Annotated in this window: 60 protein-coding genes and 1 CRISPR repeat array (1 of these 61 running past the window's edge); of the genes, 32 read left to right on the top strand and 28 right to left on the bottom strand. The window is 38.4% G+C overall.

Annotated elements, in window-relative coordinates; translation table 11 throughout:
- On the top strand, positions 1 to 503 hold the 3' portion of the coding sequence (gmhA, locus tag CVS91_RS03890; protein ID WP_002942109.1) for a D-sedoheptulose 7-phosphate isomerase. The gene continues 67 nt to the left of window position 1, outside the view; 503 of the gene's 570 nt are visible here — the last part of the coding sequence; its start codon lies beyond the left edge, outside the window; the stop codon is at positions 501 to 503.
- 1 nt (position 504) lies between these two features.
- On the top strand, positions 505 to 900 hold the full coding sequence (locus CVS91_RS03885) for an SseB family protein (protein WP_107830438.1): 396 nt from the start codon (positions 505 to 507) through the stop codon (positions 898 to 900).
- Positions 901 to 1,951: 1,051 nt separating this feature from the next.
- On the opposite strand, the gene tilS is transcribed toward CVS91_RS03885, so the two are convergent.
- Genes tilS through panC form a run of 3 tightly spaced genes read right to left on the bottom strand, consistent with a single transcriptional unit; the run spans position 1,952 to position 5,075 of the window.
- Positions 1,952 to 2,944, bottom strand: coding sequence for a tRNA lysidine(34) synthetase TilS (gene tilS, locus CVS91_RS03880; protein ID WP_107830436.1), 993 nt, complete (start codon positions 2,942 to 2,944; stop codon positions 1,952 to 1,954).
- Positions 2,941 to 4,251 (bottom strand): 30S ribosomal protein S12 methylthiotransferase RimO, encoded by a 1,311-nt coding sequence (gene rimO / locus CVS91_RS03875; RefSeq protein ID WP_107830434.1) that lies wholly within the window; start codon positions 4,249 to 4,251, stop codon positions 2,941 to 2,943. The genes tilS and rimO overlap by 4 nt, the downstream gene beginning before the upstream one ends.
- 2 nt (positions 4,252 to 4,253) lie before the next feature.
- Positions 4,254 to 5,075: a pantoate--beta-alanine ligase gene (gene panC, locus CVS91_RS03870; RefSeq protein ID WP_107830432.1), complete on the bottom strand. Its 822-nt coding sequence runs from the start codon at positions 5,073 to 5,075 to the stop codon at positions 4,254 to 4,256.
- A 119-nt stretch (positions 5,076 to 5,194) separates the two neighbouring features.
- Between panC and prfB the strand changes: the two genes are divergently transcribed.
- Positions 5,195 to 6,295: a peptide chain release factor 2 gene (gene prfB, locus CVS91_RS03865; protein WP_107830430.1), complete on the top strand. Its 1,101-nt coding sequence runs from the start codon at positions 5,195 to 5,197 to the stop codon at positions 6,293 to 6,295.
- Positions 6,296 to 6,316: 21 nt separating this feature from the next.
- On the opposite strand, the gene CVS91_RS03860 is transcribed toward prfB, so the two are convergent.
- Positions 6,317 to 6,868 (bottom strand): tetratricopeptide repeat protein, encoded by a 552-nt coding sequence (locus CVS91_RS03860; RefSeq protein ID WP_107830428.1) that lies wholly within the window; start codon positions 6,866 to 6,868, stop codon positions 6,317 to 6,319.
- A 77-nt stretch (positions 6,869 to 6,945) separates the two neighbouring features.
- Here CVS91_RS03860 and CVS91_RS03850 point away from each other — a divergent pair, with 77 nt between their 5' ends.
- From CVS91_RS03850 to CVS91_RS03825, 6 genes are read left to right on the top strand one after another with little or no spacing between them, the layout of a single operon-like run.
- The gene (locus tag CVS91_RS03850) at positions 6,946 to 7,263 is read left to right on the top strand and encodes a hypothetical protein (protein WP_002941809.1); all 318 of its coding nucleotides are present in this window, start codon (positions 6,946 to 6,948) and stop codon (positions 7,261 to 7,263) included.
- Complete coding sequence (locus CVS91_RS03845; protein WP_107830426.1) at positions 7,260 to 8,600, top strand: dihydrolipoyl dehydrogenase family protein; 1,341 nt, start codon at positions 7,260 to 7,262, stop codon at positions 8,598 to 8,600. Before CVS91_RS03850 ends, CVS91_RS03845 begins: the two co-directional genes overlap by 4 nt.
- A 10-nt stretch (positions 8,601 to 8,610) precedes the next feature.
- On the top strand, positions 8,611 to 9,270 hold the full coding sequence (locus CVS91_RS03840) for a tetratricopeptide repeat protein (protein WP_107830424.1): 660 nt from the start codon (positions 8,611 to 8,613) through the stop codon (positions 9,268 to 9,270).
- 12 nt (positions 9,271 to 9,282) lie between these two features.
- Complete coding sequence (locus CVS91_RS03835; RefSeq protein ID WP_103595107.1) at positions 9,283 to 9,906, top strand: tetratricopeptide repeat protein; 624 nt, start codon at positions 9,283 to 9,285, stop codon at positions 9,904 to 9,906.
- 12 nt (positions 9,907 to 9,918) lie between these two features.
- The gene (locus tag CVS91_RS03830; protein WP_107830422.1) at positions 9,919 to 11,295 is read left to right on the top strand and encodes an MBOAT family O-acyltransferase; all 1,377 of its coding nucleotides are present in this window, start codon (positions 9,919 to 9,921) and stop codon (positions 11,293 to 11,295) included.
- On the top strand, positions 11,264 to 12,328 hold the full coding sequence (locus tag CVS91_RS03825) for a hypothetical protein (RefSeq protein WP_107830420.1): 1,065 nt from the start codon (positions 11,264 to 11,266) through the stop codon (positions 12,326 to 12,328). Before CVS91_RS03830 ends, CVS91_RS03825 begins: the two co-directional genes overlap by 32 nt.
- Before the next feature lie 4 nt (positions 12,329 to 12,332).
- On the opposite strand, the gene CVS91_RS03820 is transcribed toward CVS91_RS03825, so the two are convergent.
- From CVS91_RS03820 to CVS91_RS03790, 7 genes are read right to left on the bottom strand one after another with little or no spacing between them, the layout of a single operon-like run.
- Positions 12,333 to 12,869 carry a hypothetical protein gene (locus CVS91_RS03820; RefSeq protein WP_103620650.1) on the bottom strand — a complete coding sequence of 179 codons (537 nt, stop codon included), beginning with the start codon at positions 12,867 to 12,869 and terminating at the stop codon, positions 12,333 to 12,335.
- A complete protein-coding gene (locus CVS91_RS03815; protein ID WP_002941847.1) occupies positions 12,862 to 13,383 on the bottom strand; it encodes a membrane protein in 522 nt (173 codons plus the stop codon). The genes CVS91_RS03820 and CVS91_RS03815 overlap by 8 nt, the downstream gene beginning before the upstream one ends.
- On the bottom strand, positions 13,380 to 14,384 hold the full coding sequence (locus CVS91_RS03810; protein WP_021092206.1) for a hypothetical protein: 1,005 nt from the start codon (positions 14,382 to 14,384) through the stop codon (positions 13,380 to 13,382). The genes CVS91_RS03815 and CVS91_RS03810 overlap by 4 nt, the downstream gene beginning before the upstream one ends.
- A gap of 60 nt (positions 14,385 to 14,444) precedes the next feature.
- On the bottom strand, positions 14,445 to 14,891 hold the full coding sequence (locus tag CVS91_RS03805; RefSeq protein ID WP_107830418.1) for a hypothetical protein: 447 nt from the start codon (positions 14,889 to 14,891) through the stop codon (positions 14,445 to 14,447).
- On the bottom strand, positions 14,881 to 15,660 hold the full coding sequence (locus tag CVS91_RS03800; RefSeq protein ID WP_107830416.1) for a lysophospholipid acyltransferase family protein: 780 nt from the start codon (positions 15,658 to 15,660) through the stop codon (positions 14,881 to 14,883). Before CVS91_RS03800 ends, CVS91_RS03805 begins: the two co-directional genes overlap by 11 nt.
- The gene (miaB, locus tag CVS91_RS03795; protein ID WP_103606499.1) at positions 15,641 to 16,942 is read right to left on the bottom strand and encodes a tRNA (N6-isopentenyl adenosine(37)-C2)-methylthiotransferase MiaB; all 1,302 of its coding nucleotides are present in this window, start codon (positions 16,940 to 16,942) and stop codon (positions 15,641 to 15,643) included. Before miaB ends, CVS91_RS03800 begins: the two co-directional genes overlap by 20 nt.
- Positions 16,942 to 17,184, bottom strand: coding sequence for an HP0268 family nuclease (locus CVS91_RS03790; RefSeq protein ID WP_002941786.1), 243 nt, complete (start codon positions 17,182 to 17,184; stop codon positions 16,942 to 16,944). Before CVS91_RS03790 ends, miaB begins: the two co-directional genes overlap by 1 nt.
- 172 nt (positions 17,185 to 17,356) lie before the next feature.
- Between CVS91_RS03790 and nusA the strand changes: the two genes are divergently transcribed.
- The 3 genes from nusA to CVS91_RS03775 all read left to right on the top strand — a co-directional run bounded on the left by nusA (position 17,357) and on the right by CVS91_RS03775 (position 20,167).
- Positions 17,357 to 18,460: a transcription termination factor NusA gene (gene nusA, locus CVS91_RS03785; RefSeq protein ID WP_012139939.1), complete on the top strand. Its 1,104-nt coding sequence runs from the start codon at positions 17,357 to 17,359 to the stop codon at positions 18,458 to 18,460.
- Entirely contained in the window at positions 18,460 to 18,939 is a 480-nt protein-coding gene (locus CVS91_RS03780) for a GNAT family N-acetyltransferase (RefSeq protein WP_107830415.1), read from the top strand. The genes nusA and CVS91_RS03780 overlap by 1 nt, the downstream gene beginning before the upstream one ends.
- Positions 18,940 to 19,663: 724 nt before the next feature.
- Positions 19,664 to 20,167, top strand: coding sequence for a membrane lipoprotein lipid attachment site-containing protein (locus CVS91_RS03775; protein WP_107830413.1), 504 nt, complete (start codon positions 19,664 to 19,666; stop codon positions 20,165 to 20,167).
- Between the two features lie 168 nt (positions 20,168 to 20,335).
- On the opposite strand, the gene rho is transcribed toward CVS91_RS03775, so the two are convergent.
- From rho to CVS91_RS03760, 3 genes are all read right to left on the bottom strand, one after another.
- Positions 20,336 to 21,679 carry a transcription termination factor Rho gene (rho, locus tag CVS91_RS03770; protein ID WP_002941811.1) on the bottom strand — a complete coding sequence of 448 codons (1,344 nt, stop codon included), beginning with the start codon at positions 21,677 to 21,679 and terminating at the stop codon, positions 20,336 to 20,338.
- A 163-nt stretch (positions 21,680 to 21,842) separates the two neighbouring features.
- A complete protein-coding gene (locus CVS91_RS03765; RefSeq protein ID WP_107830411.1) occupies positions 21,843 to 22,928 on the bottom strand; it encodes a pyridoxal-phosphate dependent enzyme in 1,086 nt (361 codons plus the stop codon).
- 20 nt (positions 22,929 to 22,948) lie between these two features.
- Positions 22,949 to 23,332: a RidA family protein gene (locus tag CVS91_RS03760; RefSeq protein ID WP_107830409.1), complete on the bottom strand. Its 384-nt coding sequence runs from the start codon at positions 23,330 to 23,332 to the stop codon at positions 22,949 to 22,951.
- A gap of 150 nt (positions 23,333 to 23,482) precedes the next feature.
- Between CVS91_RS03760 and CVS91_RS03755 the strand changes: the two genes are divergently transcribed.
- The 3 genes from CVS91_RS03755 to ccoS are packed head-to-tail and all read left to right on the top strand — an operon-like array spanning position 23,483 to position 26,747.
- On the top strand, positions 23,483 to 24,103 hold the full coding sequence (locus tag CVS91_RS03755) for a transcriptional regulator (protein ID WP_107830407.1): 621 nt from the start codon (positions 23,483 to 23,485) through the stop codon (positions 24,101 to 24,103).
- Complete coding sequence (locus tag CVS91_RS03750) at positions 24,100 to 26,478, top strand: heavy metal translocating P-type ATPase (protein WP_107830405.1); 2,379 nt, start codon at positions 24,100 to 24,102, stop codon at positions 26,476 to 26,478. The genes CVS91_RS03755 and CVS91_RS03750 overlap by 4 nt, the downstream gene beginning before the upstream one ends.
- Positions 26,478 to 26,747 carry a cbb3-type cytochrome oxidase assembly protein CcoS gene (gene ccoS, locus CVS91_RS03745; RefSeq protein ID WP_103576002.1) on the top strand — a complete coding sequence of 90 codons (270 nt, stop codon included), beginning with the start codon at positions 26,478 to 26,480 and terminating at the stop codon, positions 26,745 to 26,747. The genes CVS91_RS03750 and ccoS overlap by 1 nt, the downstream gene beginning before the upstream one ends.
- Here the strand turns inward: ccoS and CVS91_RS03740 are convergent.
- Positions 26,682 to 27,161: a LysE/ArgO family amino acid transporter gene (locus CVS91_RS03740; RefSeq protein WP_320205056.1), complete on the bottom strand. Its 480-nt coding sequence runs from the start codon at positions 27,159 to 27,161 to the stop codon at positions 26,682 to 26,684. The genes ccoS and CVS91_RS03740 overlap by 66 nt on opposite strands.
- Before the next feature lie 244 nt (positions 27,162 to 27,405).
- Here CVS91_RS03740 and CVS91_RS03735 point away from each other — a divergent pair, with 244 nt between their 5' ends.
- Complete coding sequence (locus CVS91_RS03735) at positions 27,406 to 29,067, top strand: DNA polymerase III subunit gamma/tau (protein ID WP_107830403.1); 1,662 nt, start codon at positions 27,406 to 27,408, stop codon at positions 29,065 to 29,067.
- Positions 29,068 to 29,595: 528 nt separating this feature from the next.
- Here CVS91_RS03735 and glnA read toward each other — a convergent pair.
- Positions 29,596 to 31,026, bottom strand: coding sequence for a type I glutamate--ammonia ligase (gene glnA / locus CVS91_RS03730; RefSeq protein WP_009294014.1), 1,431 nt, complete (start codon positions 31,024 to 31,026; stop codon positions 29,596 to 29,598).
- Positions 31,027 to 31,113: 87 nt separating this feature from the next.
- The gene (locus tag CVS91_RS03725; protein ID WP_107830401.1) at positions 31,114 to 31,893 is read right to left on the bottom strand and encodes a histidinol-phosphatase; all 780 of its coding nucleotides are present in this window, start codon (positions 31,891 to 31,893) and stop codon (positions 31,114 to 31,116) included.
- 136 nt (positions 31,894 to 32,029) lie between these two features.
- Between CVS91_RS03725 and CVS91_RS03720 the strand changes: the two genes are divergently transcribed.
- From CVS91_RS03720 to CVS91_RS10660, 16 genes are all read left to right on the top strand, one after another.
- Positions 32,030 to 32,788, top strand: coding sequence for a chemotaxis protein (locus CVS91_RS03720; RefSeq protein ID WP_103597162.1), 759 nt, complete (start codon positions 32,030 to 32,032; stop codon positions 32,786 to 32,788).
- Positions 32,788 to 34,047: a peptidase U32 family protein gene (locus CVS91_RS03715; RefSeq protein WP_107830399.1), complete on the top strand. Its 1,260-nt coding sequence runs from the start codon at positions 32,788 to 32,790 to the stop codon at positions 34,045 to 34,047. The genes CVS91_RS03720 and CVS91_RS03715 overlap by 1 nt, the downstream gene beginning before the upstream one ends.
- Positions 34,044 to 34,538 (top strand): 5-(carboxyamino)imidazole ribonucleotide mutase, encoded by a 495-nt coding sequence (gene purE, locus CVS91_RS03710; RefSeq protein WP_021088047.1) that lies wholly within the window; start codon positions 34,044 to 34,046, stop codon positions 34,536 to 34,538. Before CVS91_RS03715 ends, purE begins: the two co-directional genes overlap by 4 nt.
- Before the next feature lie 11 nt (positions 34,539 to 34,549).
- Complete coding sequence (locus CVS91_RS03705; RefSeq protein WP_103567334.1) at positions 34,550 to 35,023, top strand: DUF3972 domain-containing protein; 474 nt, start codon at positions 34,550 to 34,552, stop codon at positions 35,021 to 35,023.
- A gap of 189 nt (positions 35,024 to 35,212) precedes the next feature.
- Positions 35,213 to 36,073, top strand: a complete 861-nt coding sequence (gene glyQ / locus CVS91_RS03695; protein WP_107830397.1) for a glycine--tRNA ligase subunit alpha — start codon at positions 35,213 to 35,215, stop codon at positions 36,071 to 36,073.
- Between the two features lie 6 nt (positions 36,074 to 36,079).
- Positions 36,080 to 36,802: a Nif3-like dinuclear metal center hexameric protein gene (locus CVS91_RS03690; RefSeq protein WP_107830395.1), complete on the top strand. Its 723-nt coding sequence runs from the start codon at positions 36,080 to 36,082 to the stop codon at positions 36,800 to 36,802.
- A gap of 17 nt (positions 36,803 to 36,819) precedes the next feature.
- On the top strand, positions 36,820 to 37,527 hold the full coding sequence (locus CVS91_RS03685; RefSeq protein WP_002941798.1) for a zinc ribbon domain-containing protein: 708 nt from the start codon (positions 36,820 to 36,822) through the stop codon (positions 37,525 to 37,527).
- Positions 37,528 to 37,535: 8 nt separating this feature from the next.
- Positions 37,536 to 38,672 carry a lipid IV(A) 3-deoxy-D-manno-octulosonic acid transferase gene (gene waaA, locus CVS91_RS03680; RefSeq protein ID WP_107830393.1) on the top strand — a complete coding sequence of 379 codons (1,137 nt, stop codon included), beginning with the start codon at positions 37,536 to 37,538 and terminating at the stop codon, positions 38,670 to 38,672.
- The gene (locus CVS91_RS03675) at positions 38,669 to 39,427 is read left to right on the top strand and encodes an RluA family pseudouridine synthase (protein ID WP_107830391.1); all 759 of its coding nucleotides are present in this window, start codon (positions 38,669 to 38,671) and stop codon (positions 39,425 to 39,427) included. Before waaA ends, CVS91_RS03675 begins: the two co-directional genes overlap by 4 nt.
- A gap of 62 nt (positions 39,428 to 39,489) precedes the next feature.
- Entirely contained in the window at positions 39,490 to 40,830 is a 1,341-nt protein-coding gene (gene ffh, locus CVS91_RS03670; RefSeq protein ID WP_107830389.1) for a signal recognition particle protein, read from the top strand.
- A gap of 71 nt (positions 40,831 to 40,901) precedes the next feature.
- Entirely contained in the window at positions 40,902 to 41,129 is a 228-nt protein-coding gene (rpsP, locus tag CVS91_RS03665) for a 30S ribosomal protein S16 (RefSeq protein WP_009293992.1), read from the top strand.
- Positions 41,129 to 41,371, top strand: coding sequence for a KH domain-containing protein (locus CVS91_RS03660; RefSeq protein ID WP_009293991.1), 243 nt, complete (start codon positions 41,129 to 41,131; stop codon positions 41,369 to 41,371). The genes rpsP and CVS91_RS03660 overlap by 1 nt, the downstream gene beginning before the upstream one ends.
- Positions 41,364 to 41,894 (top strand): ribosome maturation factor RimM, encoded by a 531-nt coding sequence (gene rimM / locus CVS91_RS03655; protein ID WP_107830387.1) that lies wholly within the window; start codon positions 41,364 to 41,366, stop codon positions 41,892 to 41,894. Before CVS91_RS03660 ends, rimM begins: the two co-directional genes overlap by 8 nt.
- Positions 41,891 to 42,583, top strand: coding sequence for a tRNA (guanosine(37)-N1)-methyltransferase TrmD (trmD, locus tag CVS91_RS03650; protein ID WP_107830385.1), 693 nt, complete (start codon positions 41,891 to 41,893; stop codon positions 42,581 to 42,583). The genes rimM and trmD overlap by 4 nt, the downstream gene beginning before the upstream one ends.
- A gap of 8 nt (positions 42,584 to 42,591) precedes the next feature.
- Positions 42,592 to 42,948, top strand: a complete 357-nt coding sequence (gene rplS / locus CVS91_RS03645; RefSeq protein WP_107830383.1) for a 50S ribosomal protein L19 — start codon at positions 42,592 to 42,594, stop codon at positions 42,946 to 42,948.
- Between the two features lie 136 nt (positions 42,949 to 43,084).
- On the top strand, positions 43,085 to 43,606 hold the full coding sequence (locus CVS91_RS10660) for a helix-hairpin-helix domain-containing protein (protein ID WP_107830381.1): 522 nt from the start codon (positions 43,085 to 43,087) through the stop codon (positions 43,604 to 43,606).
- Between the two features lie 161 nt (positions 43,607 to 43,767).
- Here CVS91_RS10660 and CVS91_RS10430 read toward each other — a convergent pair whose 3' ends face one another.
- The 11 genes from CVS91_RS10430 to CVS91_RS03585 form a co-directional block, all read right to left on the bottom strand.
- Complete coding sequence (locus CVS91_RS10430; RefSeq protein WP_219811385.1) at positions 43,768 to 43,866, bottom strand: S26 family signal peptidase; 99 nt, start codon at positions 43,864 to 43,866, stop codon at positions 43,768 to 43,770.
- A 675-nt stretch (positions 43,867 to 44,541) separates the two neighbouring features.
- Complete coding sequence (locus CVS91_RS03630; RefSeq protein WP_107830379.1) at positions 44,542 to 45,660, bottom strand: hypothetical protein; 1,119 nt, start codon at positions 45,658 to 45,660, stop codon at positions 44,542 to 44,544.
- 63 nt (positions 45,661 to 45,723) lie between these two features.
- Positions 45,724 to 46,320 (bottom strand): hypothetical protein, encoded by a 597-nt coding sequence (locus tag CVS91_RS03625; protein ID WP_107830376.1) that lies wholly within the window; start codon positions 46,318 to 46,320, stop codon positions 45,724 to 45,726.
- A gap of 141 nt (positions 46,321 to 46,461) precedes the next feature.
- A CRISPR array of direct repeats spans positions 46,462 to 47,952; the repeat unit is 30 nt; unit sequence GTTTCAAACTCCAACGGAGTAAATTCTAAT.
- A gap of 152 nt (positions 47,953 to 48,104) precedes the next feature.
- Positions 48,105 to 49,103, bottom strand: coding sequence for a CRISPR-associated endonuclease Cas1 (gene cas1, locus CVS91_RS03620; RefSeq protein WP_107830374.1), 999 nt, complete (start codon positions 49,101 to 49,103; stop codon positions 48,105 to 48,107).
- A 9-nt stretch (positions 49,104 to 49,112) separates the two neighbouring features.
- Positions 49,113 to 49,391 carry a CRISPR-associated endonuclease Cas2 gene (cas2, locus tag CVS91_RS03615; protein WP_103568228.1) on the bottom strand — a complete coding sequence of 93 codons (279 nt, stop codon included), beginning with the start codon at positions 49,389 to 49,391 and terminating at the stop codon, positions 49,113 to 49,115.
- Positions 49,392 to 49,399: 8 nt separating this feature from the next.
- Positions 49,400 to 49,900 (bottom strand): CRISPR-associated protein Cas4, encoded by a 501-nt coding sequence (locus CVS91_RS03610; RefSeq protein WP_107830372.1) that lies wholly within the window; start codon positions 49,898 to 49,900, stop codon positions 49,400 to 49,402.
- Entirely contained in the window at positions 49,900 to 52,098 is a 2,199-nt protein-coding gene (locus tag CVS91_RS03605; RefSeq protein WP_107830370.1) for a CRISPR-associated helicase/endonuclease Cas3, read from the bottom strand. The genes CVS91_RS03610 and CVS91_RS03605 overlap by 1 nt, the downstream gene beginning before the upstream one ends.
- A complete protein-coding gene (gene cas5, locus CVS91_RS03600; RefSeq protein WP_107830368.1) occupies positions 52,076 to 52,786 on the bottom strand; it encodes a CRISPR-associated protein Cas5 in 711 nt (236 codons plus the stop codon). The genes CVS91_RS03605 and cas5 overlap by 23 nt, the downstream gene beginning before the upstream one ends.
- A gap of 1 nt (position 52,787) precedes the next feature.
- On the bottom strand, positions 52,788 to 53,729 hold the full coding sequence (gene cas7b / locus CVS91_RS03595) for a type I-B CRISPR-associated protein Cas7/Csh2 (protein WP_107830366.1): 942 nt from the start codon (positions 53,727 to 53,729) through the stop codon (positions 52,788 to 52,790).
- A gap of 10 nt (positions 53,730 to 53,739) precedes the next feature.
- Positions 53,740 to 55,506, bottom strand: a complete 1,767-nt coding sequence (locus CVS91_RS03590; protein ID WP_107830364.1) for a TM1802 family CRISPR-associated protein — start codon at positions 55,504 to 55,506, stop codon at positions 53,740 to 53,742.
- Between the two features lie 170 nt (positions 55,507 to 55,676).
- A complete protein-coding gene (locus tag CVS91_RS03585; protein ID WP_107830362.1) occupies positions 55,677 to 56,369 on the bottom strand; it encodes a CRISPR-associated endoribonuclease Cas6 in 693 nt (230 codons plus the stop codon).
- Positions 56,370 to 56,648 lie beyond the last annotated feature (279 nt).

Genomic DNA, 56,648 nt, shown 5'->3' with positions numbered 1-56,648 from the left:
TGCTGGGCAGCCTAGAGCGTGCTTGCCAGATGGTGGCTGATACGCTAAAAAATGGCAAAAAGGTGCTCATATGTGGTAACGGCGGCTCTGCGGCGGACGCTCAACACTTTGCAGCCGAGCTAACTGGTAGATATAAAAGCGAGCGCCAGCCACTTCCAGGCATCGCGCTAACCACCGATACTTCAGCACTTACAGCCATTGGCAACGACTACGGCTTTGACTACGTTTTCTCACGCCAGTTTGAGGCCTTAGCTCAGCCAGGCGACTTGCTCGTGGCGATCTCAACAAGTGGCAACAGCAAAAACGTCCTTGAAGCTATAAAAAGTGCCAAGAAAATGGGCGTATCGGTGCTTGGACTTAGTGGTAAAGGCGGTGGCGCGATGAATGAAGGATGTGATCTAAATTTAGTCGTTAGCTCAAGCGATACGGCAAGAATTCAAGAGTCGCACATCTTTTTTATCCACACGATCTGCCAAGCCGTAGATGAGGCTTTTAGGGGCTAAAATGCAAGAAGCGATGGATAAATTTTTAAGTGATCCTAGCCAGCAAAATGAGATAAATTTGATATCGGCTTTAAAAAGGGCTACTTTTTTTGCTCCAGTGCTTTTAAACCAAGCGCTCGCAAAGCCTGATGGTGGGGTAGTTTATGAGGAGGAGGGCTCAAATATCAAATTTATCCTACTTGAAGATGAGGGCGAGAAGCTTAGCTATTTTCCGGCATTTACAAGCAAAGAGGCGATGAAGCTTTGGCGAAACGACAGCGAGCAAGAGAGCATTGAGATAGGGTTAAAAGAGTATCTTGCGATGCTAAAAGAGAGCAGTTATGCTGGCGTCGTGGTGGATGCTTTTAGCTATGACTTTGTGCTAAAAAGAGAGCTGATAGAGAAAATCCTCGCTTAGGGCGTAATAAAATTTATAAAATTTTACGCATTATTTTATGCAAATGGCTTTGATGAGGTAGATTTAAACCGCTGGCTTGTTTAAATTTATTTTATGGGCTGGTTTTGCTGGGGCTGACGCTGATTTATAAATTTAACTTTTTGGACGCGTTTATTAAATTTGATATTGTTGATGAGCTAAATTTGATAAGCTACAAATTTCACTATCTTGTTTATAAAATTTGGTTTTATATATTAAATTTACGCTTTTATTGTTGGTAGCAAAATTAAATTTAATATACGATTTCAAAGCTATAAGAGCGCTATGAATTTTAAATTTGAGACTGAAGGTTGGCTGCTATTCTGCAGCAAAGATATGTGGATCAATTTAGAGCTTTATTGCTTAAGAAATTTATATCGTAGATGAGTTTTTTGGCTATTTTAAAACAGCTGTGAAATTAAATTTACTAGACCATGCTTTAAATTTGGCTCTTGATAGATTAAATTTGACTTTTGGTATAGAAAATTTGCAGTTTTAGTGCCACATTTGCCAAGGTTGAAGCGGGCACTTACTTGAGAGCTTGAGTAAATTTGCTGCTTAAGGCTTTAAAATTGACTTTTCAGATCAAATTTGTAGTTCTAGTTGCCCTAACTTAAGCCTAAAAATAGTTGCAATAAATTAATAACAAATAAATTTACCGATAGAAATTTTAAATTTTGCAGCTTAATACTTTAGTGTGAGGATCGTAAGGGTAAAATTTAGCGTTAAAAACTTTAGATTTGCTCTTTTGTGGGTCAAATTTGTAGCCTTTATACTCTAAATTTAAACGCAAAAGCTGTTTATGTTAGAGAAAAATAGCCAAAATCAAATTCGCAGTTTTTTAAATACTAATATTACGGGTGCTCTAGTTTAAGGGTTGAAGCAAAGTTTAGTTTTAAATTTGACCTTTGTAGATTAAATTTGCAGATAGAAATTTAAATTTTTGCAGACTTGTTAAAATTGTTGTAGAAAAATTTTGTGATAAAAAGTTTAAATTAGCCTTCGGTAGATCAAATTTAGAGCCTAAAACGCTCTATTTGCTAAAAAATTTAGAAATATTTTCTATTTGAGTGCCCTTTGCAAATAAATAGCCTCTATTTATCGCTGGGAGCTTTAAAATTCTAGCTTTTTCTTTAAATATTTTTGGCATTACGGCTTTACAAAATGGCGTCACCAAAACAAATTCATCAGCGTAGCCAACTGCGATCTTGCCACTTAGCACCACGCTTGTTTGCTTTGCTAAATTTGCGCTTAGCTCATCTTTTTGAGCTTTGCTTAAAAGCACATTTAGCTCTTTTGCCGCCATATCGACGCCTCGCACCACGTTGCTATCATTTTTTATAATGAAAATTTCATCATCCATCTTTGTGATATTTGGCAGCAGGTTTTGCCTATCAGCCTCCAAAAACTCAAAGCTTTTCTTCACGCCGCTAAAGTACTCGTCCAAAAATGGCTCACTAAAATTTAGCCTCACAAAGCTTCTTTTAAGCTTGCCTTCTAAATTTGTCTCATCGACAAAGTAGTGCAAACCTCGTTCGTCAAGGTAGTTTTGAAGCTCTTTTTTGCGTAAATTTAAAAGCGGTCTAACCAGCCAAAAGTGCTTTCTCCTCTCAAGCTCGCTCATACCAAAGAGCTCTTTTAGCCCGGCGCCCTTGCCAAGCTGCATCAAAAACCACTCAAATTTATCGTCAAACTGATGCGCTAGGATCAAATTTTCATAGCCAATTTTTTGGCAAATTTCACCAAAAAACTCATACCTCGCCTCGCGCGCGTTTTTTTCAAAATTTGACTTACCTAAATTTACGCTTTTTATGTAGATTTTTTTGCCAAATTTGCTGGCAAGCTCTTTGGCGCTTTCAACTTCAAATTTACTCTGCTCTCTGGCGTTGTGATCGACTATGGCTAGATCAAATTTGACCCCAGCCTCTTGCAAAATGTAAAAAAGTGCGGTGCTATCGATGCCGTGCGAGAAGGCAAGCAGGTTTGCGCCCAAGCTTAGCCTATCAAGCACATTTTGGCTTATCATTTTGCTTTTTTGATGATTGTGGCGACTAGTTTTTGATCAACCACGTCGCTGACCTCACAAAGGTAGAGCGAGCCGATCTCAAGCTCTTTTACGTCGCTTTCGTTTATTAAAATTTCGCCGTCTATATCTTTGTCCCAAATATCTTTTTTGGCAGCGTAAAACATCTCGCCCTCGCTGCTAATGCCCTCAAGCGATGCGTAAATTTGCTTGCCAAGCTCTTTTTGCAAGCTCTCATTTATCGCTTTTTTGGTGATCTTTTCTATCTTGCTTAGCCTTTTTGAGATGATCTTGGCTGGGATTTGCTCCATTTCAAACGAGGCTGTGTCCTCTTCTTTTGAGTAGGCAAAGGCTGAAATTCTATCAAATTTAAACTCTTCTAAAAACTCGCAAAGCTCCTCAAAATCCTCCTCGCTCTCGCCTGGGTGTCCCACGATGACACCAGTTCGCAAGAATGAATTTTCGGCATTTCTCATCAAATTTAGAAGCTCTTTTATCTTTTTAGCACCACTTCCACGCTTCATTATCTTTAGCATATTTTCGCTGATGTGCTGGATCGGCATGTCAAAGTAGTTGTGAAAGATAGGCGAAGCGATGATGCGCGAAATGAGCTCTTTGCTAGTCGTGCTTGGATAGAGATAAAGTATCCTAGCACTCCTTACGCCTTCTATCTTTTCTATCTCGTTGATTAAATTTATTAACCCGTCACTAACGCCATTATCTCGCATGTATGAGCTTGAGTCTTGGGATAAAAAGCTAAAGTCGTAGTAGCCTTTTTTGACTAGATTTTTGACCTCATTTACGATGTTCTCAAGCGAGCGTGATTTTAGCTTGCCCTTAAATGTCGGTATCGCACAAAAGCTGCATTTTTGGTTACAGCCCTCTGAAATTTTGATGTAGGCGTGGTAGTTTGAGCCAGTTATCACGCGCTCTTCGTTTGCCTGCAGATAAGTCTGCGGGCTAAATAAATTTTGCTTTTTCAAGATGATCTCATCGATCTTGTCATAATCAGCCACGCCAGTAAAGAGATCGACTTCAGACAGTTCTTTTATGAGCTCATCTTTGTAGCGCTGCATAAGACAGCCAGTCACTACCAGCAAAGAGCCATTTTTGCGAGCTTCGTGCATCTCAAGTATGGTTTGGATGCTCTCTTCTTTGGCGGATTTGATAAAGCCGCAGGTATTTACGATGATGACGTCAGCGTCGCTGATATCGTCCGTGATATCGTAGTTTTGCAAGCGTCCTAGCATGATCTCTGAATCAACTAAATTTTTATTACAACCAAGCGAGATTAGATGAAGTTTTGGCATTTTTAGATCCAGATGTTGTCTATTAGTCTAGTTTTGCCTACATAGGCGGCTACTAAGATTATTGTATTGCCTTTTTCTACCTTTGAAATTTCATTTAAATTTCTATCCGTAACCGCGACGTAATCAACTTTTAGTGGCTCTAAAACCTCAAGCATATTTGCCTTGATCTCGCTTGCGTCCTCTTCGCCGTTTTGGATCAAATTTCGCGCTTTATTTAGCGATCTTGAAAGTCTTAGCGCGTTGCACTTATCTTCGTCGCAGATGTAGATGTTTCTGCTTGAAAGTGCTAGGCCGTCAGGCTCTCTAACGATATCGCAAGCTACTAGCTCGATGTTTAGGAAAAATGTATTTATCATATTTTGCACGATGATGAGCTGCTGGGTGTCTTTTTTGCCCATATAGACGCTATTTGCACGAGTTAGGCGAAATAGCTTATTTAGCACTCTTAAGACGCCATCAAAGTGACCAGGCCTAGTTTTGCCCTCTAAGATGGTTGAAAGCTTCTTTGGAGCGACGATGAGCGGTTCATCTTCAAAGTAAAGCTCATTAGCGTCTGGGATAAAGATAGCGCTAACGCCGTTTTGCTCGCAAATTTGGATGTCGCTTTGCTCTTTTCTTGGGTATTTATCCAGATCTTCGCCTGGTAGAAACTGAGTTGGATTTACAAACGTTGAGACGATGCTTGTCTCGTTTTGGCTCACACATTTTTTTATAAGGCTAACGTGTCCGTCGTGAAGTGCACCCATTGTCGGCGCAAAACCGATCTTGCCGCTTGCATTTTGGACAAAATTTTCAAGCTCGTTTATAGTTCTTATGATCTGCATATTGACTCTTTTTATCTAAATTTTAACTTGGCATTGTAACAAAAAAGGATTAAAAGGGCGTAAATTTAAAAATGTAAGCAACTTTTGGCTAAAATCGGCAAAAATTTATGGAGAAAAACTTGGATAGTTACGAATACAACGAGCTTTTAAAGAAGCTACAAACAAAAGTTGAAAACATAGGCTCTATCGTAAAGCCTGACGAGATAAAGGCTAGGCTAAAAGAGATCGAGGCGACCGAGCAAGACCCTGACTTTTGGCAAGATATCGCAAGAGCTGGAGCGCTAAATAAAGAAAAGACAAAAATTTCAAATATGCTTGCTAAATTTAGCGACGCTCATCAAGCAGTTAGCGACGCAAAAGAGCTTTTTGAGCTAGCAAATTCTGAAAATGACGAGGAGACTATAAATTCTCTCTTTGAAGATGCTAAAAATTTAGATGAAAAGATAGTAAATTTAGAAATTTCTATGCTTTTAAGTGGTGAGGATGATAGCAAAAACGCGATCGTATCGATACACCCAGGAGCTGGCGGCACTGAGAGTAACGACTGGGCAAGCATGCTTTATAGGATGTATCTTAGATTTTGTGAGCGTGAGGGCTTTAAGGTCGAGACTTTGGACTTTCAAGAGGGCGAAGAAGCGGGTCTAAAGGATGTGAGCTTTATCGTAAAAGGCGAAAATGCTTATGGATATTTCAAAGCAGAAAATGGCATCCACAGGCTCGTTCGCACAAGCCCATTTGATAGCGCGGGACGCCGTCACACAAGCTTTTCTAGCGTCATGGTAAGCCCCGAAGTAGATGACGATATAGAGATCGAGATAGAAGAGAAAGATCTAAAGATAGACACTTATAGAGCCAGTGGCGCAGGCGGTCAGCACGTAAATAAGACTGAATCAGCCATCCGCATCACGCACATACCAACTGGCATCGTCGTGCAGTGTCAAAATGACCGCAGCCAGCACAAAAACAGAGCCACAGCGATGAAAATGCTAAAGTCGCGCCTTTACGAGCTTGAGCTGATGAAGCAGCAAGAGGCAAGCAACAGCGTCGAAAAGAGCGAGATCGGCTGGGGACATCAGATAAGATCATACGTGCTTTTCCCGTATCAGCAGGTAAAAGACAACCGCAGTGGCGAGGCATTTTCGCAAACTGATGCGATACTTGATGGCGATATCAAAAAGATGATAGAGGGTGTCTTGATCGCTCAAAAGGCTGAGGCGTAGTAAATTTAAAAGAGATGAGAGCTAAAATTTCATCTCTTTTAGCTTCATGCAGGCCTCTTCTTTGCCATGGTAGCAAGCCTCGTCAAGATAAATTCTAGCTTTCTTATAGTCGTTTTTGCCAAGATATATAAGTCCTAGATCGTAGCTAGCCTCGCTTGAGCCAAGGCTAGTGGCTTTTTCATAAAAATATATCGCTTTTTCTAAATTTTTATTGACCCCAAGGCCGTACTCATAGATATATCCAGCGCTTCTTAGTCCGTCTATGTTGCCGTATCTGCCAGCTGTCTCAAACCAAAAAAGCGCCCTTAAGATATCCTTACTAAAGCCTTTGCCGTCACGAAAACAAACGCCAGTTTGCTGCATGGCTAGGACATTGCCATCTTTTGCGTAGTCGTAAAATCTTTTGCAAGCTTTTGGGTAGTTGCCCTCGTTATATAGATAGATGGCGTCTGCTATTTGCTCTACTTCAGGATCAAGTGGTGGCTCGCTAAGACCTAAATTTTGCGAAATTTGCTGCGCCGAACAGCCCCAAAATAGCAAAATGCTAAATAGAAAAATGATAAATTTTTTCATATTTGTCCTTGAAAATTTAGGCGATTTTATCGAATTTTATCTTATAATGATCGCAAATTTAAGCAAAAAGGAACGATATGGATCATAACGCACTTTTGACACAGCTTGGCTACAACATAGATGAAACGACCACTGAGCATATGCGTAGAATTTTAAATAACACTGACGGCCTTTTGCCAAAGAGTGTGATCGAGCTAAACGATCATCTAAAACCGCACCTTTGCTTTGTGGCGATGAGCGGGAGTGAGGATAGGCTAAAGATAAAAAACGTTGCAACCGTCAAAGAGATAAAAGAGCGGGTTGATGAGATCATCAAAAGCTGGGCAAATAAATACAAAATGGATATCAAAAAGATAAACGAAACTACATACTACATAATGGGAAAAATTAAATGAAATATGACATTGTTATTATTGGATTTGGTAAGGCTGGCAAGACGCTAGCTGTAAAGGCGGCTGCGCTTGGCAAAAAGGTCGCGCTAATCGAGAGATCGCCAAAGATGTACGGAGGCACTTGCATAAACGTAGGCTGCATACCGACAAAACGTCTAATCACAGCTGCAAAAGAGGCGATATATGCAGATAATAGCGTTGAAAACGAGTATTACACGCTTAGCATCGAAAACAAAAATAAGCTAATCTCAGCTTTAAATTCTAAAAACTATGCGATGCTAAATGATAAAGAAAATATCGACGTGATCGATGGCGTTGGCTCGTTTAAAGATAAAAATAGCGTCCTAGTTACAACCTCAAATGGCGAGCAAAAAGTCGTTGAAGGCGAATTTATCATCATAAACACTGGCTCAAAAGAGGCGTATGCGCCATTTGAGATAACAAACTCAAACGTCTTTTCAAGCAAAACCTTGCTAGATCTAAAAACTATGCCAAAGCATCTTGTCATCGTTGGAAGTGGCTTCATCGGCATCGAGTTTGCATCAATGTTTGCAAATTTTGGCTCAAAAGTGACCATCGTCGGACGCTCAAAACTGCTAAAAAACGAAGATGAAGATATAGCTAAAAGCGTAAAAGATGCGCTAAACGTGCAGGGCATCGAAATTTTAGAGGGTTGCGAGATAGAGAGCTTAAAAGATAATGCGTTAAATTTCAAACAAGATAATGAAGATAGGATCATCAAGGCTGATGCGTTTTTAGTAGCGCTTGGCAGAGTGGCAAATTTAGATGATCTAAATTTAAAAGCAGCTGGCGTCGAGCTAAATGAAAAAGGCTTTATAAAGACAAATGAGCGCCTTCAAACAAATGTGCCAAACATCTACGCAGTGGGCGACGTGCGCGGCGGAGAGCTTTTTACCTACACTAGTTTGGATGACTTTAGGATAGTTTTCTCGCAAATTTTTGGCGACAAAAAACGCACCACACAAAACAGAAGCATCCATGCAAATGTGCTATTTACCGACACTCCGCTAGCAAGAGTTGGCGTAAATGCAAAAGAAGCTAGCGAGCTTGGGCTAAATTTCAAAGAACTAAAGCTTAGCATGGCAGCAGTGCCAGGAGCAAAGGTGCTAAATCACGATGTGGGCATGCTAAAAGCGATCGTTGAAGCTAGTAGTGGCGAAATTTTAGGGGCAAGCTTTCACTGCATCTACGCAAATGAGATCATAAATGAGATCGCGATCGCGATGAATTTAAAAGCAGATGCAAATTTCTTTAAAAACCAAATTTTCACTCACCCAAGCATCAGCGAAGCCCTAAATGACTTGTTTGGACAATATTAAAAGGACAAAAATGAAAAAATATTTACTACTTTTAACTGCTCTATTTTTCACAGGCTGCTTAAACGTGATCGGGATCGGGGAGACGCCAAGACAAGACGACACATGGCAGCAACCAAAAGATGAAAAAGTAGTGCAAAGCAAAGAGGAAATTTCAAAAAATGCGATAGAAATTTTAACTCCAAAGTGCCAAAACGGCGATGCTGAAGCTTGCAACGACTTGGGTGTAAATTTTGAGCTTATGAAAGAGTATGACAATGCCTACGCAAACTACAAAAAGGCTTGCGATGCGAAAGTGCAGCTTGCTTGCTCAAATCTTGGCACGCTCTATGAAAACGGCCTTGGCGTGAAAAAAGATCCAAAAAAAGCGGTCGAAATTTACAAAGATAGCTGCAACAGTGGCGGTGTGCAAGCTTGCTATCATCTAGGCAACGCCTACCGCAAGGGCGAGATCGTAAAACAAGACTACTATCTAGCGATGGAGGCCTACACAAACGCTTGCAACGCTGGAGATCTGCCAAGCTGCGCAAATATCGGCGCGATGTATGAACTAGGTCTTGGCATGAACAAGGACGAAAAGAGAGCTTATGGAATTTACAAAGTCGCTTGCTTTCGCGGTCTAAACAAGGCGTGCCCACAGATGAAAAGACTAGGCGCAAAGCTTGGCATGTAAGCAGGAAAATAAGTGAAAAAAGTTTTAAATTTTGGGCTTATCGTAGCTGCTAGCTTTATGTTAAGTGGCTGCTGGTCGTGGCAAAAGATGGTGAGCTTTGGCTTTTGGCAAAGTGATGAGGAGGCTAGGGCGGAGCGTCTTGAGCTTGAAAAAGAGAAGATGGTGCAAAACTGCGAGAGCGGAAATAGCATCGACTGTAACAACCTAGCTGTAAATTTTAGCAACGAAAAGGACTTCGTAAAGGCAAAAGGCTACTATGAAAAGGCTTGCAACTCTGGGCTTGCGACTGCTTGCTCAAATTTAGGTCAAATTTATGAGCAAGGGCTAGTTGATGAGCAAAAAGATATCGAGAAGGCTCTAAAGCTTTATAAACTAGCTTGCGATAGTGGCGACGGCGTTGGATGCTACAACGAGGCAATGGGACTAAAATCCTACATCGAAAGCGAAAATTTAAAAACTCATAAGATAGATAGAACCAAGGCTGAGGCTAGGGTGCTAAAGCTTTTGGCAAAGAGCTGCGAGCTTGAGTATGCGCAGTCATGCTTCTTGCTTGCAAAGCTAAGCGGCGATGAAACAAAGGCAGATGCGCTTTATAAAAGAGCCTGCCAACTTGGCAAATGCGTGGATAAAAAGTAAGGGGGTATAATTTTGCTTTTTAACTCGTATGCCTTTATATTTGTTTTTTTACCGCTTGTATTTTTTGTATATTTTTTTCTGAACAAAAAGAGACTAAGCACTCTTGCAAAAGCTTTTTTGGTGAGTGCTAGTTTATTTTTTTATGCTTATTGGAGTATTTATTATCTGCCGATTTTGTTGGGAAGTATTGTTTTTAACTTCCTTATTTCAAAATTTCTTGCAAAACATCAAAGTAAAGCTATTTTAATTTTTGGTATAGTTTGCAACCTCACTTTACTTGGATATTTTAAATATGCTGATTTTTTAATTTCAAATTTAAACGCTATAGCAAATACAAATTTGGGTCTACTTCATATCGCTTTGCCGCTTGCGCTTAGTTTTGTCACATTTCAGCAAATAGCATATCTAGTCGATAGCTACAATAAACAAACAAAAGAGAATAGCTTTTTAAACTACTGCCTTTTTATAACATTTTTCCCACAGCTTATTGCTGGTCCGATAGTGCATCACAAAGAGATGATGCCACAGTTTGCAAATAAATTTAATCTTATAAAAAACTATAAATTTATAGCTCTTGGACTTTTTGTTTTTAGTATAGGACTATTTAAGAAGAGTGTGGTTGCCGATACTTTTTCAATCTTTGCAAATGCTGGATTTGATGTGGAGAGAAATTTGACTTTCTTACAAGCGTGGACGACATCGCTTTCGTATACTTTTCAGCTTTATTTTGATTTTAGTGGTTATTGTGATATGGCGATAGGTCTTGCATTGCTTTTTAATATAAGACTTCCTATAAATTTTAACTCCCCGTATAAGGCTTTAAATATTCAGGATTTTTGGCACAGGTGGCACATTACATTGTCGCGTTTTCTAAGAGACTATATCTATATTCCGCTTGGAGGAAATAGAAAAGGTCAATATCGTACCTATATAAATTTGTTTTTAGTGTTTTTGATAGGCGGTCTTTGGCATGGAGCTGCTTGGACATTTGTTGTTTGGGGTGCTTTGCATGGCTTTGCTATTGTTATTCACAGATGTTGGCAAAAGTTAAATTTTAAACTAAATAAAATCATTGCTTGGATTATTACCTTTAACTTTGTAAATTTTACATGGATATTTTTTAGAGCAAAAAGCTTTGAAGATGCTATGAAAGTGATCCGAGGGATGTTTTTTGGTGAGTTTAAAATAGACGTTAATTATCTCGAGATGTTTTTTATCGTTTTGGCTTTTTTGGTTGTTTTGCTTTTTAAAAACTCTATGCAAATAGCATTTGATAAGAAATTTAAATTTACTATCTGGCAAATTTTTGCAACATCTTTCTTTTTGTTTATATCGATCTTAGCAATTAGGCTTAATAATGCGAGTGAATTTTTATACTTTAGATTTTAAGAAAAAAATATTTCTGTGCCTGTTTTTAGTGGCTTTTGCTATGGTTGGGCTTGATGTTGTGCTTTATGTTTTTGCGGGAAATAGCACAAGTAAGACAAATTTTGTTGATAATAAAATTTCAAAAGCGGAGCACTTTAAACTAAATAGTGAAAAGCAAAAGGATATTGTTTTTGTTGGAAGTAGTAGAACACTTCATCATATATCAACAAATGTTTTTAGCGAAAATAATATCAGTATTTATAACTTCGGTGTATCTGGAAATTTCATTAGAGACTATCCATATATTTCAAATGCTATCAAAAAAGTTGGTGCAAAAGAGGTTGTTATTAGTCTAAGAGTTAGTTTTCTTTTTGATAACTATGCAGAGTATGGATTTAAAATTTATACTACTGATGAACTTGTTGCAAATTTTGGTACAGATAAAATGACCTTTCTGAAAACACTACCTGATTTTTTTGCAAGACCACATCTATTTTTGAGATATTCTGAAGGTATATATAATAGAATAGTTGGGTTTTATGGGAAATTTACTCCAGATAACAAAACTAAAGCAAGTAGTTTTGAAGCTAAAAATACTTTTGATGTAAAAGCATATAGTGATTGTGATTTAATCAATATAAATGAGATAAATTCAAATGCTACAAAAAATAAAAAAATCATTGTTGCAAAGTGTAGCAATGGAGATATTATTCTTTTTTCAGATGCACTGCCAAGAGAAAATTATGGTAAGACGATCGAATTAAAGGGGTTAAATCAAAACACTATAAAATATTTTCAAAATTATGTAATCGATCCACTTGTAAAAAGTGGCATAAAGGTTGTTGTTATATTAGAGCCTATGTTTGATGGCGCTACCATAAAATATGATATAAGTGAGATAATGCCAGCTATTAAAAATGCTAAAGTCATTGATCTAACAAATTTTAAATTTAATGATGATGAGTTATCAGATATGGGGCATCATTTAAACTATCTTGGCAGAAAAAGATATAGTGAGTTTTTGGTTAAACTCTATCTTGATGGTAAACTTTGAGTTCTTACTTCAACCCAAAAACTTTTATGTTAAAGGTTGTGTGGATCTTGTCGTTTTCGCCTTTCATGACGATAGGAAATTCGGCTTTTATGATGCTATCATAGCTACTAAGTGCGTCTAAAAAGTCATAAAATTTTTGTGGGGTTTTAAGCGAGCTAGTGACATTTAGGCGGTATCTAAAAAACTTCTCAGTTGCGTTATTCTCGCTTTCTTCTATCTTGCTAAGGCTCACTTCGCTAAAAAATTGCGATGCGAAATTTATAAATTTATCCTTATCAAAAGCTGTATCATAAGCCAAGATGATAGCGCCATCTTTTTGTCTTGTCGCTTCAAGTGCTTTAAATTTAGCTTCAAATTCATTTTTTACCTTCGTGTATGATGAGGTTTGCGAGTAGTTTTGTCTTGAGAGGCTTTTAAATTCTTTTATGTTTGGCACGATAAAGCCAAATATCATAATGAAGCAAACTATGATAAAAGCAAATATAAAAAGTAAAAGCTTTACTGGGTCGATTTTTTCTAAGCTCGTATCTTTTTTACTCATTATATCCCTCAGAATTATCAATCTTATTTGTGCTTATAAAGCCGTACCAGCCGTTTTTGCTCTGATAAAAGCTAGTGTTTGACGTGGTGAAAATCGACCTTAGCGGCGAGGCTAAGAGCTGGTTAAAGACATCCTTTGTTGGCGTTATGCCGCGTATGATGAGCGAGTTTTTATCCATAAAGACCTCTTCAAGCGTGATGCTATCAGGCACAAGGTCAAAAAGGTTGTGCAAGCTTTGCTTTAGGATAGAATTTGATGTAAAGATGTCGTTTGCAGAGTCTATCTGCACGGCAAGTTTGGCTGAAATTTCATCCGTGGTGACTATCTTTTGGCTAAGCTCTTTTTGCTCGTTTGCTAGAAATTCTATATTTTTTTTGGTTGAGTAGTTTTTATAAACGATGAAGAAATTTGCCACCAAAAGCACCACAAAGACAAAGCCGATTAGGCTTAGCCAGAGCTTACTAAAGATAGATAGAAGTGGTCTTGGTTCTGGAGTGATGAAGCTAAATTTCATAGTGTTATCTCTTCTTGCATGATCTCATTCATGATGTGATTTGTGTTGATCGGATAGCTTGATGTCTCCACAAATAGCTCTGATTGCAGGTATTGTAAAAAGGTTGCACTTGTTTTTGTGTTTTCAAAAACGATGATCTGCTCGATAAAATCGCCGCCATAGATTGGATTTTCATAAAATTCTTTCATAGCTTTTGCGATGTAGTCAAACATCTTCATATCGCGCCCAAAGATCGCTACTGACTTCTCGACATTTGTCGAAGCTGGCATGTTTAGCTCGTAGTTTAGATCTTCAAATTCTTTTGGTTTATCATCGCTTAAAAAATCATCCAAGCTTTTAAAATCATCAAGCGCCGTTGCGCCATCTTCTTCTTTGACGATGAGATTGTCAATGTCTGTTATGTCCTCTTCTTTTAGGCTTTCTATCTCTTCGTTGCCCTCTTCAGCGTCGCTCATATTTAAAAACGTAGAGAGCTTCATCTGCTTATCTTTAAATATCGCAAGCGCAAAAGAGTGCGAGTGGATGTAGAGATATAGCGTGGTTTTTGGCGAAATTCCACGCTTTAAAAGCTCGTGAAAGAGCAGGGCGATAGGTGAGTAGATAAGATCGACACTACCTTGCCCAAAGAGGTTTTTATATCTTCTTATAGCATTTAAATTTGCATATATGCTCCAGCTATCTTGCATCACAAGGCTGGTTAAATTTTGCGTGTTGATGTTAAATTTTTTATACTCGTCAAAGTTAGCAGTAGGCAGCGCCCCTTGTGAGTCGTCATTAAAAAAGAGCGAAACATAGACGCCAAAATAGGCCTTTTCTTGCTCTTCTATGTATTTTAAAACTTTTTCATCGACACTATCGATGCTTATGTCTGTAAATTTAGCATTTATGGTTTTTATAAGCTTGCCATTTCTAAAGACCTGACCGTAAAAAACGCACTCATTGCCCTCGATCACGGCGCTTAAGAAAAGGTTTGAAAAAAGCTTTTTGATGCTAAAAGACATAACTCTCCTAAATTTAGTGCATTATTTTTGGTATGTTAGCCAAAAAGGTATTAAATAAGTTTAAAACAGCTCGTTTTTTAGTTTTGCAAACGCCTCTTTCATCTTCAGAGCTTCGCTTTTTAGCTCCTCATCAAGCAGTGCAGAATTTTTTAAGCTTTCAAAATCCTCTATCATCACATCACACATCATTTTGATGCGCTCATTATCAGCCTTACTGACGCCGTTTTGGCTCATTTTTTTGATGCGATCAAGATACTCTTTGCCGTTTTTTATGTATGAGCTAAATTTCATAGCTGCCTTGCTTTGATTTAGCGTGGTGGCGGCCATCTTGTTGTAGGCGTCAAGGTCAAGGGCTTTTTGGCTTAAATTTAGAGCCTTTTCATACTCTTTACTCTCGTAGTAAAATTTCGCTTCAAGAGCGAGTTTATAGGAGTTGTCACTGTAAAAAAATAGCCCAAAGAAAGCTATTATAAAAATGGCTATAAAGATAGAAAATTTATTTTTCATAAATTTCGTCCAAAATTTCTCTTATCTCGTCGCTTATTTGCGGATTTTTATGCGCATATTTTTTCCACCAAATTTTTAAATTTGACCTAAAGTCCTCTTTGTTTTGTTCTACGCTCTTGCCACCGTCATTTTGTGAGGCTTGCCAAAGCTCATTTTGTATCTTCTCTTTTGCCTCTTTTTGCTCTAAATTTGCCACACTAAAAGGGGCTGAGAGGCTAAAATTTATAGTTGAAAATGGCTTTGGAAGTATCATCTTGTCCCAGCTTTTAAATTCCCAAAACGAGTTTGCTTCGAAATTTAGAGCATAAATTTCGCAAGATGACTTTTGCGCTATCACCGCAGCTCCGTCTGCCACGCTGTGTCTTGGTCCGCGTGGGCCATCTGGCGTGATGATGACGTCGTGGCCTTGCTTTATCTCTCTTAGGGCTTCTATGAGCGCCCTTGCACCGCCTTTTGAGCTGCTGCCTCTAATGGTGCCGATGCCAAAAAATTTGATTATTCTGGTGATGAGCTCACCATCTTTGTGGTCGCTTATTATCACCTTGCCTTGTTTTCTGTTTTGACTGCTCCACCAGCGTCTGTAAGCAAAGCTCATAAAGCTAAGCCTGCCGTGCCAAAAGACGACGACGCAGCCATTTTGTGGTAAGAAATTTGGAGTGTAGCTCTTTTTGCAGGTTAGAAAAATGAGCCACATCAAAATGTAGATGAAAAAGACGCCAACATTTAAGGCGAGCTTTTCAAGGGTGCTTTTAAATTTGCAGCTCGCCATACAAAACCATTCGTTTTGGATTTGTGATCTTTACTTTTTGCGTAGTGCCAAGAAGCTCTTCGCTGCCATCAACTTGAACTAAAAAGTTGTTAAAACTTCGCCCAGCAACGCCGCCATTTGCCCTTAGCTCTTCAAAATATACATCAAAAATTTTATCTTTTTGCGCCGCCACGATCTCGTCTAAAATTTCGCTGTGGCGATTTTGCAGGCGTGTTAGCCTTTCTGAGGCGGTCTTGTCGTCTATTTGATTTGTAAAAGTAGCTGCCTTTGTAAGCGGACGGGGCGAATACTTAAAACTAAAAATTTGCTCAAATCTAACTTGCTCAAGCACGTCCATAGTATCTTCAAATTCGCTATCGCTCTCGCCTGGAAATGCGACGATGATATCAGTCGAGATGCTCACGTCTGGGCACATTTTTCTAAGTCTTAGCGCGCGATCTAAAAACCACTCTTTTGTGTATCCGCGCTTCATTTCGCGTAAAACTTTGGTGTTTCCGCTTTGAAGTGGCATATGCATAGATTTGCAAATTTTTGGGTTATTAGTGAAAATTTCAAGAAATTTATCATCCATGTGAAGTGGATGTGGGCTTGTAAATCTTATCCTCTCAACGCCCTCTATCTCGCTTATCTTTACTAAAAGGTCGCTAAAATCGATATTTTCTTGCACGCCTGAAAATCTTTTGCCGTAGTTATTGACATTTTGCCCTAGTAAAAATATCTCTTTTGCGCCACTTTTTGCCGCCTTTTCTACCTCTTTTAGGATGAGGCTTGAAGGGATAGAAATTTCATCGCCTCTGGTGTGTGGGACGATGCAGTAGGTGCATTTTTTATCGCAGCCGATCGAGATATTGATGTGGCTTTTATATGGCGAGCCTCTAAATTCGCCAAATGCATATTCGCTCTCGTCGTGGTTGATGTCGGTTGAGATAAATTTAGGCGTATTTACAGCCTTTGTGATCTTGCTAACATTTCTTGCGCCAAGGACAAAATCAACATAAGGTGCGCGCTTAAAAATTTCACTACCCAAATGGCTTGCAGTGCAGCCACAAACGCCTATTTTAGCACCTCTTTTTTTGGCTTTTTCAAAGGCTCCGACCTCGCTAAAAAGCTTATGAACTGGCTTTTCACGAACCGAGCAGGTATTTATAAGGATTAAATCAGCTTCTTCGATGTTTTGTGTTAAGGAGTAGTCTTCTTTTTGTGAGAGCTCGGCTATGATATGCTCGCTGTCACGAACATTCATAGCACAACCTAGAGTTTGGATAAAGAGTTTTTTACTCATTAAAGTATATGCACTTCATACATATAATCGCTATCATCAAGACCGTATTTTACGGTTCTGTGATAAACGCTTAGCCCTTTTTCTTCAAAATGCTCGACTAATGCGATTAGTTGTTTGTGCGTGTTTTCTTTATCAAAATAGAAAATTTTCTGACCCTCTTTTTCGACAGCTGCCTCTATCTTTTCTAGTGAAATCGTTTTTGGTTTTGCGTCTAATTCGGCTCTTGCAAGTTTTAGCTCCATTTTTAATCCTTTCAAAATCTTAAATTTTAATCGGTCAATATACCCAAATCATCATAAAAAAAGGATTAAATAAAAGTTAATAACAAGCTTAAAGTTATTAAAAGTATGGCTTATGTATAATTTCAAAACTTCACGAAAAATCCCCGAAATTTATCGTCACAATGGAGAAAAAATGGAAAGAATTTCAGATATCATCGAGTCAATTGCAAATGAGAAAAATTTAGAGATAGAAGATGTAAAAGAGCGCGTCATAAGAGCCTTGATAAACACTGCAAAAAGGGTTTATGGAGAAAATTATGAGTATGACGTGAGCATCGATGCTAATAAAAACTTAAAACTTTATCAAAAAATTTCAATTGTAGCAAACGACGATGAGAGGCTTGCTGAAGACAATGAACACTTTTTAAGCTTAAAAGAGGCTAAAAAGATAGACAGTGGCGTAGAGATCGGAGATGAGCTCACTTACGAACTAAGCCTTGATAACCTTGGCAGAACCGCAGCTCAAACGCTTCACAAGGAGCTTGAGTATCACATCCAGCGCCTAGTTGAAGAGAAAATTTTACAAAAATATAACGAGATGAGCGGTCACATGGTCTTTGGACCAGTTGTCAGAGTCGATAACGACGAAAACACATTTATCGAGATAGACGAGCTTCGTGCCATCTTACCACGTAAAAACCGCATAAAAGGCGAGAAATTTAAAGTAGGCGATGTGGTAAAAGCTGTCATTAGAAAAGTTTTTACAGATAAAAATTTAGGCATAAAGGTCGAACTTTCAAGGACATCACCTAAATTTCTTGAAGCACTGCTAACTTCAGAGGTGCCTGAGATAAAAGATGGCGGCATCATCATCCAAGGAAGTGCGAGGATCCCTGGAGAAAGAGCAAAAGTAGCACTCATCTCAACCACTCCAAACATCGATCCAGTCGGCGCAACTGTCGGCACAAAGGGCGTTAGGATAAATGCCGTAAGCAAAGAGCTTCATGGTGAGAGCATCGATGCGATCGAATACACCACCGAGCCAGCGATCTTGGTAGCTCGCGCTATGGCACCTGCGATCATCACTTCTGTAAAGATCGAAGAAAACAAGGCGATTGTGACACTTGCGAGCGAGCAAAAAAGCAAGGCAATCGGTAAAAATGGCATAAATATCCGCCTTGCAAGCATGCTAACTGGCTATGAGATCGAGCTAAATGAGCTTGGCTCAAAAACTAGCAGCAGCGGCGAAAATGGCGAAATGGTTAAAGATCTAAAAGCTCTTTTTGGTGATAACTAATGAAATTTCAAATAAGAAAAGCGACTGAGGGCGATATAGACGTGATCTGTGAGCTTGTAAGAGAGCTTGCGAGCTATGAAAAGATGAGCGATCAAGTCACTTTTACAAATGAAATTTTTGCAGACTCTATCTTTAATAAAAATCACGCAAAAGCCCTTATCTGTGAGAGTGAGGGCAGGGCGATAGGATATGCTATCTATTTTTACACGTTTTCCACATTTTTAGGGCTTGGCGGGATCTATCTTGAGGACATTTACGTCAAAAAAGAGTTTAGAAATCAAGGCATCGGCAAAGCATTTTTTAAATTTCTAGCTCAAATTTGCAAGGATGAAAATTTAAAAAGGCTTGAGTGGTGCTGCCTAAACTGGAATGAGCCAAGCATCAAATTTTATGAAAGCATGGGCGCTAATAACCAATCTCTTGAGTGGAGAACCTACCGCTTAGACAGCGAAAATTTAGAAAAACTGGTAAATTTATAGTTTCTAGTAAAAGCTCAAATTTGCTTTGAAATTTGAGCTCGCGAATTATTAAAATTTATATGTATATCCCATATAAAGACCGAGATTTGTCTCTTTTATTTTTGTGTTACTTTTATTTTTATAAATCTATAATTAGTTTTGATTAATGTTAAATATTGATGAGGAATTTGGTTTTAATGTCCAAACTAAGCATTAAATTCTTTGTATTGTTTTTCATAGCCCTAAATGGATTTATTACCTTAACGTTTTTGTTTTTCCAAGTTGTTTTATTATTTTGGTTTGCACTTTATAGCTTAAATGATAGATACTACTTATTTAGTCTTTAAGAATAAATATTTGTTATGGAAAAATAATAATATGCCAACTATTTAATTTGTTAAGGTATAAAGAGTTTTTAAGCTAAGGTCAAAAATAGCTTGAGTAGGTATCTTATAAATGCCAAAATATATCAAAATGCCAGTAGCTTGTAATATAACTTTAACAATTTATAGGAGCGCTATAGATATGTGAGCTATTAGAGAGTCTAAAATTTCTAAAGGGAAATCTGCAAAATAGAACTTATAATATAAGAAATATTAAAAGTTATAATTAGTTTAATTATTGAGCAAAGGTTAATGGCACAGAGATTGCATGATATTAGGCATTGCTGAAATACATACTATATTTTCAAAGAAAATTGCGCTAAACTTATCGTAAAAAATAAAAAATTTAAAAGGATAAAAACATGAAAAAAACTATTATTTTATCATTAGCGGTAGCTACCTTGCTACTAAGTGGTTGTGCCCCAACCTATACTGACCATACAATTAGACCTGGTGACGCTAGTTATTGCGGTAGTGACCAATCATTCTTAGATATGGTAGCGAGTTGGAAAGCTAGTGATTTCCCTGACTCACCAAACTCAGTATATGATGGTAAGAATGAGATAGAAGAGAATTATCTAATTAAAAGAGCTGCTTTAGAGCTTTATAGATGGATAGTTTCAGCTACTAACTTTGGTTCTCGTGGTGGTAATTTTGATAAGAAAATACTTAACAATATGGTTGAAGCAGCTAGAAAACTTCACGAGATTACACCAACAAGATATGCTGATGTCATTGCTAAAGTTAAAGCAAGGGCTCTATGCTCAGAAGATAGAACAATAACATATTATAGCTTCTGGCAAAGAACCAATAGATATCTATATGATGATGATAATAGATTTTACTTCCAATTCTTAGAGAATTAAGACTTTTATAAGTATTTTTGCTCAACTAGAATAATATTAGCAGATGTTAATGCTTGTTTTATTTTAAGTAAGAAAGTTTATCATGTTTTTGAGAGATGTTAATTTTTTTGTTAAATGATTTAGAAGTTAATTTTGAGCTCAAAGCAAGCGCTTCAAGCTCAGTTAAATTTACTCGTTTAGGATAGAGAGAAGCTCTTTGTTATCTTTTGTTTTTAGCATTTTTGCGTATAAGAATTTAAGCGCTTCGACGTCGTCCATTGTCGCGATCGCAGAGCGAATAGCCCAAATTTTTTGAAGCTCATCAGGCTTTTGAAGTAGCTCTTCTTTTCTGGTGCCTGATTTTAGCACGTTGATAGCTGGGTAAATTCTGCGGTCTGAGATGTTGCGGTCAAGCACGATCTCGCTGTTTCCAGTGCCTTTAAACTCTTCAAATATCACTTCGTCCATACGTGAGCCAGTGTCGATTAGCGCGGTTGCGATGATGGTTAGTGAGCCGCCGTGCTCGATGTTTCTAGCTGCGCCAAAGAAGCGTTTTGGCTTGTGAAGTGCGTTTGCATCCACACCGCCTGTTAGCACCTTGCCGCTTGGCGGGGTCACTGTGTTGTAGGCGCGTGCTAGACGGGTTATGCTATCAAGCAAGATGATGACGTCTTTGCCCATCTCAACTAGACGTTTTGCCTTTTCGATGACTAGCTCTGCCACGCGGACGTGGTTAAGCGCTGGCAGGTCAAATGTCGAGCTAAATACCTCGCCTTTTACGCAGCGTTGCATATCGGTAACCTCTTCTGGTCTCTCGTCAACCAAAAGCACCATTAGCTGCGCTTCTGGGTGATTTTTAGCGATGCCGTGAGCTAGCTCTTTCATAAGCTCAGTTTTACCACTTCTTGGAGGTGCGACGATGAGGCCACGCTGACCCTTGCCAATAGGCGTGAAAAGGTCGAGCACACGGCCCGTTAGCTTCATCGGATCATACTCTAAATTTAGCTTTTCAGTTGGGAAAAGCGGGGTTAGGTTGTCAAAGAGCGGCCTCTCTTTCGCGTCTGCTAGAGGCATATAATTTACCGCTTCGATCTTTAAAAGGGCGTAGTATTTTTCTTGATCTTTTGGCTCTCTTACTTGACCGGTGATGATGTCGCCCACACGAAGTGCAAATTTGCGTATTTGTGAGTTTGAAACATAAGCGTCGTTTGAGCTGTCGCTTAAATTTGCATCAACAGCCCTTAAAAAGCCGTAGCCCTCGTTTGTGATCTCTAAAATTCCAGTAAATAGTATAAAGCCGCCTTGTTTTGTCTGGGTTTTTAGTATCTCAAATATCAAATCCTGCCTGCGAAATTCGCGTGGATTTTCGACGCCAACGCCATTTGCGATCTGCACTAGCTCGTCTAAACTAAGCGTTCTTAGCTCTTCGATCTTGTGTCCGTCGACTGGTACGTGAGTTCTTGATGCTTGATGTTTTTTTGTAGTTTTTGTGTTTTGAGCAGCACTTTGCTCGGTTTGGTTGTTGTTTTCCATTTTTCCTCTTTAAATGCGGGGATAAGATTGCAGAATTCTGGGCTTCAAAAGTTTTTTGAAAGTTTTGGCATTTTATAAAAATAAAACTTTGTTGTCAAGAAATGCCACAACCAAAGTCGCTAAAGTAGGCAAATTTGCAGGCAAAATGACCTGCAAATTTAAATCAGTGTTCGCTTTTTAGTCCAGCACCGCACATAGAGATGATGCTTCTGCCCTCTATCTTGTTGGGTTTTACGTAGCTTGCGTAGGCGGCGTAGATCGCTGCTGTGGTGTGCTCGACGTAAAAACCGCGGCTTGCTAGGAAATTTCTAGCAGGTTCAATATCCTCTTCTTTTATCGTGATCACTTCGCGCTCTCCTGCGTAACTGCTAGCTAATATCTCAGCGCCGCGAGCAGGTTTTGCGATCGCTATGCCCTCAGCCAAAGTTGGCTCTGGCTCGATCTTAACAGGCTCACTTGTTGCCCCTAAAAATGGTGCGCAATTTTCACTTTGAACGATGAAAATTTTAGGTAGTTTTTTGATCACTCCAGCCTCATATAGCTCATTTAGCGCGATCTGGCTGCCAAGTAGCAAGGTGCCGTTGCCAACTGGCAAAAAGAGATTTTCAGGGACAAAGCCAAGCTGCTCGTAAATTTCATATATATATGTTTTAGTGCCTTGGTAAAAAAGCGGGTTAAATACGTGGTTTGCGTAAAATATGCCCTCATCTTTTGCCCTTTTTCTGCAAGCATCTGCCGTCTCGTCGCGCGTGCCGTCAAAGACAACCGCCTTTGCGCCGTAGTACTCAAGCATCTTTATCTTTTTCTCGCTCGTGCCTTTTGGGACGTAAATTTCACACTCTATGCCAGCTCTAGCAGCGTATGCAGCGACCGAGTTTCCAGCGTTTCCGCTGCTATCTTGCAAGATCTTTTTGATGTCATGAGTTTTGCAAAACCAAATAAGCATAACAGCACCCCTATCTTTAAACGAAAGTGTTGGCATCGCATAGTCCATTTTAAGATAGAGCGAGTCATCAAATTTCACGCTCTTTGTTAGCCCTTCGCCAAGGCTAATGTCGCGCCAAAGCTCGTTTTTGATAGGGAAAAACTCACGGTATCTAAAGAGGCTAAACTCGCGCGCGTCGATCAAATTTAGATCAAATTTGGCCGGTTTAAACTCCAGATCATAAAGCCCACCGCACTCGCACGCAAATATAGGCGTCTCAAAATCTGCGCTCTTGCCGCACTTTGAGCAGATAAATTTAGGCATTTTTGCTCCTTTAAAGCTTATTAAAGTTTTCTATCGAGTATCGCTGTGGCTTCGATCTCTAGTAGACAGCCAAAGTGAAGTTTGTTTGTCGGCACAACGACGCGAGCTGGCTTGTGATCACCAAAAAATAGCGCATACTCGTCATCTATCTCGTCCCAAAAGTCGATATCTGGCGTATAGATGCGGCACATTAAGATGTCGTTTCTCGTCGCATTTGCCAGCTTTAGCACGTTATCAAGGTTTTTTAAAGCCTGCCTTGTTTGCGCCTTTAGCCCATCTGGGATCTGCCTAGTCTCTGGATCCATGCTAAGCTGTCCTGAGATGTAGAGGATGCCGTTGTGCTCGGTTGCTAAAGAGTAGTGAGCCTTTTTCTTTTTTGAAATTTCTGTTTCGTAGATTTTCATATTTTCTCCTTAAAAATTTAAAAAATTATAGATAAAAATTTATTATTTTCACTTAAATTTTATAAATTTTCATAAAAAATTATATTTTACTTATCTAAATTTTAAAAATATTTTAGATAAACTACTCGGTAAAAAAACAAAAGGCGCCTTATGCACCCTATATTAAAGGCATTTATCCCAACGGCAAATTTGATCCAAAAAAGCTCGCCATTTGCCTGCGAAGTCGTGCTGCACGATCTTTCACACCCGCAGCGCTCAGTCGTCTATGTAGCTGGCGACGTCACTGGCAGAAAGGTCGGACAAAGCTTTGACCACCTTGTAAGCGAGGTCTTAAATAGCAAAAATTTCAAAGACGACTACGTGGCGAACTACTTTTTTACCAAGGATGAAAAGCTGGTGAAGTCTTCAACTGCATTTATCAGAGACGAGCACGGCGAGATCATCGGAGCGATATGCGTAAATGTCGATGCTAGCGTAGCAAAGAGCCTTTTTGAAATGGCTGGGAATTTCTTAAAAACTAGTGAAAATGAGCCAAAGAGCGAGCAAAACGACGATGTGACAAAGATCGTCTTAAATTTGATTGACAAGATCATCGCCAAAAACGAGGGCAAAAAGCTCAAAAAGGAGCAAAAGCTAGAACTAGTGGGCTTTATGAACGAAAAGGGCATTTTTAACATAAAGGGCGCTATCGAAGTCGTGGCAGCCAAGCTAAACGTCTCAAAGATCACGATATATGGCTATTTAGACCAGCTTAAAAAGAAGCGCCCGTGAAGTGTAGGTGCGCTCACTGCAAGCAAAGCTTTGATGAAAGTGCGATGATAGAGGCTAAAGGCGGGCTTAAGTTTTGCTGCGCTGGCTGCAAAGGCGTCTATGAAATTTTAAATGAAAGTGGCCTTGGCGAGTTTTATGAGCGACTTGGCAAAAATACGCTAAATCCTGCAAGTAGCGGCGTAAATGTCAAAAATTTAGCGGCAAATTTTAGCGAGCTAGTGATAAAAGAGGGCGAGTTTTCTAAAATTTCGCTTCTAATCGACGGCATAACCTGCTCGGCGTGCATCTGGCTGCTTGAAAAGGCACTTTTTAGCTTGCCTGGCATCTTGGAGGTAAATATCAACTCGCTTAGCCAAAAGGCGGTCATCGTTTACGATGAGCAAGAGCTTTTGGTGGAGCAGATAATCGAGAAAATTTACGCCGTTGGCTACACTCCAAAGGTTTATTCGGTTAGCCAAAAAGAGGATGAGCTAGTCAAAAAAAGGCGAAATTTCTACGCAAAAGCGCTTGTTGGCGTCTTTGCCACGATGAATATCATGTGGCTGGCGATCGCGCAGTATGGCGGCTACTTTAGCGGTATCAGAAGCGACGTAAAGGATTTGCTAAGCTTCGCGCAGTTTGTGTTGGCAACGCCTGTGCTTTTCTACACTGGTAGCGAGTTTTTTAAGGGGGCAAAGATCGCCATTAAAAATGCCTCGCCAAATATGGACTTGCTCGTTATCACTGGGGCTAGCGTAACATACATCTACTCGATCTTTGCAATGCTTACAAGAAGCGGCGAGAGCTATTTTGACTCGGTCGCGATGATTATAACCTTTGTTTTTATCGGTAAATTTTTAGAAATTTTAGGCAAGAAAAAGGCTCTTGAGACTTCAAATTTCTTAAGTGATATGCTGCTTGCAAAGGTGTGCGTTTTAGAGGACGGCAAGGACATTTTAAAAGAGCCAAAGGATGTAAATTTAGGCGAAAAGATCGTGCTAAGATCAGGCGAGAGAGCGCTGCTTGATGGGGTGGTGCTTAGCGGTGAAGCAAGCGTGGATAGCTCAAGCTTAACAGGCGAAAGCTTGCCACTTTTGCTAAGCTCTAGCAGCGAGGTCAAAAGTGGCGTTGTCTGCTTAAACGGGCAGATCGTCTATGAGGCAAGGCAGATTTTTAAAAACTCATATCTTAATAAGCTTATAAATTTGCTCCAAAACGCAGAGCTAAAAAAGCCAAATATCGAGCTAGCAGTCAATAAAATCGCCTCGAAATTCTCTCTTAGCGTGCTAACTCTGGCATTTTTTACATTTTGGTTTTGGTACTTTAAATTTAGCTTTTCAGAAGCGGTAGTGACAGCTGTGAGCGTCATCGTCATCGCTTGTCCTTGCGCGCTAGCCCTTGCCACGCCAGTTAGCAGCGTTTGCGCCCTTGGGGTTGCTTTTAAAAACAAGGTGCTTTTTAAGGAGGCTAAATTTTTTGAAAGCCTAGCAAAGTGCGACGTGGCGGTCTTTGACAAGACTGGGACGCTCACAAAGGCTAAATTTGAAGTTGGCGAGTTTTTTATAAAAGAGGGCGTGAGTATAGATAAAATTTACTCGCTTTGCCTCATCTCAAACCACCAAATAAGCGTGGCAGTGGCTGAGTTTTTAAAGCAAAAAGGCGCAAAGAAAATTGAGCTTGAAAATGCAAATTTAAGTGTGGCAAAGGGAGTTAGCGCTGATATTATGGGTGAGCGTTTTGTGGCTGGAAGTAGGCGCTTTTTGGCTGAAAATGGGGTGAAATTTGATGAGAGCGAAGAAAATGTGAGCTTTTTTGTGGGCAAGCAGGGCGAGCTGGTGGCTAAATTTTACCTAAAAGATAGCGTAAAGCCCGAAGCAAAGGCTTTGATAGACGAGCTAAAGAGCGCTGGCATGAAGGTATGTATCCTAAGTGGCGACGTGCAAAATGTGGTAAAAAATGTGGCAGATGAGCTTGGTGTGAGCGAGTTTAGAGCAGGGATGTTGCCTGATGAAAAGGCTAAATTTATAGCTAGTCTTAAGCAGCAGGGCAAAAAGGTGCTGATGGTGGGAGATGGCATAAACGATGCAGCTGCGCTTAGCCTTGCTCACGTGGCTATTTGCATGGGAAGTGGCGCGGCGGTGAGCTTAGAGAAAAGCGACGTGGTGCTACTTGATGATAGCCTGCAAAGCCTTGTAAAAGCGGTGAAAATTTCAAAATTTACCTACAAAACGATAAAGCAAAATTTACTCTTTTGCCTGCTTTATAACGCCCTTAGCCTGCCATTTGCCGTGTGTGGCTACGTCATGCCGCTATTTGCCGCGCTTTTCATGTCGGTAAGCTCGCTAAGCGTCATACTAAACTCACTTTTTATAGTTAGAAAATTTAAGGATAAATAGTGGATACAACGACTCTTGCAATGCTTGTTTTTATCTCGGTTTTGATGGGGGCGGCCCTGCTTTTTGGCGTGCTTTGGGGGATCAAAAATAGGCAGTTTGAAGACTACCGCAAATTTTTAGACGGAGCGAATTTAGATGGCGAAGACGCGCTAAATGAAGCCTACGCACTCGAACTTCGCAAAAAAGAGGCGCTAAAAAAGAGGCTAGAAGCTAGCAAAAATGAGCATGAAGGCAAGGGCGAGCATGATGAGGCCGACAAAAAACTCTAAAATTTTCCAAGAGATGGGCCTTGCAAAAATGGGCGCTAAAAACCTAGCCAGATAGCCAAGTGTGAAGAAAAAACAAAATGAGGCAAGGCAGGCTCCCACGCCAAATATCAAATTTTCATCTTTAAATTTAGTAGAAATCGAGCCTATTAGGATCATCGTGTCAAGATAGACGTGAGGGTTTAGCCATGTAAAAGCGAGCGTTAAAAGGATATTTTTCTTTAAATTTGATCTGGCACTTTTGCCGCTGGTATCCATGCTAAGATCCTTGAAAAAGCACGAGTGAAAGCTCTTTAACGCGTAAAATAGTAAAAATAAAAAGCCACCACAAAGGGCGATTTGCTTGATGATGGGGAAGTTTTGCACGAGACTACCAAGCCCAAAAACCCCTGCAAAGATCAAGACAGCGTCGCTAATGGCGCAAATAAGGCAGATGATAAAGACATTTTCTCTTTTGATGCCCTTTTAGCACAAATGCGTTTTGCGCGCCAATGGCTAAAATGAGCGATAAAGAGGTGAAAAATCCAGATATAAACGCTTGCAAATTTATCCTTCTCGCTAAAGTTTGGCTTAAATTTAGCGAAATTTAACTTTATCATAACCATAAATTTATGCCTTTTTTTATAAAATCAGCAAATTAAAATTGCAAAAAGGAAAGCAGTTGCAAGCACTAGCCCTAAAATATCGACCAAAAAATTTTGACGAGCTCATCGGACAAGAAGCCGTGAGCAAGAGTCTAACCCACGCACTTGACGAAAACAGAGTGAGCCATGCTTATTTGTTTTCAGGCCTTAGGGGAAGCGGCAAGACATCGAGTGCTAGGATATTTGCAAAGGCTTTGGTCTGCGAGAAAGGGCCAACTTCTAGGCCTTGTGAGGTCTGCGCGCAGTGCGTGATGGCAAACGAGTCGCGCCACATGGACATTATCGAGATGGACGCAGCTAGCCACAGAAAGATCGACGATATAAGGGAGCTCATCGAGCAGACAAAGTACGCTCCAAGCGCTGCTAGATATAAAATTTTCATCATCGACGAAGTGCATATGCTAACAAAGGAGGCCTTTAATGCCCTTCTTAAAACGCTTGAAGAGCCGCCAAGCTATGTTAAATTTATCCTTGCAACGACCGACCCGCTGAAGCTGCCAACGACGGTGCTTTCAAGGACGCAGCATTTTAGATTTAAGCAAATAAGCAGGTATGAGATCGTAAAACATCTTGAATTTATCCTTAGCAAAGAGGGCGTGAGCTACGAGAGGGAGGCGCTTGAGATACTAGCTAGAAGCGGTGGCGGCTCGCTAAGAGATACGCTAACGCTGCTTGATCAAGCTATCATTTATAGCGCTGGCAATATCACAAAATCAAGCGTGGCAGCGATGCTTGGACTTCTTGATCCAAGTAGGATCGAGCAGATCATCGAACACGTCGCAAATGCCGATAAAAACGCCATTAGAGTGCTTGTAACTGAGCTTGAGACCTATGAGCCAGAGATGATCATAGATGAAATTTTGGCAAATTTAAAGCAGAGATTTTTAGACAACGACCCAAAATTTTCGCTTCTTATTTATGAGAGATTTTTTAGGATTTTGGCGCAGGCAAAGTCGATGCTAAGCGTATCAAGCGACAATGGCTTTGTGCTAATGCTTATGCTTTTTATGATGATAGAGGCGCTAAATCTGCAAGATATCGATGAAGCCATAAAGCTTGCTAAGAGCGAGCCTAGCGTGGCTGTGATCGAGCCAAAAGCTGGCGTGAGTGAGCAAATTTTAGCCATAAAAGAGGCGCCAAAGACGCCATACGAGCAGTTTGTGGCAAAAATTTATGATAGAAGCTTTGAGCTTGGAGAAATTTTTAAAAATCACATAAGTTTTAGCTTTTTAAATGAAAATGAGCTTGGCTTAGTCGTCAATGCAACTGGCGATGAGCTGGCATTTTTCAAAAAAAGCTGGGGCGTAATGCATGAAATTTTACATACAATTTTTGGTAAAAAAATAAAGATCGTAAATGCTAAGACGCAAGCTCCTACTACAAAGCCTGAGCCTCAAACTCCGCCACAAGAGCCACAGGACAAATATAGCTACCTTGACGAGGAGATCGCTAAGATAAAGGCTAGGCAGCAAAATGAGCAAAAAGATGAGCCAGCAAGCGAGCCTGCTGTACCTGAAACTAGGGTAAATGCGCTATCTCAGCCGCAAAATGACTTTGCAAAAGAGCTGATGTCGCTAAGTCAGAGCAAAAGCCCAGAGGAGCTTAAAAAGCAAAGAGAAGAGGGCGTGATAAAAGAGGCAAATAGGCTTTTTGGACAGCCTGAAGTGCAAAATAGCTAGAAATTTGGCTCTTTTGTAAATTTCTAAATAAAAGTGGTCAAAATTAGCTTTTAATAAATTTATCTGCTGCTATCCTGACTAAATAAAATCTCAAATTTATGTTGTAAATTTAAAAGAGCTAGGGTTTTTTAAATTTGAACTTTTAATGAGGCAGATAAATTTAAAACTCTGGCAAATTTACCCCTTATTTGCAAAATCAAATTTAGCTCAAATTTTAAACGCCATGTTAAATTTGGAGTTTCAAATTTATCTACTATAACTATTTTTATGTATAAGCTTTAAATTTATAAATTTTCATGAGTTTTGGCTTATTAAATTTAAAATTTATTCTTGTGCGTAAAGCCAAATTTAGCCCAAAATTTAACTATATAGATTTTATATTTTTAAAAAATTTATCTGTTGTGGTTAAAAAATTTCTAAGCGATAGAGCTTATTGGATTTAGCTCTAAATTTAATAATCGCAGGATTTTATATTTTAAATTTGATTAAAAAAGTCTCCAAGCCCAAAATGAGCTTGGAAACTTCTTTTTAGCAAGAGAAGCAGGTTTTAAACTCATAAGCGGTTGGGCGTGCTTCGTAAGGCCAAACCTGAGTTTCAAATTTCATGTGCTGATAAGTGTCGATGAAAAGATCGCTCATTATCGGTTTTAGGTATTCGTTGTCGCGGATAAGCGCTTCAAGGCTGCCACGAAGTGTGTGTGGTAGCTGCTCGATGCCGCGTTCTCTGATCTCATCGAGGTGAAGTTTAAATAAATTTTCATCCATCGGACCAACTGGCTCGTATTTGTTTTTAACGCCATCAAGACCCGCCATTAGCATCGCTGAGAAGGCTAGATAAGGGTTTGCTGTGCTATCTGGAAATCTCATCTCAGCTCTAACTGACTTCTCGCCAGCTCCGTAAGGTATGCGGATGCTCGCTGAGCGGTTTTGGCTCGAGTAGGTTAGGATAGATGGCGCTTCAAAGCCTGGGATTAGGCGTTTGTAGCTGTTTGTGCTTGGGTTTGTGAAAGCTGCAACGCTTCTTGCGTGTTTTAAAACGCCGCCGATGTAGTGCCTTGCAAAGTCACTTAAATTTGCGTAGTTGCCCTCTTTGTAGAATAAATTTTTGCCATCTTTCCAGACTGATTGATGCACGTGCATGCCGCTGCCGTTGTCGCCATAAAGCGGTTTTGGCATAAATGTAACTGTCTTGCCGTTTAGGTGAGCGACCATGCGAACGACGTATTTGTAAATTTGAACGTTGTCAGCAGCTTCGACTAGGTTGCCAAATTTCACGCCGATCTCGCCTTGACCTTGCGCGACCTCGTGGTGTCCTAAAAATACTTCAAGGCCAACTTGCTCTAAAACCTGCATCATTTCAGCTCTTAGATCGACCATGCTGTCGATTGGCTGGGTCATCAAGTAGCCGCCTTTTCTGCGTGGGCGGTGACCTGTGTTGTAGCTATCTTTGAAGTCTGCAGCATCGTTCCACTCGCCTTCTTCGCTATCTACTTGATACATCGCGCAGTTTGGGCTGTCGATGATTTTGACGTTGTCAAATACAAAAAATTCATTCTCAGGGCCAAAATATGCCTCATCGCCAAGTCCGCTATCTTTTACATATTGCATCGCTCTTTTTGCGATCGAGCGAGGGCATTTTTCATAAATTTGACCTTTGTAAATGTCATAGATATCGCAAAAAACAACGACTGTGATGTCAGAGGTAAATGGGTCCAAAAACGCAGATGTCGCTTCTGGCTTCATTATCATATCGCTCTTGTCGATAGGCTGCCAGCCGTTCATCGAGCTAGCGTCCATTGGGATGCCGTTTGTGAAATTCTCTTTTGTAACAGCTTTTATGTTGTAGCTTATGCTGTGCCAAGCGCCGTTTAGATCGGTAAATCTAAAATCTACAAATTTAACTTCATTTTCTTTGCAAAAATCAAAAAAATGATCGATGTTTTGGACAAATTTTCCCATTTTTTATCTCCTTCTGGTTTTTAATTTTCGTATTGTATCACAAAATTTTATATTTAAGATTATTTTTATATTTTATTTGACCCCAAACTAAAATTTTACTAATTCTCTATCTCTGTTTTTAAATATCGCACACTTTGAATATCCCAAATTTTTAGCTATCTGCTCGCAAATTTCGCCGTTTTTACCGATATCTTCTTTGGCATGAGCGTCTGAGCCAAAGGTGATGGTGATGTCATTTTCAGCGATTAGCTCTAGCAAATTTACACTTGGATATTGCTCGCCGATAGGCTTTCTAAAGCCAGCTGCGTTTATCTCGACTACCAAATTTGCCTCCTTTATCGCTTTTATAGCGTTTTTGGCTAGGATCCTGACATCTTTTTTGGGTAAAAATTTAAATAGCTTTAAAAGATCTATGTGCCCCATGATGTCAAATTTACCAAGTCTAGCCGATCTTTCTATGTGGTCAAAATACTCCTGCCAAATTTGATCCAAGTCTTTGCCCTCGTAGCCGCCGATAAATTCAGGGTTGTCAAACGCCCAGCCGTTAAAAAAATGCACAGAGCCTATTAGATAATCAACCTTTCTAGCAAAAACTCGCTCGTCCATAAATCCATCTAAAAAGTCCATCTCGTAACCAAGTAAAATTTCTATCTCACCGCTAAATTTATCTCTTAAACGTAAAATTTCGTCTTCGTAGCTTTGCATCTCCTCAAATTTCATCCTATAAGCTTCATCGTAGTTCATCGGCGCATGATCGCTAAAGCCAAAGTATTTTGTGCCAGCTTTTATGGCGCATCTCACAAATTCTAGCGGTTCGCCAACTGCGTGGTTGCAAAGAGGTGTGTGGTTGTGAAGATCGACGGTCATTTTTAGCCTTTTAAAGTCGTTTATTTTTCAAAAATGCTACCTAAAATTTGATAAATTTAAAGATAAACACATACTTTTTAAACTTTCTTTTTATTTAAATCCTATATAATCAAGGCAAATTTTATTAGGAGCTTTTATGACCCAAGAGGAACTTGACGCGCTTATGGCGGGCGGATTAGAGGATGATTTAGGTGATACTAAAGATGCCAGCCAAGAGGTCGCGGACGTCAAAGAGGAAACAGACGAGGTAGCAGAAGTTGCAGAGGCAATGAGTGCTAAAGCAGATGAGCCACAAGCAAAGTCGGAGAGTAGCTCAAAACAGAGCGAAAACTACAGAGTGAGCGCAGATGGCGTTTGGCCACCACCACCACCGACAGAAGACCATAAAATGGTGCATCAGCTTGACGATGTCACAAGAGATAGCGAAGAGAAAGCTACTCAGATGTTTGACAAGCTTGAGACGATAAATAACTTTTTTATGGACGCTGAGAGCGACTCAAATAGCCTAAAAGAGGCGATAAACTCAAACGTTGAGCTATTTACAACGCTAAGTGAGAAATTTCCAAATATCGCGGCATTTAGCGAGGCTTTAGAGAAAAATAACGCACTTCTTGGCACGATCGATAATATCATCGGAAATTTACAAATGGGACAAGATGAGATCATGATGGCTATGGATATGATGCAGTATCAAGACATTCACAGACAAAAGATCGAGCGCGTTATCAACGTTATGAGAGCACTTAGCAAATATATGAATACATTGTTTGAAGGTCGTATCGATGACGATAAGCGTGTCGGTTCAGCTGTTCATATCGCTGGTGATACAACGACTGAAAACCTTGTCAGCAACGACGACATCGAAGCCTTGATAGAAAGTCTGGGTAAAAAATAGTGCTAAAAAGGCCTGAGCTTTTATCTCCAGCTGGAAATTTAACAAAACTTAAAATCGCCCTTGAGTATGGAGCCGACGCTGTTTATGGCTCGGTTGCTAGCTTTTCGCTAAGGACTAGATCGGCAAGGGAGTTTAACCTTGAAACATTCAAAGAGGCGATAGACTACACACACGAAAAGGGAAAGAAATTTTATGCGACCATAAATGCCTTTCCTTTCAACTCTCAGATAGAGCCGCTAAAAAGACACCTACAAACCATCTCAGCGATGAAGCCAGATGCCTTTATCATCGCAACTCCAGGCGTCATGAGCCTAGCAAAAGAGATCGCTCCAGATATCGAGATACACCTCTCGACTCAGGCAAACGTTATGAACGTTTTGGACGCTAAAATTTATCACGACATGGGCGCAAAACGCATCGTCGTGGCACGCGAGATGAATTTAAAAGATGTTATAAAGATAAAAGAGGAAATTCCAACCCTTGACATTGAAATTTTCGTCCATGGCTCGATGTGTTTTGCCTACTCTGGCAGGTGCCTAGTAAGCTCAGTGCAAAGCGGACGTATGTCAAACCGCGGTAGCTGTGCAAATGACTGCAGATTTAAGTATGAACTCTACGCCAAAAACGAAGAGAGCGGCGTGCTTTTTCGCTTAGAAGAGGACGAAAACGGCACTCACATCATGAACTCAAAGGATCTTTGCCTCATCTCGCACATCAAAGAGATCGTTGATGGCGGTGTCATTGATAGCTTTAAGATAGAGGGCCGCACAAAGAGCGAGTACTACGCAGCCTGCACGGCAAGAGCCTATAAAATGGCGATAGATGACGCGCTAAATGATAAATTTGACGCGCAAATTTATGAAAATGAGATAAATACACTGAAAAATCGCGGCTTTACGGACGGCTACTTGGTGCATAGACCTTATGAGCGAACCGATACGCAAAATCACACGAGCAGCCTAGAAGAGGGTACTCATCAGGTAAATGCTATAAGTGAAGACGGTGAGTTTTTTAAGTGTAAATATAAAATTTTCCCAGATAAGAGCTACGAGATCGTGGCGCCAACTGGCTCGCATATAGATGATAGTGAAAATGAAATTTCTAAGGTCTATTCGCAAGATGGCAAGAAATTTATCAAATTTAAGCAGCTCATCACCAAAAAAGGCAAGGCCATGAGCGAAATTCACAGTGGCAACGAAAATGAGATAAACCTTGGCGTTAAGCTGCCAAAATTTAGTTTTTTAAGGGAGAAGATATGAAATTTGTTTCTATTATAATGGGAAGTAAAAGCGACTATGAGATCGTTAGTGAGACGGCAAAGACTCTGGAGAAATTTGGCGTAAAATATGAACTGATAATCAGCTCAGCCCACAGAAGCCCAAAAAGAACTAGCGAATACGTCGCAAATGCCGAGAAAAAGGGCGCAAAAGTCTTCATCGCAGCTGCTGGTATGGCAGCTCACCTAGCTGGAGCGATCGCTGCAAACACAACAAAACCAGTGATCGGCATACCAATGGCAGGATCGGCTTTAAGCGGCGTTGATGCACTTTACTCAACTGTGCAAATGCCAAGTGGTATGCCAGTGGCAACCTTAGCTATCGGCAAGGCTGGCGCAATAAATGCAGCCTATCTTGCGGTGCAAATTTTAGCCCTTGAAGATGAGGGGCTAGCAAGTGCGCTAAAGGCCGACAGAGAGGCAAAGATAAAGGCCTTAGAGGAAGACTCTTCAAAGGTTGAAGTGATACTATAAAAGGAGAAGCGGTGCAGACCTATCTTGGAGTTGATGAATTTTGCAAACTTGTGCACTTGGAGCGCGAAGTTATCGAGGATATGATAAATCGTGGCGTTTTGAAGACCAAAGAGGAAAATGGAGAAATTTTGATAGAAGCGAGCGAGGGAACGATGAGCGTGGTGCCTAGTGTCTCGCAAAATTTATCCTTGCAGCCGCAAAGCCAAGATGGTTTTACCTTTGTCGAAAAGACGATCGGCACGATACTAAATTTACACGAAAAGGTGCTTGACGCAAAAGATGAGACGCTTGAAACCTTAAGAAATGAGAATAAATTTTTAAAAGAGGCGCTCATTTCTATGCAAGAGCTCTATGACGAGGATAGAAAAACTGTCGAGACGCTTACGAAACAGCTTAAAATTTCACAAGATGAAGTTGAATTTCTAAAGCGAAAATACAAGCTCATGTGGAACCAAGCGGTTGAAAATTTTAACGGACAAAAGTAGTTTATGAAGACTATAAATTTAGAGGATGGCTTTGAAATTTACGGAGTAAAAACTCGCGCTGAAAATAAAGATGAGATAGGTGGTAAGGGTAAATTTCAGCTTTATGGTCTAAATTTATGAGTGAGCCAAAAGAGCTGTAAAACTAAATTTAAGACAAAATTTATATATCAATAAAATAAAAGGCAAAAAATGACATTTTCACAAATAATACTAACGCTTCAAAACTATTGGCAAGAGCAAGGCTGTGTCATACTTCAGCCATACGACATGCCAGCGGGTGCGGGCACATATCACCAAGCGACATTTTTAAGAAGCCTTGGACCAAAGCCATGGGCGACCGCATACGTAGCTCCAAGCCGCCGTCCGACTGATGGCAGATACGGCGAAAACCCAAACCGCTTAGGTGCCTACTATCAGTTTCAAGTGCTCATAAAACCAAGTCCAGAAAATATCCAAGAGCTTTATCTAAAAAGCCTCGAAAGACTTGGTCTAAATTTGAAAAATCACGACATCCGCTTTGTTGAAGACAACTGGGAGAGCCCGACACTTGGCGCTTGGGGGCTTGGCTGGGAGGTCTGGCTAGATGGCATGGAAGTTACGCAATTTACCTATTTTCAACAAGTTGGCGGCATCGCATGCGAGCTCATATCTGGCGAAATAACATACGGCCTTGAGCGCTTAGCTATGTATCTACAAGATGTAAATAGCGTCTACGACATCGTTTGGGACGAAAGGGATGGCAACATTGTAACTTACGCCGACGTGCATAAACAAGGCGAGTATGAGTGGAGCAAATATAACTTTGAAGTGGCAAACGTTGATATGCTTTTTAACCAGTTTGAAAACGCATTTAACGAGTGCAAACGCTGCTTGGAGGCTAAAATTTCACTGCCAGCCTACGACTACTGCATGCTTGCAGCTCATACATTTAACGTGCTTGACGCGCGCGGAGCGATCAGCGTTACACAAAGACAAGACTATATCTTAAAAATTCGCGAGCTTGCAAAAGAGTGCGCGCTAACATATAAAGAGAGCTTAGAGCAAAAGTAAAATTTGATGAAAATAGCTGAAATTTATAAAATCTTAGATGAAATTTGCCCATTTGCGAGCCAAGAGTCTTGGGATAATAGTGGCCTGCAAGTTGGCTCATTTGATAGCGAATTTGAGCGAATTTATCTAAGCCTTGATCTAGATAGCGAGCTTTTGCAAAATGTCTTGCCAAACTCGCTCATCATCACCCACCATCCGCTCATTTTTAAGGGTCTAAAAAGCCTGGACTACAGCCTCTATCCAAGCTCGCTTATAAGAGAGATGATGATAAAAAATATCTCGCTCATCTCGCTTCACACAAATGCCGATCTTGCATTTTTAAATGAAAAATTTGCGACGCAGGTTTTGGGGCTTGAAATTTCAAGCAAAGAGGACTTTTTGATCTACTCTGATGTGAAGATGAAATTTAGCGAGCTTTGTAAATTTGTAAAAGAAAAACTTGGGCTAGAAAATTTAAGAGCAGTTTATGCAAAAGATGAAATTTCTAAAATTTGTATCTGCACTGGAAGCGGCGCAGATCTCATGCAAGATGTCAAAGCAGACGCCTTTTTAACAGGCGATCTAAAGTATCACCAAGCCCTTTATGCAAAGGAAAATGGACTAAATTTGATCGACATAAACCACTATGAAAGCGAGCGTTATTTTAGTGATTTTTTAGCAAAATATTTGCAAAATCTAAAAATTGAAGTTATAATAAGCAATTCTAAAAACCCATTTACATATTGCTAACAAAAAAAGGAAACATTATGAATAAATATTTGCAACAATTAGTTGAATTATCTGATCTTGACAAACAAATAGATGGTTTCACGCCGCGCATACAAGAAGTAGAAAAAGCCTATAAAAGCATAGAAGAAGAGTGTGAAACTATAGCGGTTAATGTAGAAAGACTTGACGAAGAGGTAAATGATCTAAAATCACAAAAATCAGGCACAAACGCTCACATCGCAGAATTTAGCGCAAAGATCAAAGATGTAGCTAAAAAAAGCTCAAGTGCAAAAAGCGAAAAAGAGATAAAAGCGCTAGGTCTTGAAGAAGATATCGCAAAAGAGCAGCTTGAAGCAGCAAACGAAGAGATCGCTAGACTTGAAAAACTAATAGACAATAAAAATGCTCAAAAAGATGAGCTAAATGCTAAAAAAACAGAACTTGAAGGAAATTTAGAAAAGATAAAAAGCGAGGTTTCATCTGAGCTTGAAAAGATCGAAAAAGAGCGCAAAGAGGTTTATGCTAAAAAAGATAAACTTGTGGCTGCGATGAACCAAAAAATCCTAGCATTTTACGAAAAGATCAGAAAATGGGCTCACAACACAGCCGTTGTGCCTGTTAAAAAACAAGCTTGTTATGGCTGCTTTATGCAGATAAATGATAAAACTTTCTCTGCGGTTGTAAAAGGCGAAGATATCGTTACTTGCCCGCATTGTGGCAGAATTTTGTATAAACAAGAGCAATAACACATTTCGTGATAATAATATATTATTTTTTAGCCTCAATACTTTACTTTTTTGGGGCTATTTTTCTATTTTTATTAAGTTTCAAAAAAAAATACCATAGATCGATCCCAGCACGTTTCTTTCTCTTTAATAACCCAAAATTTAAAGATGCAGATGTGCATTTTCACGCTTGCTCATTTGGTGAAGTGCAAGCGCTTAAGCCTTTGATACAAAAATTTGATAGCAAAGCCATAAGCGTGGTGACAAATACGGGCTTTGAAGCAGCAAGTAAAATTTGCTCTAACACGAGATTTTTGCCATTTGAAATTTTCTTGCCATTTTGGTTAAAAAAGAGCAAAATTTTAGTCATTTTTGAGGCTGAGCTTTGGCTTATGCTAGTTTTCATGGCAAAGCTAAAAGGCAGCCGCGTGATACTCATAAACGGTAGAATTTCAGATAGAAGCTATAAAAGCTACCTGAAATTTGGCTTTTTTTACAGATATCTTTTTAAATTTATAGATAAAATTTACGCCCAAAGCGAACTTGATAAAGAGCGGCTAAAGTCGCTTGGAGCAGGTGAAATAGAGGTCGTTGGCAACATAAAAGCTGCATTTTTGCCAAGTGTAAGCAAAATTTATGAAAAGCCAAAAGTTAGAGTGATCGTGCTGGCAAGCACGCATGCGGGCGAAGAAGAGATGATTTTAGATAATTTAAATTTAAAAGAAAACGATCTATTAATCATCGCACCACGCCACCCTGAGAGATTTGCAGAGGTTGAAAAGATTGCAGGCGATTACACTAAAAAGCATGACTTTAGCTTTGCTAAATTTAGCCAAACACATAAATTTGATGCTAAGGTAAATTTACTTGATACTTTAGGCGAGCTTGTAAATGTCTATGCTATTAGCGATATAGTCGTGCTTGGAGGCAGTTTTGTGCCAAATATCGGTGGGCATAATCCAATCGAGTGCGCACAATTTAACCCAGTGATAATTAGCGGTGAGTTTATATTTAACCAAAAGGCGTTATTTGGCCTAGTTGAAAACATCTACATCGCAAAGGCCAGCGAGATCGGTGGCACAATAGATGGTAACGCCAAAAAGAGCAAGATCGCCGTGCAGGCCAGCGCTGATGCGATCATAGAAGATATAAGGAGCACTTTATGAGTGAAGAAAAAGCGTATAAAATTTTAGCCAAACAAAAAAATATCTCAAACAACGAGGCAAAGGAGCTAATCGACAGCGGGCTAGTCTATGCCAAGGGGCAAAAGGTAATGATAGCTCGTGCTTTGATGAGCGAAAATACCAAATTTAGTGTCGAAGAGATGCCAAAGCCAAGCGTTATCTTTGAAGATGAAAATTTAATAGCCATTAATAAACCAGCCGCCGTAACTAGTGAAAAAATCAGCCAAATGTATAAATTTCCACTCCTTCATAGGCTAGATAAAGACACAAGCGGCGTGCTACTTCTTGTAAAAAATGACGAATTTGCGAGCCTTGCCATAAATGAGTTTAAAAAGATGAAGGTTGAGAAAATTTACGTGGCCGCAGTTAGGGGTATCATGAGTGAAGAAGTGGTCGTAAATGAGCCGATCTTAACGATAAAAAATAAAAATGGCGCCATTTCAAAGATATCAAAAGATGGTAAAGAGGCGATTAGTGAAATTTCACCACTCATGGTTGTGGGCAAAAAAACGCTGGTAAAAGTTGCCATAAAAACAGGCAGAACGCACCAGATAAGGGTGCATTTGGCTAGCTTAAATTTACCGATAGTTGGCGATGAGAAATACGGCAAAAATAGAGCAAATAGAATGTTTTTGCATGCTTACTCTATCGCGCTTTTAAACTATAAATTTAAAGCACCGATTCCAAGAGAATTTAACTCTCTTGGATTTGAGATATCTAATAAATTTGAAATTTAAAGAGCAATAAAGAAATTATTTAGTAATATACGCCCTTTAATAACAACTTAGAAAGGTGATTAGTGTTCGAACAAATTAGCGAGTCTTTTAGATTAGCCGTTAACAAGATACGTTTTGTAGATGATGAAAAAGCTCTAAAAAACGCACTTGACGTGCTCAAAAAAGCTCTTTTAAAAGCTGATGTTCACCACAAAGTCACCAAAGATCTACTCGCGTCTATCGAAAGCGAACTAAAGCAAACTGGCGTTGGACAAAAGAATTTCCTGGATGCGATCAAGTCAAATTTAACGACTATCTTAACAGCTCCTGGCAATCAAGGCTTTGTCTATGCACCAGTTGCACCGACCATTGTTTTGATGGCTGGCTTGCAAGGTAGTGGTAAAACTACGACAACTATCAAGCTTGCAAACTATCTAAAATTAAGAAAGAAAAAAGTTTTAGTTGCGGCTTGTGATTTGCAAAGATTAGCGGCGGTTGAGCAACTAAGACAGCTCTGCCTTGCAAATGAGATAGATCTTTTTTATATAGAAAATGAAAACAACCCTATAAAAGTAGCAAAAGAGGCATTAGAAAAGGCAAAAAGTGGCCTTTATGATGTACTTTTAGTGGATACCGCTGGTCGTCTTGCGATTGATGAAAAGTTGATGCAAGAGATAAAAGATGTAAAAAATGCGATAAATCCACATGAAATTTTCTACGTAGCTGACGCCATGAGCGGTCAGGACGCCGTAAAGACAGCTACAAGTTTTAATGAAATTTTAGGAATTTCTGGAGTTATCCTTTCTAAATTTGACTCTGATTCAAAGGGCGGCGTAGCTATTAGCATCGCAAAACAGCTAAATATCCCACTTAGATTTGTTGGTACCGGCGAGAAAGTAGCTGATATCGAGAGCTTTATACCAGATCGTATCGTAAGCCGTATAATGGGCGAGGGTGACTTAGCCACTTTGGTCGAGAAAACATCGACTATTATCGATGAAAAAGAGGCGAAACGTCTAAATCAAAAGATAAAAAAAGGACAGTTTAACTTTAACGACTTTTTAGATCAAATGGAAAGCGTTAAAAAGCTTGGTAGTATGAAATCTTTGATGGGGATGATACCTGGTCTTTCAAATATTGCAAATCAGATAAAAGATATAGACCTTGATAATTCAAAAGAAATTTTGCATATTAAGGCTATGATAAATTCTATGACGCAAAAAGAGCGTGAAAATCCAGACCTTTTAAACAATAGCAGAAAAAGACGTCTAGCAGCTGGCTCTGGACTATCTCAAATAGAGGTAAATCGCTTTTTAAAGCAGTTTGAAAATGCCTCAAAGCTTGCTAAGAAATTTTCAGGAAAGGGCGGAGCAAAAGGACTTGCAAATATGCTTTCTCAAGCAAATTTAAAAAGACCTGTTTGATAAAAGGGTTTAAATTTGGATATTTGTTATCTAAATTTAAGCTTTATTTAAAAACAAGAGGAGAATATAATATGGCAACAGTAGTAAGACTAACAAGAATGGGACGTAAAAAAAGACCTTTTTATCGTATAGTTGTTACAGATAGCAGAAAAAGACGCGATAGCGGTTGGATAGAGAGCATTGGTTATTACAACCCTATGGTTGAGCCAAATGTTATAAATTTCAACAAAGAGAGATTGGATTACTGGAAAAGCGTCGGTGCTAAACTTAGCGACAGAGTTGCGCAAATTACAAAATAATGGTTGAAAATTTTTTATACGAATACGCCAAGCTGATAGCTGATTTTCCTGAAAAGGTAACTATCGAACGTCAAGAGCTTGGCGAAAATTTTGTCGAGATCATCATAAGCGCCGATAAGGTTGATACCGGAAAGCTTATCGGTAAAGACGGCAAAATGATAAATGCTATAAAGACCGTTATTATTGGCTGTAAAGCCAAAGACAATACAAGTTATAGAGTAACGGTAAAAGCTATTGAATAGTGATATTGTTGAAGTCGCTACCATCGGGAGATGTGTTGGTTTAAAGGGCTATTTAAAGCTTCATAACAAGAGCGACTTCCCAGAACAATTTAAAAAAGGCACAACCTTTTTTGATAAAAACGATAATCAGCTCATCATAAAAGACTACAACAGACAAAAAGAGCTGGTTTTGTTTGAAAATTTTGATGACTTAGACCTTGCCAAAACACTTGTAAATAGGACTATCTACACTACAAAAGAGCTCACTAGAAAAAACTGCAAGTTAAAAAAAGATGAATTTTTTCAGTTTGACATTATTGGATTAAAAGTAGTAGAAAATAGTGAAATTTTGGGCATTGTAGAAGATATCCAAGATAATTTTGCAAATTCACTTTTATACATAAAAACAGACGAAGAGCTTATCGTAGCCGGCAAACCAAAGAATTTCTACATTCCATATTTGGGGCGTTTTATCGAAACTGTAAATTTGGAAAGCGGGGAGATTTTGGTAAAAGGCGCTAAAGACATCTTAGAAAATTCATGAAATTTACATTTATTACACTTTTTGAAAATTTAGTTAAGCCTTATTTTTGCGATTCTATTTTAAAACGTGCGATTAGTAATAAATTTATAGAAATTGATTTTATAAATCCAAGAAATTTTACCAACGATAAGCACAATAAAGTTGATGATTATATGATCGGAGGCGGAGCAGGGCTTTTGATGTTTCCACAGCCTTTGGATGAGTCAATCAAATTTCTAAAAGAAAAAGATAAAAACACCCATGTGATTTTTTTGACACCAGCTGGTAAAAAATTTAGTCAAAATGACGCGAAAAGGCTCTCTAAAAAAGATCATATTTGCTTTGTTTGCAGCAGATACGAAGGTCTTGATGAGAGAGTTGTTGAGCTTTGGGCGGACGAAGTTTTTTGCATAGGTGATTTTATTTTAACTGGCGGAGAGCTGCCTGCACTTTGTATGAGCGACGCGATATCAAGAAATGTGCCCGGAGTTTTAGGAAACGACATGAGCCTTGAAGTGGAGAGTTTTGAAGATAATTTGCTTGAAGCCCCATCTTTTACAAAGCCTGATAATTTTAAATCCCTCTTTGTGGTTTCAGAGTTTTTAAAGGGTAATCATGCTAAAATCCACAACTTAAAAAACAAGATGGCTCACTGCAAAACAAGGTACTTTCGCCCTGATTTATATCAAAAGCTAAAGCCACATAAATAAGGAAAAACATGAGAAATAAATATATTGAAGCGTTTGAAAATGCTCAAATTGCTGGTAAGAATATCCCTGACTTCCGTGCAGGAGATACATTGCGTGTGGCTACTCGTATTCACGAGGGAGACAAAACGAGAATTCAAAATTTTGAAGGCATTTGTATAGCTAGACGTGGTAGCGGTACTGGTGAAACATTTATCGTCAGAAAAATAGGCGCTAATAGTGTTGGCGTTGAGAGAATTTTCCCGATATTTAGCGATTCTATCGAAGAGATAAAGGTTCTTAGAAAAGGTCGTGTTAGAAGAGCTAAGTTATTCTATCTACGCGAACTACGCGGTAAGGCAGCTAAGATCCGCGAACTTAGAAAATAAAACTTTTTCCCTGATTTTTTCAGGGATTCTCTCCTATAAACTATATTTAAAATCATTTTTATATTACTCGATATTTATACTTCATTAATCACTCTTTGCTAGAATTTTACCTCAAATTTACTTTTAAGGAATAAAGATGAAAAAAATTTTGATTTCACTTGCAGCTATTGCGTCTTTGGCTATGGCAGCAATCAATCTAAACACAGCAACAAAAGAGGAGCTTATGAGTCTTGATGGTATCGGCAGTGCAAAAGCAGATGCTATCATCGAGTATAGAAAAGCAAATAAATTTAATTCAATCGACGATCTCAAAAATGTAAATGGCGTCGGTGATAAAACTTTTGATAACCTAAAAGGTGAAATTTCTACTACTGGCAAGAGCGAAGTAAGCGAAAAAGCAAAAGCTGGTAAGAAGAAAATGGATGAGGCAAAAGACGAGATGAAAGAAAAAATCTCAGATAAAAAAGATAAATTTAAAAAGAAAGCTTCTAAAACTAAAGAAGAGCTAACTTCTAGTAAAGAAGATGAAACTGGCATGAGCGAAAAAGCAAAAGATGAAAAAGACAAAGTTGTTGACAAAGTAAAAGAAAAGAAAGAAAAAGCTGCTTCAAAAGCTAAATCTAAAAAAGAAAAACTTAAAGAAAAACTAGAGAAATAAAACATTTTAAAACCTGCTTGTCTTTTACAAGTGGGTTTTAAAAAGTCATATTTTTTGTTTTAATTATGATTGATAAAAATTATCATAACCTTCTTTAAATTTCATTGATCCGATAATTTGCTTCATTTTAATCTTTGGTCAAGGCGTTTTTCTAAATCGTGTCAAAATAGCTGCCATCTAACTTTGCCAACTAAAAATTTATATGGAACTGCCCCGAAAAAACGACTATCAAAAGAGTGATTGCGGTTGTCGCCAACCATGCTTGGTGAGTTTCAAACTCCAACGGAGTAAATTCTAATAAAAGGCAAAGTATAAAATTCTTTCCTTCCTTTGTTTCAAACTCCAACGGAGTAAATTCTAATAGACTTAGTTACGAAATAAACTAACCCATCTGTATCATAATGTTTAGTAATAAAACCAAATTCATTAGTAGCCATAGTAAGAGTCTTACCTTTCTTAGCTTTACTAAGGTAAAACTTATACTCTTCAGGAGTTAGAGTATATAGTAGACGATAGTAGCAACATACCTAAATATGATCTATTAGATATACGTTTCTCTATAGTATGTTTACCTGTAGGTGTTATAAAAGATATAGAGTATGATCTATATTCAGAATCTGAATCTGAATTTAATAATATTTCTATATACTCTAATGGATCAAAACTATCTATATTATAAATCCTAGCGTATTTATAATCATTAGTTAGATTAATATCGTGTAGGTGAACAACAGTTCTGTTCACAGCCTCAGTCTGCAAATCGTTAAATGCCTTAGACATTCCATAGTAACACATAATAGTATCTTTAATGATGGAATATTAAAAGAAGTTAATTAACTCTTCTATATAAATAATATCTAACTGTTTATACGTCATTCTGACGGTATAAAAAATAAAAGATAGCTAGAGACAGAGCTAAGCTCTGTCTCTAGTCTTTATTTTTGTGTTGTGATAGGCGGTACTAATGTAGCGCTAGTAAATAAAATTATACCGCCAGCAGCTTCTGCCGGAAGTACAGCACCATCTATATCCTTCTGACAACTATACTTGTTGTTTTTATCGGATGGATTTAGAGCTGCATAACGATATACTTCTAAATTGTATGCTTTTTGGACTACATAGCCTAACATTGAAGACTTTGCTTTATCTGTTTTAACAGACGGATGGCATTCGTAAACAAATGTTAATTTATCATGGGCATCCTTAGTAAGATAGTATGCCTTTGCGGCAGATACTAACTTATCCTTATTTTTCAATTTAAAATCTATCGCGTAGTCTTTGCCAGCTAGCGCCATTACTAGTTCATCACTCTGAGATGGCTTAATAGAGAAAAGGTAGTTTCCTTTTCCATCTATATAGTCTCCCAGATAATCAGCGTTTGCAGCAATATCTATTATCTCTTCTCCTGGATACCTATCTCTTTGCTCTTTCATATCTATCCATAGCCCAGAATATTTATTTATATGTCTATCATTCCAAGCTCTTGTGCTGTTCATAAGTTCTTTTCCATACGTATAAACAGAGCTTTTACCATAATAATTAACAACTTCTGGTACAATAGAAATATTCGAAATATCTACTGTATAACAACTGCGATAAATAAAATCGTGTTTGTTTCCATTAGCATCTACGACTGCTGAGTGTAATAACTTACAACCAGGTAAGCCATATCTATTCTTCGCTTCAAAGTTATTATAACCATCGCTGTCTATGTAATATTTACTACCCTCTATATAGACAGAGTCTTGTATTTCTATATCTGGATTATTACTGCGAAGCGCTTTGCACACTTCATTGCCTCTTTTATTATCTATTTTCTTAACCATAACATCTTTATAGCCGACGTTAAGATTAAGTATAGACAGTTCAACCTGGTACTCTCCCTTATCGCTGCACGTTGTTTTACCTACAACGTCAGCATTATATCCTAGAATATCTCCTAGTATAGGTCTACCATCTAATGTTGTATCTAGTTTATCTAAAAACTGATACACATCTGAATAACCAAACATACTACTTACTGCTAGTAAACTAGCCGCTACTGTCTTTTTCATTATTTTATCTCCTTAGTTAAAATTTAAGAGTAGATACTTCTAAAAGTATCTACTCTAACCTAATTATTTCTTTGCTACGTCTTGGTTTACTTTAAGTTTTGAGAATGATTGCTCGTAGAGTTTATAATATTGCTCTTGAGTCAACTCTTTGTTAATTAAACTCTCATCGCATTTAAAGCTACCGTTTATAATTGCTGGTGCTGATGTTACTGTATGTCCGTTATAAATAACGTATACATAACCAAATAATGGAGAATTTTTATCTGGATTTTTCATAGTTGGCACATCGCATGCGTAGAAAAATGCACCATTTTCCATGTCTTTTAAATACTCTTTGTAGTCCGCTGCTAGCTTATTAAAAGCTTCGCTAGGCGCGAACTCTATCTCCTCCTCACTAGGTAAAGTTATTATAGCTCTACCATTGCCATAACCGCCTACTTCTCCAATGTACCTACCTTTAGCATCTATTTTGATACCTGGTATAGACGCCTTTTTCAATAGTGCTACTATTTTACCCTTAGGTGTATTATCTACAGGCTCTTCAGCCCTAGGTACGGCATTAGTGTTTACAGACCTATCCTGTACCTTAGCCTCAGCTGGTTCATCGTCTATGGTAGATTTTCTGTTCTCGTCTATTTGAACAGGTTTACTTACTAACACAGCAGCATCTTTTAACGCTTGGTATTGTTATTATTCAACTCTCTACCTTTGTCAGCTACATTACATACATATGGAAATTGTCCTTTAGAAGCACCATTAGGTACAGGTGTCTTAAAGACTGTTTTACCATCTACTATATAAGTTTCAAACTCCAACGGAGTAAATTCTAATTCCTCGTGATTATAGCATTTTTTATTGAACTTTTTTGTTTCAAACTCCAACGGAGTAAATTCTAATTTTAATCCTTGAAGATATCCTTTCTCAAAGTTCATCTTGTTTCAAACTCGAACGGAGTAAATTCTAATTAGAACCAGTTACATTATATAATTTTCCATTTCCAAGTTTCAAACTCCAACGGAGTAAATTCTAATGCGCTTTTGCTCATCGCTTAAGACCTGATAGGCTTCGGTTTCAAACTCCAACGGAGTAAATTCTAATATCACCATAACTATAACTCGAGTTTTGCACCGCTTTGTTTCAAACTCCAACGGAGTAAAATCTAATTCGATACTTTGATGAGCGACCGCCAAAGGGGCGATGAGTTTCAAACTCCAACGGAGTAAATTCTAATATCCCTATCAGCCTCATAAGTAGCTTTTACCTTACCAGTTTCAAACTCCAACGGAGTAAATTCTAATTATAGATCGAAGTTATATAAGATGCTTTGAGCCACAGTTTCAAACTCCAACGGAGTAAATTCTAATCAGCCTCTTTTGTGCTGCTACTGCCAAATACCAAAGTTTCAAACTCCAACGGAGTAAATTCTAATCAGCGGTTTGCTGCTTCATTTCATCTACAACTCTATCGTTTCAAACTCCAACGGAGTAAATTCTAATTATTATGGGCTTCACAGCTAGGCAAGAGCGAGCTAAGTTTCAAACTCCAACGGAGTAAATTCTAATAGTAAGTTTGAGCTATGCCTGCTTGGGTATTATTGAGTTTCAAACTCCAACGGAGTAAATTCTAATATAGTGTGTAAAATTGTCTAGCTCTCTATCAAGCATGTTTCAAACTCCAACGGAGTAAATTCTAATCTATACATGGTCGCCCTTTTTTTTTGCAGGCGGATATATGTTTCAAACTCCAACGGAGTAAATTCTAATTGTTGAAAACAATCTTTGTTATGCTGATTGCTCCGAGTTTCAAACTCCAACGGAGTAAATTCTAATAACTACTACACCTACTGGCTCTAAGGTTCAAGATGGTTTCAAACTCCAACGTAGTAAATTCTAATAATTATCATTTAGCACTTCAAAAGGCTCTATCTGATTGTTTCAAACTCCAACGGAGTAAATTCTAATTTTAAATCATAGTCAGATTTAACGATTTGCATGTTGTTTCAAACTCCAACGGAGTAAATTCTAATTAAGGCATAATCATTAAGACTAGCTACTCGGTTATGTTTCAAACTCCAACGGAGTAAATTCTAATCATTTATTGCAATGATTTTTAATTTTTTTAGTTTCTTGTTTCAAACTCCAACGGAGTAAATTCTAATAGTTCATCTTTAACGCCCATTGTTTCAAAGAAAGAGCTGTTTCAAACTCCAACGGAGTAAATTCTAATTTTGCTTGATATTTCAATGTCAGCAAACTTTAGCCCGTTTCAAACTCCAACGGAGTAAATTCTAATAGCACCAAAAAGCTGATTTATAGGCCTTTAGGTGCAAGAAGTCTATATTTTTTCGCCTTAAATTTGACTAAATTTTAGCTACATATAAATACGCCAAGCCCTAAATTTCAAGCTTTTTAAAATCTTAAAAAACGCTTTATTAAAATGCAATTTCACTCCCACCTAAAGCCTTCATAAGGCGCGTCCTCGCAGATGCACTTTTTAAGCTTATTTGCCTCGCGGCGGATCACCTGCCTCCACGTTAGCTCCCTACCGCCCACCGTGAGCGTCTCGCAAAGGCGCGAGATCATCTTTAGCTCGATCTTTTGCACGGCGTCGTTGCTAAATTTTATCCTGCCAGCGTCCGTTTGGAAGTCTTTTGCGGTGATCTCTTTTTTATTTAGCATGTTAAAAATCAGCGTATCTCCCAAGATCGGCTTAAAAATCTCCGCAAGATCGAGATGTAGGCTTAGCGCGCGGTAGTTTGGCTCGTGCAAAAAGCCGATACGAGGATCTAGCTCGGTCTTGTAAATTTCGCTTAGGCAGATGTTGTAGATGCGCGTATTTACGTAGCTTATGAAGCTGTTGATCTTATCAGCGGGTGGGCGTTTTGAGCGGACGGTAAATTTAAAGCTTCGCTGATCTGCGATGATCTCGTTCCACTTTTCGTAGTAGAGCTTTTGAAATGCACCCTCTACTGCCATGATAGCAGGCACGCTAGTGGCCGCATCTAGTGCCTTTATGTGAGGCTGCACGTCAAATTTCGCGCCGTGTCTTTTGCAGTTTGCCGCGTCATTTATGATGTGGGCTCTAGTGATCTCACGCGCGATATATGCACGTTTGATCGCATCATCAAAAGAGCGGAGCTGGCAAAGCAACACAAAGCCGCTTTTATTTACGGAATTTGGCGTATTTGGGTAGAAATTCCCGCGAAAACTCTGATATGGGCTAAAGATGTGTAAAAGGATGTTATTATCCGCTAAAAATGCGATGGTGTAGGTGTCGATCTGCACTTTTGCCAGCACGTAAATTTCATCGATCGCGTTTATCGGCAAAATTTTACTAGCGACAAGCGCGCCCATCTCGTCAAATTTTTCAAAATAGATATTGTTATCTTGCCTGTAAAGTCTGCCTGGACTAAGTATAAAGTGCGTCCTGTCACTCTTTTGCATATTTGCTCCTTAGCTAAATATCGGGCTATTTTTATCTACACCGATGACGATGCGCTCGGAGTATTTTAGCGAGTTAAATGTATAGATAACGATGGAGTCTAGCTCGCTTACGCACTCTTTTTGCAGCGTTTTGCTTAGCTTTTTAAAGTCGCTCTCGCGGATCTCACCCTCATAGACTGAAAACTGCACGCGAGGCAAAAATTTCTCGACCGCTTTTCTGATACGATTTGCGTTATTTCGCTCTTTTTGCTCGCGCCCTGCGATGTCGTAAAAAAGTATCACATACATCTTCTCTCCTAAGCAGTGCAATAGTCGTGATATGCGCAGTTTTGGCAAAATTTGCCCTGCGTAAATTTGGGCGGCTTTTCTAAATTTGCAAGTGCGCTTATCTCGCTTAAAATTTGCTCTACTAGAGCGAAATTTTCGCTGCTATCCTCCACTAAAATCACCTTTTTACCGCTTATTAGCTTGCCTTTTACCTCTTTTAAATTTAAGCCCGTTTTTAAAAGATAGATGTAAAAAAGTAGTTGCATCTTGCCCGCAAGCTCGTTTTTTAGGCTCTTTTTGTATTCGGTGACGAGATAGTGTCCGCGCTGCTTGGAAATTTTGTCGAATTTCAAATTTGAAAATGCAAAGTCCTGTAAATCGCTCTCTTTGATATCTGCTAGCGCCTTGCCCATTAGCACGTTTTCATCTTCTTGGTCCGCGTGGATCTGATGCGCGTAAAGCCACGCCTCGCGCTTACAGGTTACGTAGTAATTCACAAGCGTGCCAGTGATCTGATCTTTTGAGAACATTAGTCAAATACCTCGTCGGTTATGTCTAAATTCGTATCTTTTTTAAGGCCACACTCGGCACTATAAAAATAAGACGAGCCAAACGGTAGGTAAAATATATCTTTTAGTCCGTTTATCTGTTTTAAATTTGGCATTAGTTTATTCATATCTTTTAACGCTACGTTTATGCTAAATTTCGACAACTTTCTGATGTGGTTTTTAAAAAGATCTCTTATGGTAAATTTCTCATTTGGACTATTTTTTATTTCAAAAATTTTAGCTTCAAAATCTTTAATGAAATTTTCTTCAGGCTCGATTATTATGGTTTGTTTGTAGTTGTCGTTCATGATATCCTCGATTTTATGATTGATATTTTCAAATTCCAGCTTTTCTATCTCGCTTTTTATATGCAAATTTTCTAGTTGATTGCTTATCTTTTGAAAATACAAATTTGAAATTTCTAAAATTTCGCTCTCTCGCACCTCTTTTTGCTTAAGATCGCTCAAAATAGCCCCGCTTACTTTATACAAATCGCCGTAAATCAAATTTGTAAATTTGCTTATTTCAGGAAAGACGTATAGCTCGCCGCAAATTTCTCCAAAATGCCTATTTATGCGCCCTGCTGTTTGTATGATAGAGCTAATGGGCGAGACTTCGCGAAACCCAATGTCAAAGTCAAGATCCACTCCAGCTTCGATGGACTGCGTGGAGATAAGTAAAATTTTGCTTGCGAGCGGATCAACTTTGCTTTTATCTATCGCACACCTTACGGCATTGGTGGTAGCGCGCTTGTGATCATCATACATATATCCGTTTAGGCAAAAGCAGTTAAATTTATCCCTTAGCTTTGTAAAAAGTTCTTGCGCTTTTTTGATAGTATTTACGACGACGAGGGTATTTTTATCGCTTGCAGTCTCGCAAATCTTTTCTAAAAGCTCATCCTCTCCGCCTATATCAAGCCATTTTATGACGTATCTATCCTGCTTTGCAAAATAGTCTAAATTTGAAATTTCTTTAAAATTTTCGCTTTTGATAATTGGCATCGTCGCCGACATAAATATAAAAATAGTGCCAAGCCTCTGCGAAATGATCTCGCAAAGTAGGATAAAATCTTTTCTAAAGTTATATGGGATCGCTTGCGCCTCATCGATGATAACGACGCTATTTTTTAGCTGATTAAATTTAACATTATCTTTGTTTTTATTACCAAATAGCGCAAATATCAGCTGATAAAGCGTAGTTACGTTTATCTCGCCGCTAAAAGACTCCATTAGAAATTTAATCTTTGAGTATCTATCCTCTTCGGTTAGATTTTCTTCGCCTATCGTCGTTTTGTGGTGAGCCTTACTGACCAAAATATCGCTATTTTTATAAATTTTTGCGACTATATCGTAGGTTTGATCTATTATTGAGGTAAAAGGAAGCGCATAAATTATGCGAGATTTGTTAAATTTCAATGCAAAATTTAATGCCGTCAAAGTCTTGCCATAGCCTGCAGGCGCAGTCAAAGTAAAAAGCTTGTAGTTTTCGTCAAAGTTATTTAAAACAAATTTTCTAAATGTATCTCTCTTTTTATTTGGCGGTAAATTTTTGATATCACTCTCTAAAACATCTATCGGTATATCTTTACTTTCTTGTTTTGGCATGCTAAAGATCGCCTCAAATTTATCGCTATAAATCAAATTTGAATATAGACTTTTAAAATTTATGAAATCCTCATAGGTAAATTTGTGCCTATACTGCGATAAAACTAAGTATTGACGAAGCTTCTCCGCTCTATCTAAAAACTTATCCTTTTTTGTATATAATCCCAAATAAATCTTGATATTTTTAGCAGCATTAGCTACTTCATCCCACTGCTCTAGCTCTTTTTGGTTTTTGAAAAATTTATTAGCTTCTCTGGCTAGCGTCATTAAATTTACCACGTCGCCATGGTGCGAAACAATGGCAAGAAAGCCAAACAGGGTTGGTATCTCATCAAATTTTGAGTTTAGCAAGAAAAAATATGCCGACAAGAGCGAGTGATTTTTATCTAGCTTATCGTTTGAAGTATCTCTGATGTAAATTTGAAAATTATTCTTCAGTTTTGCGATGTCGTGAAAGAGCTTGACCTGCTTACCCAGCTCTTCATCGTTAGGCGAGATCATATTTTTTATATGATTTTCTAAAAGTTTATTTGGATGCGACCAAAACTGGTCAAATAAAATAGACTCTTTCATCATTTATCTGATAAATATTTCCGTGATTTTTAGATTTTATAAGCTTTTTGCCGTTTATCTCCATCACAAAGTCTTTAAAATCTTTAAAAATTCTCCCATTTTCGCAACCACAAGGCATTCTAGCTGTAGTTAGTTTCGCATTTTCATTAATGCCTTCAAAAATAAAATCATCTATAAGCGTAAATGTATTTATAAAGCTTTCATTTTGTGATATTTTTTCGCATATTTTTATATCTATCCAGCTAAAATCCGCTATACAAAAATTTATCCCAAGATAGGGCGTAAAGGCAGTTTTATGCTCTTTTAAATTTGAGATTATTTTATCTTGATAACTTTGCTCTAAATTTTCTAAATTTAAAAATACGACATAAGACGGCGAGCAGATTAGTTCTCTGTAAAACTGCTTTTTCTCTTTTGCATTTTGATAGCCTTCTTCTATGTGCATATTGCTTGATAGGGCAAATTTTATGCCATTAAAGACAAAGCTCTTTTTTAAAATTTGCCTATCTATTTTTACGCTGTATTGGATGTTTGATAGCTTAAAATATTCTTCTTCACCTATAACGGCGCCCAAAAAACCCATTATGGTAGTCTTTGGCGGCACTGGATAGGTTAAGCTAGAATAAATCGTCGCTGGATGCGAAAAATGAGCGTAATCGCCAAATAATCTAAAAGCAACAATGCTCATTTTATGCCTCTATCTTTTTCCAACTGCTGTCAAAATTCCCTTTATTTATCGCTTCAAAATCATAATCGCTCATATACTCTATCTTTTCTATATTTGCAGCATATCTTGCGAGTTTATTTTTTAAATTTGTAAAGTCGATAGTATATTCGTTGATGCTTCTTATCACTCTATCTTCTTTTTCGCTTTTTAGGCTTATGCTATTGTTTAGATCGCCTGCAAACGTATCGTCTTTGTATGTGATGATTAGCATAAATCTTGGAGTTTGACCGATTTTGGAGCGAGTTGTTAGGTTTTTAGTGCCGTGCCACAAGGCTTTTAAAATTTTAGCCTCATCGGCTTCGTTAAAGCCTGTTTTTGCTGCATTATAGTTATCTATGATGCCATAAGTAGCAAAAATAGCGTATTTTATAAATTCCTCTTCTCTAAAAGTCGCTTGATCTTTTTGTTTTTTTGGATCATTTGGATCGTAGTCGCTAGCAAAAGCGCCAGTTCCTTTAACATGCTCTACTTCGACCTTGTTTAGGGATTTGCTTAGTCTAAACTGCACTGGCCCAGTAAACTGAATGCCTGCGGTTTTTATCTCTTTGTCTTGTTTCATCTCGTCTTTATCTGAAATAGGCAAAACTCCGCCAAATGCGCGGATATCGATAAATTTAGACAAAATTTCTCTTTGTAGTTCGCTTTTGCTTTGCTTTATATTTATACTTTGTCTGATCGCAGTTTTAGCGTCTAGCAAGGCATCCTCTATCCTATACTCCTTTATAAAAATCGACGCCTCATCTTTTTTCATGATCTCATCTCTAATAGTCCTTTTTATACGCACGTCCGTCACCTCAGCTACGCCAGTTTCATCATCTCGCCTAGGAGCGTTATCCTTTAGCATGTCGCCATTTGGGTTCCAGTTCTCTCCGTCCCATAAAAAAAGTATCTCTTTTTTTTGCATTTTATTCTCCTTATTTTGTTTTTTCTTTTATAAATTTACGATAGTCGCTTCCGCCCATAACAAAAGCAAGCGTAGTATGCGAGGTTTTTACCATCTTTCTCTCATTAGAAAAGACCTGCGGTAAAATTTCTATCAAACACTCTTTTATGTTTTCAATGTTAGCATTTGGCTTGCCAGAAGCGGCCTTAAGCTTTCTAATCATCTCATCGCACTTGGTCCAAATTCGCTCCAAATTTTCCATACTTATCGATCCGCAGTCGTTGAGCCAGTTGCTAAAAGATACGCCACCGTTCACGCCAAGCTGCCAGTTTATCAGGGCTGCGCTTAGCATACCGAGCAAATAAGCGCTAATGAGCGCATCGTTTTGATTTAAAAACTCGCTATTTTTGATTAGCTCTTTGATCAGTTCTTTTTTATCGGTTAAATTTTCCAAATCGCACTCCTTTTGAAAGACTAGTTTTTTGTTTAAGACATTGGTCTCATTAAAGAAATTTTGATATTTTGCAATATTTTCAAACTTTCTTTCTTTGTAAAAATCGTTAAAGTATTTGCTCCATTCCAACTTTTTTGCGTAACTTTTATTGACGCTACCATAATAAATCAGATCACTATATCTTTCTATCATAATCTCTAAATCAAATTTATTTCTTGATAGTAAAAAGCTCATCACGCTAAGCCTGCTTTCAAATAAATTTTGCAGATAAATCGTCTCATCTGTGCCGCTATTTTTTTCATAGAAGGCTTTTATGTTAAAACGGCTCATTAAATTTGAGATGCGAGAGATAAAAGATGGTAAAACATCGTCTATCGCAAGCTTTAAATCGATAGCAGCGTTGCTTTGCGTGTAAAATAAAATCGTATTTAGAACAGGCAAATTTTCCTGCTTTTTAGCTGTTGTCTCGAGATAATAATCTATGCTAAATTTTATAGCTTCCTCGGCTATTTCAATATTTTTTATGTCGTTCTTTGAAGTCTCTTCAAGTATTTTCACAATCTCTTCTAAATTTACTGAGCTACTCAAAATAGTCGGTAAAATCGCTATTTTCATACCATAAAAATTATGCGATAGCTTATCTTTTATCGCTTTAAAGCCATTTTCTACCTTTTTTGCGCTATTGGCGCTCAGTGGCAGGAGCTTTGATTTGATAAATTGCATATTAGTGGGCATCTCATTTACCGAGCAAAACGCTAAATTTGCATCGCCGCCGATACCCTTTTCATTTGTTAAGATATCGTATCCGTAAGATGATTTTTGCTCTTTTACGCTGATATGATTTTCAAAAATTTGCTTAAAATATGCAGAAACCGGCTTGCCATTATATGAGAGCGAGAAAAAAGTAGCGACTTTTTTGCCTTTTTCGTTTTTTAGCTCATCAAGACCTTTGATCTCATCTATAATACCAACAAAATACTCTTCGTTTATGCTTGATAGTATGGATAAAATAGCGTCTTTTTCTATAATGCTTGGCTCAAAAAAGGAGAGTAAATTTGAAATAGATTTCAAAATACCTCTTATAAATTTAGCTTCGTCTTTATTTATTTCTTTGGATAAAAATTGAGAATTTGGGAAAAGATTGCCAGAATTTGCTCCAACGCCAAATCTACATATTATTAGGTCGTCTTTGCTTATATTAAAATTTGGCTCGATATGCTTGGTCGCTATGTCACAAAGATAGACTTTGATCTTGTCGTATTTGTGAGCGCCATTTTTGAGCTTAAGCTCTTCTTTTTCATATACCTCGCCTATGTCAGCAAGAATTTTAACTATATCAGCCAAAACATGCTCCTTAAACTAAGTAAACGTTACTTTACTCCAAATATTTTTAAATGTCAAGTTATTATGCTTTACATAAATTTTACTTGATTTTTTCTGCCATTTCATATAAAATGCCTAATTTGAAAAGCAAGTATTAAGCTTTTATCCTTATAGGATTTGAAATTTATGTTTTACATAGCTTGCTTTTCTTCTATCACTTCTAAAAATCCAAGTCCGCAGTTCATACATCCACTACCAACTCCCACATCAAGGATCAAATTTATAAGCTCTGGCTTTGCTTTGATGTGCCATTTTGCAGGCCAAGCTTTGACTGGCATATTATTATTGCCATAGTAAAAATATAAAGGTTTTTGTAAATTTTGCCAAAGCAAATTTAGCTCAAATTCGCCCTCGTATTTGCACCCCATAAGTGTTTCAAATCTTTGCAGCGCGTTTGTTTTCATCATTTCAAGATGCCTAGAGTCTTGCGGCTCAAGATGCACTTTGTATCCCAAAAGTCCAACGACCGAACACGCAACACACCCCTGAAAAGTAGCCTCATTTTGTGAAATTCTATGTTCTTTTACTGATACAGATGTATCAACTAAATAAATGTTGCCAAGTTTTAAACAATCTTTTAGCACAGCAAAAGCGATCGTTTTTTCAAATTCTGGCACAAACGAGCTAAATCTTATCTCTAAACTTAAGCCATTTAATCTAAAATCAAAATTTGATCTTTTAAAATTTTTACCGCTCTCTTTATGTATGTATCCGTCATGTTCAGCCTTTGGCAGATAGCTGTAAATATAGCCTTGTATGAGCTTAGATAAAGACTTTGCTATTTTTAAATTTTGAGTTGGAAGGCTTGAATTTATAATGATCATCCTTGCTCCTTATTTGTTGATAAAATGGATTATAACTCAAAATTTTGTAAAAAATAGACAATTATATAAAATAAATTTTTTAGAATTTATTTTTTATTTTAAAATAATGTAGCTAAATAAAATCAAAGACTTATTCTAAAATTTAAATGATCTTTTCTTGACATATAATAATGTTTTTTGTATAATCTCAATTCTTTTTTAAATAATCATGTCTTGCTAGCTCAGTCGGTAGAGCATCTCACTTTTAATGAGGGGGCCGTTGGTTCGAATCCAACGCAG

This window comes from Campylobacter concisus (genome assembly GCF_003048985.1).
In the GTDB taxonomy this organism is placed as follows: domain Bacteria; phylum Campylobacterota; class Campylobacteria; order Campylobacterales; family Campylobacteraceae; genus Campylobacter_A; species Campylobacter_A concisus_AY.
Note: the sequence above shows the minus strand (reverse complement) of the source record. Positions and strands in the feature narration are given on the sequence as shown.

Excerpts from the sequence above, each read along its gene's own strand:
- CVS91_RS03760 (WP_107830409.1), bottom strand. The coding sequence starts at position 23,332 with ATGAAAATCTACGAAACAGAAATTTCAAAAAAGAAAAAGGCTCACTAC.
- nusA (WP_012139939.1), top strand. The coding sequence starts at position 17,357 with ATGGAAAGAATTTCAGATATCATCGAGTCAATTGCAAATGAGAAAAAT.
- CVS91_RS03850 (WP_002941809.1), top strand. The coding sequence starts at position 6,946 with ATGGATCATAACGCACTTTTGACACAGCTTGGCTACAACATAGATGAA.
- CVS91_RS03660 (WP_009293991.1), top strand. The coding sequence starts at position 41,129 with ATGGTTGAAAATTTTTTATACGAATACGCCAAGCTGATAGCTGATTTT.
- CVS91_RS03840 (WP_107830424.1), top strand. The coding sequence starts at position 8,611 with ATGAAAAAATATTTACTACTTTTAACTGCTCTATTTTTCACAGGCTGC.
- miaB (WP_103606499.1), bottom strand. The coding sequence starts at position 16,942 with ATGAGTAAAAAACTCTTTATCCAAACTCTAGGTTGTGCTATGAATGTT.
- CVS91_RS03810 (WP_021092206.1), bottom strand. The coding sequence starts at position 14,384 with ATGTCTTTTAGCATCAAAAAGCTTTTTTCAAACCTTTTCTTAAGCGCC.
- CVS91_RS03585 (WP_107830362.1), bottom strand. The coding sequence starts at position 56,369 with ATGATCATTATAAATTCAAGCCTTCCAACTCAAAATTTAAAAATAGCA.
- CVS91_RS03610 (WP_107830372.1), bottom strand. The coding sequence starts at position 49,900 with ATGTTCTCAAAAGATCAGATCACTGGCACGCTTGTGAATTACTACGTA.
- CVS91_RS03775 (WP_107830413.1), top strand. The coding sequence starts at position 19,664 with ATGAAAAAAACTATTATTTTATCATTAGCGGTAGCTACCTTGCTACTA.
- purE (WP_021088047.1), top strand. The coding sequence starts at position 34,044 with ATGAAATTTGTTTCTATTATAATGGGAAGTAAAAGCGACTATGAGATC.
- CVS91_RS03685 (WP_002941798.1), top strand. The coding sequence starts at position 36,820 with ATGAATAAATATTTGCAACAATTAGTTGAATTATCTGATCTTGACAAA.
- CVS91_RS10660 (WP_107830381.1), top strand. The coding sequence starts at position 43,085 with ATGAAAAAAATTTTGATTTCACTTGCAGCTATTGCGTCTTTGGCTATG.
- CVS91_RS03690 (WP_107830395.1), top strand. The coding sequence starts at position 36,080 with ATGAAAATAGCTGAAATTTATAAAATCTTAGATGAAATTTGCCCATTT.
- rpsP (WP_009293992.1), top strand. The coding sequence starts at position 40,902 with ATGGCAACAGTAGTAAGACTAACAAGAATGGGACGTAAAAAAAGACCT.
- CVS91_RS03605 (WP_107830370.1), bottom strand. The coding sequence starts at position 52,098 with ATGAAAGAGTCTATTTTATTTGACCAGTTTTGGTCGCATCCAAATAAA.
- CVS91_RS03790 (WP_002941786.1), bottom strand. The coding sequence starts at position 17,184 with ATGGAGCTAAAACTTGCAAGAGCCGAATTAGACGCAAAACCAAAAACG.
- CVS91_RS03815 (WP_002941847.1), bottom strand. The coding sequence starts at position 13,383 with ATGAAATTTAGCTTCATCACTCCAGAACCAAGACCACTTCTATCTATC.
- tilS (WP_107830436.1), bottom strand. The coding sequence starts at position 2,944 with ATGATAAGCCAAAATGTGCTTGATAGGCTAAGCTTGGGCGCAAACCTG.
- CVS91_RS10430 (WP_219811385.1), bottom strand. The coding sequence starts at position 43,866 with ATGGTTGGCGACAACCGCAATCACTCTTTTGATAGTCGTTTTTTCGGG.
- CVS91_RS03720 (WP_103597162.1), top strand. The coding sequence starts at position 32,030 with ATGACCCAAGAGGAACTTGACGCGCTTATGGCGGGCGGATTAGAGGAT.
- CVS91_RS03820 (WP_103620650.1), bottom strand. The coding sequence starts at position 12,869 with ATGAGTAAAAAAGATACGAGCTTAGAAAAAATCGACCCAGTAAAGCTT.
- CVS91_RS03780 (WP_107830415.1), top strand. The coding sequence starts at position 18,460 with ATGAAATTTCAAATAAGAAAAGCGACTGAGGGCGATATAGACGTGATC.
- CVS91_RS03885 (WP_107830438.1), top strand. The coding sequence starts at position 505 with ATGCAAGAAGCGATGGATAAATTTTTAAGTGATCCTAGCCAGCAAAAT.
- glyQ (WP_107830397.1), top strand. The coding sequence starts at position 35,213 with ATGACATTTTCACAAATAATACTAACGCTTCAAAACTATTGGCAAGAG.
- CVS91_RS03755 (WP_107830407.1), top strand. The coding sequence starts at position 23,483 with ATGCACCCTATATTAAAGGCATTTATCCCAACGGCAAATTTGATCCAA.
- rplS (WP_107830383.1), top strand. The coding sequence starts at position 42,592 with ATGAGAAATAAATATATTGAAGCGTTTGAAAATGCTCAAATTGCTGGT.
- trmD (WP_107830385.1), top strand. The coding sequence starts at position 41,891 with ATGAAATTTACATTTATTACACTTTTTGAAAATTTAGTTAAGCCTTAT.
- rho (WP_002941811.1), bottom strand. The coding sequence starts at position 21,679 with ATGGAAAACAACAACCAAACCGAGCAAAGTGCTGCTCAAAACACAAAA.
- CVS91_RS03825 (WP_107830420.1), top strand. The coding sequence starts at position 11,264 with ATGCGAGTGAATTTTTATACTTTAGATTTTAAGAAAAAAATATTTCTG.
- CVS91_RS03860 (WP_107830428.1), bottom strand. The coding sequence starts at position 6,868 with ATGAAAAAATTTATCATTTTTCTATTTAGCATTTTGCTATTTTGGGGC.
- cas7b (WP_107830366.1), bottom strand. The coding sequence starts at position 53,729 with ATGCAAAAAAAAGAGATACTTTTTTTATGGGACGGAGAGAACTGGAAC.
- cas5 (WP_107830368.1), bottom strand. The coding sequence starts at position 52,786 with ATGAGCATTGTTGCTTTTAGATTATTTGGCGATTACGCTCATTTTTCG.
- panC (WP_107830432.1), bottom strand. The coding sequence starts at position 5,075 with ATGCAGATCATAAGAACTATAAACGAGCTTGAAAATTTTGTCCAAAAT.
- cas1 (WP_107830374.1), bottom strand. The coding sequence starts at position 49,103 with ATGCAAAAGAGTGACAGGACGCACTTTATACTTAGTCCAGGCAGACTT.
- CVS91_RS03725 (WP_107830401.1), bottom strand. The coding sequence starts at position 31,893 with ATGACCGTCGATCTTCACAACCACACACCTCTTTGCAACCACGCAGTT.
- CVS91_RS03845 (WP_107830426.1), top strand. The coding sequence starts at position 7,260 with ATGAAATATGACATTGTTATTATTGGATTTGGTAAGGCTGGCAAGACG.
- cas2 (WP_103568228.1), bottom strand. The coding sequence starts at position 49,391 with ATGTATGTGATACTTTTTTACGACATCGCAGGGCGCGAGCAAAAAGAG.
- CVS91_RS03800 (WP_107830416.1), bottom strand. The coding sequence starts at position 15,660 with ATGGCGAGCTGCAAATTTAAAAGCACCCTTGAAAAGCTCGCCTTAAAT.
- CVS91_RS03805 (WP_107830418.1), bottom strand. The coding sequence starts at position 14,891 with ATGAAAAATAAATTTTCTATCTTTATAGCCATTTTTATAATAGCTTTC.
- CVS91_RS03630 (WP_107830379.1), bottom strand. The coding sequence starts at position 45,660 with ATGAAAAAGACAGTAGCGGCTAGTTTACTAGCAGTAAGTAGTATGTTT.
- rimO (WP_107830434.1), bottom strand. The coding sequence starts at position 4,251 with ATGCCAAAACTTCATCTAATCTCGCTTGGTTGTAATAAAAATTTAGTT.
- glnA (WP_009294014.1), bottom strand. The coding sequence starts at position 31,026 with ATGGGAAAATTTGTCCAAAACATCGATCATTTTTTTGATTTTTGCAAA.
- CVS91_RS03765 (WP_107830411.1), bottom strand. The coding sequence starts at position 22,928 with ATGCCTAAATTTATCTGCTCAAAGTGCGGCAAGAGCGCAGATTTTGAG.
- CVS91_RS03675 (WP_107830391.1), top strand. The coding sequence starts at position 38,669 with ATGAGTGAAGAAAAAGCGTATAAAATTTTAGCCAAACAAAAAAATATC.